This is a genomic window from Nocardia sp. NPDC102475, from assembly GCF_055584605.1.
Genome location: NZ_JBVJLS010000005.1, coordinates 344274 through 397491 on the forward strand (window position 1 = coordinate 344274; position 53218 = coordinate 397491).

Annotated in this window: 63 protein-coding genes and 2 pseudogenes (2 of these 65 only partly in view); 40 read left to right on the forward strand and 25 right to left on the reverse strand. The window is 65.2% G+C overall.

The window, feature by feature from the left end; translation table 11 throughout:
• The 3 genes in view from ACZ60G_RS12035 to ACZ60G_RS12045 are tightly spaced (each overlapping or abutting the next) and all read left to right on the forward strand, a layout consistent with a single transcriptional unit that may run on beyond the window.
• Positions 1 to 5, forward strand: partial view of a PP2C family protein-serine/threonine phosphatase gene (locus tag ACZ60G_RS12035; RefSeq protein WP_465809667.1) — the final stretch only. It extends 1057 nt beyond the left edge of the window; 5 of the gene's 1062 nt are visible here — the last part of the coding sequence; its start codon lies off the left edge, out of view; its stop codon occupies positions 3 to 5.
• Complete coding sequence (locus tag ACZ60G_RS12040; RefSeq protein ID WP_465809669.1) at positions 2 to 1288, forward strand: vWA domain-containing protein; 1287 nt, start codon at positions 2 to 4, stop codon at positions 1286 to 1288. The genes ACZ60G_RS12035 and ACZ60G_RS12040 overlap by 4 nt, the downstream gene beginning before the upstream one ends.
• Positions 1288 to 1959 (forward strand): FHA domain-containing protein, encoded by a 672-nt coding sequence (locus ACZ60G_RS12045; protein WP_465809671.1) that lies wholly within the window; start codon positions 1288 to 1290, stop codon positions 1957 to 1959. The genes ACZ60G_RS12040 and ACZ60G_RS12045 overlap by 1 nt, the downstream gene beginning before the upstream one ends.
• A 56-nt stretch (positions 1960 to 2015) precedes the next feature.
• Here the strand turns inward: ACZ60G_RS12045 and ACZ60G_RS12050 are convergent, their stop codons facing one another.
• Entirely contained in the window at positions 2016 to 2189 is a 174-nt protein-coding gene (locus tag ACZ60G_RS12050) for a hypothetical protein (RefSeq protein ID WP_465809672.1), read from the reverse strand.
• A 196-nt stretch (positions 2190 to 2385) separates the two neighbouring features.
• Here ACZ60G_RS12050 and ACZ60G_RS12055 point away from each other — a divergent pair, with 196 nt between their 5' ends.
• A complete protein-coding gene (locus ACZ60G_RS12055) occupies positions 2386 to 3186 on the forward strand; it encodes a GNAT family N-acetyltransferase (RefSeq protein ID WP_465809674.1) in 801 nt (266 codons plus the stop codon).
• Positions 3183 to 3410, forward strand: coding sequence for a translation initiation factor IF-1 (gene infA, locus ACZ60G_RS12060; protein ID WP_465809676.1), 228 nt, complete (start codon positions 3183 to 3185; stop codon positions 3408 to 3410). The genes ACZ60G_RS12055 and infA overlap by 4 nt, the downstream gene beginning before the upstream one ends.
• Positions 3411 to 3619: 209 nt before the next feature.
• Here infA and ACZ60G_RS12065 read toward each other — a convergent pair whose 3' ends face one another.
• Together ACZ60G_RS12065 and ACZ60G_RS12070 are read right to left on the reverse strand one after the other, a co-directional pair.
• Positions 3620 to 4093 (reverse strand): SRPBCC family protein, encoded by a 474-nt coding sequence (locus ACZ60G_RS12065; protein WP_465809678.1) that lies wholly within the window; start codon positions 4091 to 4093, stop codon positions 3620 to 3622.
• 2 nt (positions 4094 to 4095) lie between these two features.
• Positions 4096 to 4422, reverse strand: coding sequence for an ArsR/SmtB family transcription factor (locus ACZ60G_RS12070; RefSeq protein WP_433603144.1), 327 nt, complete (start codon positions 4420 to 4422; stop codon positions 4096 to 4098).
• 89 nt (positions 4423 to 4511) lie between these two features.
• On the opposite strand from ACZ60G_RS12070, the gene ACZ60G_RS12075 reads away from it, so the two are divergent.
• From ACZ60G_RS12075 to ACZ60G_RS12085, 3 genes are all read left to right on the forward strand, one after another.
• A complete protein-coding gene (locus tag ACZ60G_RS12075) occupies positions 4512 to 4787 on the forward strand; it encodes a hypothetical protein (RefSeq protein WP_465809681.1) in 276 nt (91 codons plus the stop codon).
• On the forward strand, positions 4787 to 5116 hold the full coding sequence (locus ACZ60G_RS12080; protein WP_465809683.1) for a hypothetical protein: 330 nt from the start codon (positions 4787 to 4789) through the stop codon (positions 5114 to 5116). Before ACZ60G_RS12075 ends, ACZ60G_RS12080 begins: the two co-directional genes overlap by 1 nt.
• Before the next feature lie 79 nt (positions 5117 to 5195).
• The gene (locus tag ACZ60G_RS12085; protein ID WP_465809685.1) at positions 5196 to 5642 is read left to right on the forward strand and encodes a hypothetical protein; all 447 of its coding nucleotides are present in this window, start codon (positions 5196 to 5198) and stop codon (positions 5640 to 5642) included.
• Positions 5643 to 5987: 345 nt separating this feature from the next.
• Here ACZ60G_RS12085 and ACZ60G_RS12090 read toward each other — a convergent pair whose 3' ends face one another.
• Positions 5988 to 6713, reverse strand: coding sequence for a dienelactone hydrolase family protein (locus tag ACZ60G_RS12090; RefSeq protein WP_465809687.1), 726 nt, complete (start codon positions 6711 to 6713; stop codon positions 5988 to 5990).
• Between the two features lie 294 nt (positions 6714 to 7007).
• A pseudogene (locus ACZ60G_RS12095) lies at positions 7008 to 7151 on the reverse strand (DUF4158 domain-containing protein); the annotation flags it as partial.
• A gap of 212 nt (positions 7152 to 7363) precedes the next feature.
• Between ACZ60G_RS12095 and ACZ60G_RS12100 the strand changes: the two are divergent.
• A complete protein-coding gene (locus ACZ60G_RS12100; protein WP_465809688.1) occupies positions 7364 to 7915 on the forward strand; it encodes an AAA family ATPase in 552 nt (183 codons plus the stop codon).
• 52 nt (positions 7916 to 7967) lie between these two features.
• On the opposite strand, the gene ACZ60G_RS12105 is transcribed toward ACZ60G_RS12100, so the two are convergent.
• Entirely contained in the window at positions 7968 to 8927 is a 960-nt protein-coding gene (locus ACZ60G_RS12105) for a helix-turn-helix transcriptional regulator (protein WP_465809690.1), read from the reverse strand.
• A 63-nt stretch (positions 8928 to 8990) separates the two neighbouring features.
• Between ACZ60G_RS12105 and ACZ60G_RS12110 the strand changes: the two genes are divergently transcribed.
• Entirely contained in the window at positions 8991 to 10133 is a 1143-nt protein-coding gene (locus ACZ60G_RS12110; protein ID WP_465809692.1) for an epoxide hydrolase family protein, read from the forward strand.
• Positions 10134 to 10300: 167 nt separating this feature from the next.
• On the opposite strand, the gene ACZ60G_RS12115 is transcribed toward ACZ60G_RS12110, so the two are convergent.
• On the reverse strand, positions 10301 to 10834 hold the full coding sequence (locus ACZ60G_RS12115; protein WP_465809694.1) for a hypothetical protein: 534 nt from the start codon (positions 10832 to 10834) through the stop codon (positions 10301 to 10303).
• Between the two features lie 354 nt (positions 10835 to 11188).
• Entirely contained in the window at positions 11189 to 11374 is a 186-nt protein-coding gene (locus tag ACZ60G_RS12120) for a hypothetical protein (RefSeq protein WP_465809696.1), read from the reverse strand.
• Positions 11375 to 11640: 266 nt separating this feature from the next.
• Between ACZ60G_RS12120 and ACZ60G_RS12125 the strand changes: the two genes are divergently transcribed.
• The 6 genes from ACZ60G_RS12125 to ACZ60G_RS12150 all read left to right on the forward strand — a co-directional run bounded on the left by ACZ60G_RS12125 (position 11641) and on the right by ACZ60G_RS12150 (position 16144).
• The gene (locus ACZ60G_RS12125; RefSeq protein ID WP_465809697.1) at positions 11641 to 12531 is read left to right on the forward strand and encodes a helix-turn-helix domain-containing protein; all 891 of its coding nucleotides are present in this window, start codon (positions 11641 to 11643) and stop codon (positions 12529 to 12531) included.
• Positions 12528 to 12734 carry a DUF397 domain-containing protein gene (locus tag ACZ60G_RS12130; RefSeq protein WP_465809699.1) on the forward strand — a complete coding sequence of 69 codons (207 nt, stop codon included), beginning with the start codon at positions 12528 to 12530 and terminating at the stop codon, positions 12732 to 12734. The genes ACZ60G_RS12125 and ACZ60G_RS12130 overlap by 4 nt, the downstream gene beginning before the upstream one ends.
• A 186-nt stretch (positions 12735 to 12920) precedes the next feature.
• Positions 12921 to 13511, forward strand: coding sequence for a DUF3558 domain-containing protein (locus tag ACZ60G_RS12135; RefSeq protein WP_465809701.1), 591 nt, complete (start codon positions 12921 to 12923; stop codon positions 13509 to 13511).
• 54 nt (positions 13512 to 13565) lie between these two features.
• Positions 13566 to 14090 carry a hypothetical protein gene (locus ACZ60G_RS12140; RefSeq protein WP_465809703.1) on the forward strand — a complete coding sequence of 175 codons (525 nt, stop codon included), beginning with the start codon at positions 13566 to 13568 and terminating at the stop codon, positions 14088 to 14090.
• Positions 14087 to 15247, forward strand: a complete 1161-nt coding sequence (locus ACZ60G_RS12145; RefSeq protein WP_465809704.1) for a WXG100 family type VII secretion target — start codon at positions 14087 to 14089, stop codon at positions 15245 to 15247. Before ACZ60G_RS12140 ends, ACZ60G_RS12145 begins: the two co-directional genes overlap by 4 nt.
• 129 nt (positions 15248 to 15376) lie before the next feature.
• Complete coding sequence (locus tag ACZ60G_RS12150; protein ID WP_465809706.1) at positions 15377 to 16144, forward strand: ESX secretion-associated protein EspG; 768 nt, start codon at positions 15377 to 15379, stop codon at positions 16142 to 16144.
• Between the two features lie 65 nt (positions 16145 to 16209).
• Here the strand turns inward: ACZ60G_RS12150 and ACZ60G_RS12155 are convergent, their stop codons facing one another.
• From ACZ60G_RS12155 to ACZ60G_RS12165, 3 genes are all read right to left on the reverse strand, one after another.
• Complete coding sequence (locus ACZ60G_RS12155; protein WP_465809708.1) at positions 16210 to 19023, reverse strand: aminotransferase class I/II-fold pyridoxal phosphate-dependent enzyme; 2814 nt, start codon at positions 19021 to 19023, stop codon at positions 16210 to 16212.
• Positions 19024 to 19305: 282 nt separating this feature from the next.
• Complete coding sequence (locus ACZ60G_RS12160; protein WP_465809710.1) at positions 19306 to 20151, reverse strand: alpha/beta fold hydrolase; 846 nt, start codon at positions 20149 to 20151, stop codon at positions 19306 to 19308.
• 408 nt (positions 20152 to 20559) lie between these two features.
• Positions 20560 to 22083, reverse strand: coding sequence for an FAD-dependent oxidoreductase (locus ACZ60G_RS12165; protein ID WP_465809712.1), 1524 nt, complete (start codon positions 22081 to 22083; stop codon positions 20560 to 20562).
• Between the two features lie 157 nt (positions 22084 to 22240).
• On the opposite strand from ACZ60G_RS12165, the gene mbp1 reads away from it, so the two are divergent.
• Entirely contained in the window at positions 22241 to 22486 is a 246-nt protein-coding gene (gene mbp1 / locus ACZ60G_RS12170; RefSeq protein WP_433603138.1) for a microaggregate-binding protein 1, read from the forward strand.
• Positions 22487 to 22565: 79 nt separating this feature from the next.
• Here the strand turns inward: mbp1 and ACZ60G_RS12175 are convergent, their stop codons facing one another.
• Positions 22566 to 22898, reverse strand: a complete 333-nt coding sequence (locus ACZ60G_RS12175) for a hypothetical protein (protein ID WP_465809714.1) — start codon at positions 22896 to 22898, stop codon at positions 22566 to 22568.
• 167 nt (positions 22899 to 23065) lie between these two features.
• On the opposite strand from ACZ60G_RS12175, the gene ACZ60G_RS12180 reads away from it, so the two are divergent.
• The 11 genes from ACZ60G_RS12180 to thpD all read left to right on the forward strand — a co-directional run bounded on the left by ACZ60G_RS12180 (position 23066) and on the right by thpD (position 31047).
• The gene (locus ACZ60G_RS12180; RefSeq protein ID WP_465809716.1) at positions 23066 to 23599 is read left to right on the forward strand and encodes a DUF6328 family protein; all 534 of its coding nucleotides are present in this window, start codon (positions 23066 to 23068) and stop codon (positions 23597 to 23599) included.
• Positions 23600 to 23821: 222 nt separating this feature from the next.
• Complete coding sequence (locus ACZ60G_RS12185; protein ID WP_465809718.1) at positions 23822 to 24220, forward strand: STAS domain-containing protein; 399 nt, start codon at positions 23822 to 23824, stop codon at positions 24218 to 24220.
• Between the two features lie 70 nt (positions 24221 to 24290).
• Positions 24291 to 24974, forward strand: a complete 684-nt coding sequence (locus ACZ60G_RS12190) for a PAS and ANTAR domain-containing protein (protein WP_465809720.1) — start codon at positions 24291 to 24293, stop codon at positions 24972 to 24974.
• Positions 24975 to 25029: 55 nt separating this feature from the next.
• Positions 25030 to 25521 (forward strand): anti-sigma factor, encoded by a 492-nt coding sequence (locus tag ACZ60G_RS12195; RefSeq protein ID WP_465809721.1) that lies wholly within the window; start codon positions 25030 to 25032, stop codon positions 25519 to 25521.
• A complete protein-coding gene (locus tag ACZ60G_RS12200) occupies positions 25511 to 26296 on the forward strand; it encodes an RNA polymerase sigma factor SigF (RefSeq protein WP_465809723.1) in 786 nt (261 codons plus the stop codon). The genes ACZ60G_RS12195 and ACZ60G_RS12200 overlap by 11 nt, the downstream gene beginning before the upstream one ends.
• Before the next feature lie 126 nt (positions 26297 to 26422).
• Complete coding sequence (locus ACZ60G_RS12205) at positions 26423 to 26821, forward strand: hypothetical protein (protein WP_245721181.1); 399 nt, start codon at positions 26423 to 26425, stop codon at positions 26819 to 26821.
• Positions 26822 to 27053: 232 nt separating this feature from the next.
• Entirely contained in the window at positions 27054 to 27764 is a 711-nt protein-coding gene (locus ACZ60G_RS12210) for a response regulator (RefSeq protein WP_433527195.1), read from the forward strand.
• A 149-nt stretch (positions 27765 to 27913) separates the two neighbouring features.
• The gene (gene ectA, locus ACZ60G_RS12215) at positions 27914 to 28498 is read left to right on the forward strand and encodes a diaminobutyrate acetyltransferase (RefSeq protein WP_465809725.1); all 585 of its coding nucleotides are present in this window, start codon (positions 27914 to 27916) and stop codon (positions 28496 to 28498) included.
• Positions 28495 to 29763 carry a diaminobutyrate--2-oxoglutarate transaminase gene (gene ectB, locus ACZ60G_RS12220; RefSeq protein WP_465809726.1) on the forward strand — a complete coding sequence of 423 codons (1269 nt, stop codon included), beginning with the start codon at positions 28495 to 28497 and terminating at the stop codon, positions 29761 to 29763. Before ectA ends, ectB begins: the two co-directional genes overlap by 4 nt.
• Before the next feature lies 1 nt (position 29764).
• On the forward strand, positions 29765 to 30163 hold the full coding sequence (locus ACZ60G_RS12225; protein WP_040690649.1) for an ectoine synthase: 399 nt from the start codon (positions 29765 to 29767) through the stop codon (positions 30161 to 30163).
• A gap of 8 nt (positions 30164 to 30171) precedes the next feature.
• Entirely contained in the window at positions 30172 to 31047 is an 876-nt protein-coding gene (gene thpD / locus ACZ60G_RS12230) for an ectoine hydroxylase (RefSeq protein ID WP_465809728.1), read from the forward strand.
• Between the two features lie 70 nt (positions 31048 to 31117).
• On the opposite strand, the gene ACZ60G_RS12235 is transcribed toward thpD, so the two are convergent.
• Complete coding sequence (locus tag ACZ60G_RS12235; RefSeq protein ID WP_465809729.1) at positions 31118 to 32341, reverse strand: hypothetical protein; 1224 nt, start codon at positions 32339 to 32341, stop codon at positions 31118 to 31120.
• Positions 32341 to 32562: a hypothetical protein gene (locus tag ACZ60G_RS12240; RefSeq protein WP_063045065.1), complete on the reverse strand. Its 222-nt coding sequence runs from the start codon at positions 32560 to 32562 to the stop codon at positions 32341 to 32343. Before ACZ60G_RS12240 ends, ACZ60G_RS12235 begins: the two co-directional genes overlap by 1 nt.
• 30 nt (positions 32563 to 32592) lie before the next feature.
• Here ACZ60G_RS12240 and ACZ60G_RS12245 point away from each other — a divergent pair, with 30 nt between their 5' ends.
• Positions 32593 to 32784: a hypothetical protein gene (locus ACZ60G_RS12245; RefSeq protein ID WP_465809731.1), complete on the forward strand. Its 192-nt coding sequence runs from the start codon at positions 32593 to 32595 to the stop codon at positions 32782 to 32784.
• Here ACZ60G_RS12245 and ACZ60G_RS12250 read toward each other — a convergent pair whose 3' ends face one another.
• The 5 genes from ACZ60G_RS12250 to ACZ60G_RS12270 form a co-directional block, all read right to left on the reverse strand.
• Positions 32785 to 35031, reverse strand: a complete 2247-nt coding sequence (locus ACZ60G_RS12250; protein ID WP_465809733.1) for a serine/threonine-protein kinase — start codon at positions 35029 to 35031, stop codon at positions 32785 to 32787.
• A gap of 57 nt (positions 35032 to 35088) precedes the next feature.
• A complete protein-coding gene (gene erm, locus ACZ60G_RS12255) occupies positions 35089 to 35889 on the reverse strand; it encodes a 23S ribosomal RNA methyltransferase Erm (RefSeq protein WP_465809734.1) in 801 nt (266 codons plus the stop codon).
• Between the two features lie 418 nt (positions 35890 to 36307).
• Positions 36308 to 37546 carry a tetratricopeptide repeat protein gene (locus tag ACZ60G_RS12260; protein ID WP_465809736.1) on the reverse strand — a complete coding sequence of 413 codons (1239 nt, stop codon included), beginning with the start codon at positions 37544 to 37546 and terminating at the stop codon, positions 36308 to 36310.
• 91 nt (positions 37547 to 37637) lie between these two features.
• The gene (locus ACZ60G_RS12265; protein WP_465809738.1) at positions 37638 to 38159 is read right to left on the reverse strand and encodes a hemerythrin domain-containing protein; all 522 of its coding nucleotides are present in this window, start codon (positions 38157 to 38159) and stop codon (positions 37638 to 37640) included.
• Between the two features lie 446 nt (positions 38160 to 38605).
• Positions 38606 to 39637 (reverse strand): ABC-2 transporter permease, encoded by a 1032-nt coding sequence (locus ACZ60G_RS12270; protein WP_465809740.1) that lies wholly within the window; start codon positions 39635 to 39637, stop codon positions 38606 to 38608.
• 72 nt (positions 39638 to 39709) lie between these two features.
• Here ACZ60G_RS12270 and ACZ60G_RS12275 point away from each other — a divergent pair, with 72 nt between their 5' ends.
• The 4 genes from ACZ60G_RS12275 (at position 39710) to ACZ60G_RS12290 (ending at position 42574) form a co-directional block, all read left to right on the forward strand.
• Positions 39710 to 40138, forward strand: coding sequence for a MarR family winged helix-turn-helix transcriptional regulator (locus tag ACZ60G_RS12275; protein ID WP_397054138.1), 429 nt, complete (start codon positions 39710 to 39712; stop codon positions 40136 to 40138).
• Between the two features lie 77 nt (positions 40139 to 40215).
• Positions 40216 to 41295: an NAD(P)H-dependent amine dehydrogenase family protein gene (locus tag ACZ60G_RS12280; protein WP_465809743.1), complete on the forward strand. Its 1080-nt coding sequence runs from the start codon at positions 40216 to 40218 to the stop codon at positions 41293 to 41295.
• On the forward strand, positions 41292 to 41777 hold the full coding sequence (locus ACZ60G_RS12285) for a carboxymuconolactone decarboxylase family protein (RefSeq protein ID WP_465809744.1): 486 nt from the start codon (positions 41292 to 41294) through the stop codon (positions 41775 to 41777). Before ACZ60G_RS12280 ends, ACZ60G_RS12285 begins: the two co-directional genes overlap by 4 nt.
• Before the next feature lie 65 nt (positions 41778 to 41842).
• Positions 41843 to 42574 carry a hypothetical protein gene (locus tag ACZ60G_RS12290; protein WP_465809746.1) on the forward strand — a complete coding sequence of 244 codons (732 nt, stop codon included), beginning with the start codon at positions 41843 to 41845 and terminating at the stop codon, positions 42572 to 42574.
• Positions 42575 to 42580: 6 nt separating this feature from the next.
• On the opposite strand, the gene ACZ60G_RS12295 is transcribed toward ACZ60G_RS12290, so the two are convergent.
• The gene (locus tag ACZ60G_RS12295) at positions 42581 to 43267 is read right to left on the reverse strand and encodes a hypothetical protein (RefSeq protein WP_465809748.1); all 687 of its coding nucleotides are present in this window, start codon (positions 43265 to 43267) and stop codon (positions 42581 to 42583) included.
• Positions 43268 to 43328: 61 nt separating this feature from the next.
• On the opposite strand from ACZ60G_RS12295, the pseudogene ACZ60G_RS12300 reads away from it, so the two are divergent.
• Positions 43329 to 43628 (forward strand): annotated as a pseudogene (locus ACZ60G_RS12300) (ArsR/SmtB family transcription factor); the annotation flags it as partial.
• A 12-nt stretch (positions 43629 to 43640) separates the two neighbouring features.
• The gene (locus ACZ60G_RS12305) at positions 43641 to 44030 is read left to right on the forward strand and encodes a VOC family protein (protein WP_465809877.1); all 390 of its coding nucleotides are present in this window, start codon (positions 43641 to 43643) and stop codon (positions 44028 to 44030) included.
• 3 nt (positions 44031 to 44033) lie between these two features.
• On the opposite strand, the gene ACZ60G_RS12310 is transcribed toward ACZ60G_RS12305, so the two are convergent.
• Together ACZ60G_RS12310 and ACZ60G_RS12315 are read right to left on the reverse strand one after the other, a co-directional pair.
• Positions 44034 to 44954 carry an LLM class flavin-dependent oxidoreductase gene (locus ACZ60G_RS12310; protein ID WP_465809750.1) on the reverse strand — a complete coding sequence of 307 codons (921 nt, stop codon included), beginning with the start codon at positions 44952 to 44954 and terminating at the stop codon, positions 44034 to 44036.
• A 57-nt stretch (positions 44955 to 45011) separates the two neighbouring features.
• On the reverse strand, positions 45012 to 45521 hold the full coding sequence (locus ACZ60G_RS12315; protein WP_040690789.1) for a GtrA family protein: 510 nt from the start codon (positions 45519 to 45521) through the stop codon (positions 45012 to 45014).
• A 191-nt stretch (positions 45522 to 45712) separates the two neighbouring features.
• On the opposite strand from ACZ60G_RS12315, the gene ACZ60G_RS12320 reads away from it, so the two are divergent.
• Positions 45713 to 46516 (forward strand): aldose epimerase family protein, encoded by an 804-nt coding sequence (locus ACZ60G_RS12320; protein ID WP_465809752.1) that lies wholly within the window; start codon positions 45713 to 45715, stop codon positions 46514 to 46516.
• A gap of 3 nt (positions 46517 to 46519) precedes the next feature.
• Here the strand turns inward: ACZ60G_RS12320 and ACZ60G_RS12325 are convergent, their stop codons facing one another.
• Entirely contained in the window at positions 46520 to 47272 is a 753-nt protein-coding gene (locus ACZ60G_RS12325; protein ID WP_465809754.1) for a TetR/AcrR family transcriptional regulator, read from the reverse strand.
• Positions 47273 to 47376: 104 nt separating this feature from the next.
• Here ACZ60G_RS12325 and ACZ60G_RS12330 point away from each other — a divergent pair, with 104 nt between their 5' ends.
• Entirely contained in the window at positions 47377 to 48579 is a 1203-nt protein-coding gene (locus ACZ60G_RS12330) for a DUF418 domain-containing protein (protein ID WP_465809756.1), read from the forward strand.
• 19 nt (positions 48580 to 48598) lie between these two features.
• On the forward strand, positions 48599 to 49201 hold the full coding sequence (locus ACZ60G_RS12335; protein ID WP_465809758.1) for a P-loop nucleotide/nucleoside kinase family protein: 603 nt from the start codon (positions 48599 to 48601) through the stop codon (positions 49199 to 49201).
• A 53-nt stretch (positions 49202 to 49254) separates the two neighbouring features.
• On the opposite strand, the gene dapA is transcribed toward ACZ60G_RS12335, so the two are convergent.
• Complete coding sequence (gene dapA / locus ACZ60G_RS12340; RefSeq protein ID WP_465809760.1) at positions 49255 to 50148, reverse strand: 4-hydroxy-tetrahydrodipicolinate synthase; 894 nt, start codon at positions 50146 to 50148, stop codon at positions 49255 to 49257.
• 72 nt (positions 50149 to 50220) lie between these two features.
• Here dapA and ACZ60G_RS12345 point away from each other — a divergent pair, with 72 nt between their 5' ends.
• Positions 50221 to 51108: a LysR family transcriptional regulator gene (locus ACZ60G_RS12345; RefSeq protein ID WP_465809762.1), complete on the forward strand. Its 888-nt coding sequence runs from the start codon at positions 50221 to 50223 to the stop codon at positions 51106 to 51108.
• Between the two features lie 51 nt (positions 51109 to 51159).
• On the opposite strand, the gene ACZ60G_RS12350 is transcribed toward ACZ60G_RS12345, so the two are convergent.
• Positions 51160 to 52650 carry a carboxylesterase/lipase family protein gene (locus tag ACZ60G_RS12350; protein WP_465809764.1) on the reverse strand — a complete coding sequence of 497 codons (1491 nt, stop codon included), beginning with the start codon at positions 52648 to 52650 and terminating at the stop codon, positions 51160 to 51162.
• Positions 52651 to 52796: 146 nt separating this feature from the next.
• On the opposite strand from ACZ60G_RS12350, the gene ACZ60G_RS12355 reads away from it, so the two are divergent.
• Positions 52797 to 53218, forward strand: partial view of an FAD-dependent monooxygenase gene (locus tag ACZ60G_RS12355; protein WP_465809766.1) — the beginning only. Its footprint extends 1096 nt past the window's final position; 422 of the gene's 1518 nt are visible here — the first part of the coding sequence; the start codon lies at positions 52797 to 52799; its stop codon lies beyond the right edge, outside the window.

Sequence of the window (53218 nt, forward strand, 5' to 3'; positions counted from 1 at the left end):
AGTGAGTTCCATTGCGAATAACGGTATTTCGGTAGCGGTAGACCAGAACGAATACTTGGCCGAGGGCGCGGACACGGTCGACGCTGTGGTGACCGTGGAGACCGGAGCGGATTTCGTGGCGGCCGGACCGGAGCCGGACCGACTGGAGGTGCTGATCATCGATTGCTCCGGATCGATGGCCACCGGCAAGAAGTTCGAGGGTGCGCGCCGAGCCACCCTTGCCGCACTCGATGTATTGAAGGACGGCACCCGGTTCGCGATCATCGAGGGCACGTCGATGGCGCGGCTGACCTATCCGAGCGACAAACCATCGGTGTCCGTCAACCGCGATACCCGGGCCGCGGCCCGCCGCGCACTGGACAAGTTGCGTCCCAACGGCGGCACCGCCATGGGCACCTGGCTCGGGCTCACCCGGCAGCTGGCCAAGAAACATCCGGATGCCATGGTGCACGCCATTCTGCTCACCGACGGCAAGAACGAACACGAGGAACCCGCGGCGCTGGCCGCCGAGATCAAGCAGTCCGAGGGAATCTTCACCTGTGACTGCCGCGGCGTCGGCACCGACTGGCAGGTGGACGAATTGCGCACCATCGCTTCGGCGCTGCACGGCACGGTCGATATCGTCGCGGATCCGGCGAATCTGGCCGCGGACTTCGCCGCCATGACGCAGACGTCGATGGCCAAGGCGATTCCGGAACTCATACTGCGGGTCTGGGCACCGGCAGGGGCTACCATCCAGTTCGTCAAACAGGTCGCCCCGACCATCGAGGATCTCACTGCGCGACGCACCGACGCCGGACCGCAGTTGGGGGAGTACCCGCTCGGCGCGTGGGGTGCGGAGGACCGCGACTATCACGTGCAGGTGCGGGTCGAGCCCGCCGCACCGGGACGGGAGAAACTCGCGGCCCGGATCAGTGTGGTCGCCGGCGACGAGGTGGTCGGTCAGGGATTGGTACGCGCGGTGTGGACCACCGAGACCGAACTCTCGGCCCGGATCAGCAGGCGCGTTGCGCATTACACCGGGCAGGCCGAACTTGCCCAGGTCGTGCAGGAGGGGTTGAGCGCGCGTAAAAACGGTGATGTGGAGACCGCGACGGCGAAGCTGCGGCGCGCGGTCGAGCTCGCCGCCGAATCCGGGAACGAGGGCACCGCGAAGCTGTTGCGCGGTGTGGTCGAGGTGGACGAGCGCAATGGCACGGTGCGGTTGCGCGCCAGGGTCGAGGCCGCGGACGAAATGGCCTTGGACGCACGCTCCACCAAGACGGCGCGGGTACGTAAGGAGGGGTGATGGCGATTGCCACCTGTCCGGACGGGCATCAGTCCGTCGCGGCGGATTACTGCGATGTCTGCGGTTCACCGATCGGTGCGCCCGCACCGACGGTCGCGACCGCGCTGTGCCCGTCATGTGGGTCGCCGAGCAGCGGCCGCTTCTGTGAAGTCTGCGGCGCCGATTCGGCGCTGCCGACGCCGGAGCCGCGTGCGGCCGCGCCGACCGAAATCGTCACCGCCACCGCGGTTTCCGCCGCTGAGGTCGCGAGCGCGGCCGGTACGGTGACATGGGTCGCCACGATCACCGCCGATCGCGAGTTCTACGACCGCGTGCAGGCCCGCAAGGGCCCCGACGCCGACCAGGTCGAATTCCCGGCGTTCTATCCCGAGCGTCGAATCACCCTACACGACACCGACATCCTGATCGGCAAACACAGCGTCTCCCAGGGCCTGCAACCCGAGATCGATCTGGGCATCGCCCCCGCCGACGCCGGCGTTTCCCGCGCCCACGCGATCCTGCGCCTCGCCGAAACCGGCATAACCATCACCGATCTCGGCTCCACCAACGGCACAAGCCTCAATGGCAGCGAAGACCTGATCCCCGGCAAGGTGCCCGTCCCGCTCCAGAGCGGTGACCGCATTCACCTCGGCGGCTGGACCACAATCATCGTGACCGCGGAAAACCTCTGAGCGAATACTGCACCCCTCAGCGTCGGCTCACACCCGATTGAGGGTTCCGGTAGTAGTCACGCGAAGAACAAGATTTGGGCGACGGTGTAGCGGCTTTTGCCTGCTTTTGCCTCGCTGATCAGGTCCGCGGTCATCTCGCCCATCGCGGCGATGACGTGGAACGGGAATCGGCCGGCCGAAGTGGTGGTGTCGATGCCCTGCTCGAGCAATGCACCGGTAGCCAGTCGCATTGGTCGGCGGAAAAGAGTTGGGCAAGAGAATGTTCGAGCTGATAGCCTCCGGGGCACCGTGGCATCAAGCGAGGAGGTGAGACCCATGAACACTGTATCGATGTGGGAGCTCCCTCTCGTCGTCACGGTCGGGCGAACGATGTAGGTGTCGCCGGGAGCGCCTGAGCAACAAGGCAATCCCGAAAGGCGACAACCAATGAATTCTACGAATTTCACTTCGAGTATCGGTGAGCCCACCGTAGTGATCACACGGGTTGCGGAGACGCAATGGCACGCGGTAGCCGACGACCGAGTGGTCGGCCGCGGCGACGCTTCGCGGCGGCCTGACGGTCGGATCTTCCTCAGCATCGACTCGTGGCACGACACGGTCTTCGACCAACTCGCTGGTGCGATGCTGCCAGAGCTTTCGAGGCCGCTTTACACGGTGGTCGATGAGGTCGATGTGGACCTCAGGTCTGCTTGGGAGCGGGCTGGTTTCACGACCCGCCGCCGTGAGTGGGAATACCTCGTATCCACCGACCCGCACCACACCGGGCTCGACTCGGTGCCGTCCGTCGAGGGCGTGACGATACTGCCGGTCGGCGCGGCACAAGAAGTACCACTGCTCGAGGCCTACACCAGGATCCGTGCCGAAATCGACGCTACCGTCGGCTGGGACTCCATGCCCGCCGAGATAATCAGCCGCCCGGACGGGATCGTCCCGGTCGATCCGGCACAGTATGCGGTCGCAACTCGGTGCGACGAGTATGTCGGACTGCTCCGAGTCGCATCGCGACGTCGGCACGCACGTATCGAACTCATCGTCGTTCGAGCCGACCAACGCCGCCAAGGTGTCGCCCGAGCACTGCTCGCCCCGGTACTTCGCTCGCTGCACCAGTCTGGGATCGAAACGGCATCGGCGTATGTGAACGACACCAACACCGCCGCTGTAACGCTGTTCGACGGCGTCGGCAGCAGCCGCCGCGCAGGCAGCAACCTGGAGTTGGTGCTGCGATGACGACGAACAACGGCAAGGGCATCGAAATCGAAGGCACCGTCGTCGAGTGCCTGCGCAACGCCACTTTCACAGTGGAACTCTCGAACGGGCACAAAGTACTCGCACATATCAGCGGGAAGATACGGAAGAACTACATCAAGATCTTGCCGCAGGATCGGGTGCTCGTGGAGCTCAGCCCGTACGACCTCACCCGCGGTCGAATCCTGTTCCGGTACAGGACGTAACGGAGGACCGGGACACGACCGAATCGACGTCGCTGTCCTGACGGCCATGGTATCGGCAACCGGTTCGATGACGGTCGCCGATACCATCTCGGCCGTTGTCGCAGGGGCAGACACCGCACGGTGCATCCGGCGTTCGGCGGTGCTGCACTTCGCCGAGATCGCCTGATCGATAGCTGCGACTGTGCACCAGCAGAGAAATGCGGCGCGACTCAGCGCCCGAGGTTCGGTGACGACTCCAACTCTCGCAACACCTCATCGATGCGCCGCATGACATGGCTGCGCCACCCGGCGTCCATGATCGTGCGGGCCTTCTGCTGGAGCGGATGGTCCGGATCGAATCCGGCGTGTTCCAAGAAGAATCGGGTGCCCTTGCCCTCGGGCTCCAGCGTCCAGGTGATCGTCCAGTCGGCGCCGTGCTCGGCATTCGGGTCGCCGTCACGCCAGCCGACGCGCAGCATCCGCTCCGATTCGAAGGCCAGCACCTCGGCCGCGATCACACCGGAAAATCCTGTCGCCGGAACGGCTTTCGCATCGATGGTGTAGCGATGCCCGACCTCGAGCCGGAAGTCGGACGGCATGAACCACCGCGCGAGCAACTCGGGCTCGGTCAGCGCACGCCACACCTTCGCCGGTGGGTGCGCCAGGAATTCGTCCACGCGAATGGTGGTCGGATCGTCGGTCATCGTTACTCCTCTTCCATGGTGTCCAGCAGTTCACGCAGCCCGGCCAATTTCTCGCGCCAGAACTGCTCGAACGGGTGTAACCATTCCTGGATCTCGTACAGTGGGGCCGCCTCGAGCCGATACAGCCGTTGCCGCCCCACCTTGTTCTCACTGACCAACTCGGCCTCCCGCAACACCCGCAGATGTTCGGAGAAGCTCGGCCGCGCCATCTCGAAATGCGCGGCCAGATCGGTCACCGGCTGCGGTCCGCCCTCGCGCAGCAGCCGCAATACCTCGCGCCGAACCGGACTGGCCAGTGCCGCGAAGACCCGCCCTTCGGTGATGTTCATGATTCCCGACTATAGGTAGGAAAAATCCTACGCGTCAACAGAAGGAATTAGGACCGATCGGTTGGTTACTATGCGCGTAGTATGTGCTCATGGGGTTCGAGTGGCCGGACTGGGCGTTCGCGCACCTGATCGGCATCGGACCCCGGGAGGTACGCCAAGTCCTCGAAGGCGCACAGCGCTGGCCGCGGATCGCCGATGACGGGCACGTGACGGTGTTGTCGGTCTGGGGTCGCACCGGTACCGGGCGGCCGCTGATCGTGGCGACACGCCAACAGGACCAGTGGACCTGGCTGATCATCGGCGCCCGGGAAATGCGCGCCGACGAACTGAAAATGTTCGAGGAGTGGGAACAGGAGAACCGGTGATGCGTGAAAAGGATTTCCCGTCCACCCCGGACGAAGTGGCGTCGTTCATGGATCGGCTGACCTTCAGCGACGAACCGGTCCCGCCGGAGAAGGCGCCGCCACCACTCGCCCCCGGTGACGACATCATGGTGACGAGCTCCATTCGCATGCCGCTGGAGTTGCACACCCGGGTCAAGCAACTCGCCGACAGCCGCGGTATCGGCCTGTCGACGCTGATTCGGGAATGGATGGAGGCGGCCATCGCCGAATTCGATGGCGACCAGCTCATTTCGCGCGCCGATGCGGTGCGCGCGTTATCGCGACTGCATCCCATCCACCGCGCGAGCTGAGGCGGTGCGCCCCTTGCGGGCGTCGGTCGTCGGTGGGAAGTCGATGGACCTTCCGTCGTGGTCGCAGCAGAATGCGCCCATGAGCAACGAGGTGCGAGGTGCAGTCGTAGCCGGGCTGATCAGGCTTGCAGAAAGCCCCGACTACCGAGACCGGGCAGACGCAGGCCGCTGCTTGGCCAACTTCGCCGAAATGCCCCAGACCAGGGGACCGTTGTCGGGCCTCTTGCTTGATGCCGACAACACATTCGTTACCCACGCGACGGCGGAGGCATTGCTCCGACGTCAGGACGTGCTCGGTTTCGCCGCCGTCGCCTCAGGACTCGCCGCGGCCGATCCGAACCACGCCGACTGGATCCGGACAGCGGTGCTCGACGTATTCGGAGTGTTCTCCCGTGACCGGGATGCTGCTGTGCGCGAGTGCGAGACATTGACCGGGGTGACTGATGAGCTGGTACGTCATGGCGCAAGCCAGCTGATCGCCATGCTTGCCGAGATCGACCCGATTCTGCGCCCAGCGCAGGACTAGCCAGGGACGCATCGAAATCGCCAGTGCATCAACGGTTCTCGGCAAACTGTGGGTCAGGTTACCGGATAATGGACCGTTATCCGGTAGATGTGGAACCTGCGGGTTCACCTGTTAGCGGTGTGGTCGCTGGTGCGCCGTATCGTGCCCGGCGGGGCGAGACAAGGAACGTGATGGCACAGGACGAGCCGGGTACTGGGCGGGGGGCATCGGGCGGAGCCGGTTCCCGCCGCAGAGTGGGAAAGCCCTCGCAGAGCACCTCGTCACAGTTTCTCTGAGCTGCGGTGATGTCCCACAAACCGGAGCCGGTGGCGGTCGACCGGCCCGGAATCGCGGTTGCTGACCAGATCAATCCGTTACGGGCAAGCACTCGGCGAGCAGGTCGATGACGTCGTGCCAGGCGCGCTGCGCGTGCTGTGGGTGGTAGCCGACGCCGGGGACCGTGGGGTGGTCGACCGGCGGGTGGTGGAAGGCGTGCGAGGCGCCGCCGTAGACCACGACGCGCCAGTCGACGCCCGCGGCCTGCATCTCGGCGGTGAATGCGTCCCGTTGCGCGGGCGGCATGATCGGGTCTTCCGACCCGACCCCGGCCCACACCGGGCAGCGAATGCGCGCCGCCTCGCCCGGTCGGCCCGTGGTCAGTGCGTTGACTGTCCCGATCGCGCGCAGGTTGACGCCATCGCGCCCGAGTTCCAGCCCGACGGCGCCCCCGGTGCCGTAGCCGACGGCGGCGATCCGGTCGGGGTCGGTCCGCGGTTCGGCCCGCAACACGTCGAGCGCCGCGTGGCCGATGCCCCGCATCCGGCCGGGGTCGGCGAGTAGCGGCATGCAACGGGCCAGCATCTCCTCGGGGTCACCCAAATAGCGCCCGCCGTGAAGGTCGAAGGCCAGCGCTACGTATCCCAACTCGGCGAGAGCATCGGCCCGGCGGCGCTCGACGTCGCTGAGCCCCATGCCCTCTGGTCCGAGCAGCACCGCGGGCCGGCGGTCGACACCGGTCGGGAGCGCGAGGTGCCCGATCATCGTCAGGCCGTCGGCCGGGTACTCGACCGTGCGCGTTGTAACCGTCGTCATGGGACTGGACTGTAGTGATCGTCGAGCCCGCTCGGGCCGGCGTTCACTGCTGGCAGAACAGCGCGGGTGTGCCTCTGAAATGTGGCGATGACTCACAAGTTCCGTCACAAACCCCATTCCCGCGGCAGCTTTAGCGGATCACCTGCCCTGGCCACGGTGCTGGAGGTGGACCTGCCGGGTCTTCCGCCGGGGTATACCTCGCGCTGGACGAGCAGGTCAACGGCGCCACCACTGCCTACGCCAGCCGCACCGAGGTTCGCCTGGTGCACGACGCTGCCTGAGCCGGGAGCTCGGCCCCAACCGGTCTCCCTGCCCACGGCCACGCCCCGGATCCACAAACGCCAGATCCGCCCGCGTCAATGTGAAGAACTTGATCAGCTCGTCCCTGGTGATCTCCGGGAACGATCGCAGCTGCTCCAACTGCTCCTCGGAGAACATCTTCTCCGACACCAACCACCCCAACGCTCGACCCGCACAAACCGGATCAGAACGTAGCGGCAGCGATCACCAGCCCACGAACCAGGCACCTACACCTCGACATCACCGCAGATCGCGGCGATATCCGACCGAAAATTCGTCAGTGCTACCGGGACCCCGGACGAGCTGAGTCGGGGAACGGCGGTGAAAATGAGTAGCGCTCGGCTGCGAGCATGGCGGATATGGAATCCGCCGTCTATCTGATCACCGGTATTCAGGCCGCCGGGAAGTCCACGGTCGCGCAGGCGCTGGCGGAGCGGTTGCCTCGCTCGGCGCATGTGCGCGGAGATGCGTTCCGGCGCTTCATCATCGGTGGCCGGGCAGACATGAGTTCGGAACCGTCGACGCAGGCACTCGAGCAACTGCGGCTGCGACACGCGCTGGCCGCGCATACCGCCGATACATATGCCTCGGCCGGATTCACCGCGATCATCCAGGATGTCGTGCTCGGGGAGTTTCTGCCCTACACCCTCGACCGCATCCGGACCAGGCCGCGGTATGTGGTGGTGCTCGCGCCGAAACCGGCCGCGGTCGCCGCGCGCGAGGCGGGCCGGGACAAGGTCGCCTACGACGGGTTCACCGTCGACAGCCTGGACGAGGTGCTGCGGACGCAGACCCCGCGCATCGGATTGTGGTTGGACACTTCCGATCTCACCGTGGAGCAGACCGTCGACGAGATTCTCGAGCGGGCCCGGCCATTGGACAGCGAAGACGCTGCTCGGTGACTGCGCCCAGCAGTACGCCGATTTCAGGATTGGTTGGAGCGGAATGTTTTGGTCAGGTTTGGGATGAGGTGGCCGCGGTGAGGCGGTGTGCGAGTGCTCGCAGGTGGGCGATGAGTTCGGGTGGTTCATGGACACGGAATCCGAAGCCGAAAAGCCCTACGTAGACCGCTATTTCGTCGAGGGAGTTCGAGCCGGTGTGCAGCAGGCAGTGCTGGTCGTCGATGGCCTCGAGGACGCCGACGGTGGGTGGGATGCGGTCGGCCGCCACGGCCGCGGATACCTCGAGGGTGATGCGTGCTCGATAGCGGTAGGGGGCGGTGCTGACCGCGCGGGAGACGAAACCGGCCAGATCCACCTCCGGCGCGTCGCGCGGCGTGAACCGCGGCCCGTTGGGGATGCGCGGGTGCAGGCGGTCGACACGGTATGTGCGCCAATCGGTTCGGTCGAGGTCCCAGCCGACCAGATACCAGTGCCGCCCGGTGTGCACGAGCCGATGCGGTTCGGCCGTGCGACGGATCAGGGTGTCGCTGTGGGTGCGGTAGTCGAAGCGGAGTTGTTCGTGATCGCGAATGGCGGTGGCGATCACGGTCAGCACGTCGGGGTCCACGGGCGCGGTGCCGGCGGGCATGGCGACGGTGGCGGCCTGTAGTGCCGAGACGCGGTGGCGTAGCCGGGCCGGGAGGATCTGTTCCAGTTTCGCCAGCGCCTGCAGCGAATTCTCTTCGATGCCGGCGATGGTGCCACCGGCGGCGGTGCGCAGCCCTACCACGACCGCGACTGCCTCGTCGTCGTTCAGCAGCAGCGGGGGCAGTTTGACGCCCGCGCCCAGCCGGTATCCGGCGGCTCCCGCGACCGCGTGCACGGGATAGCCGAGGGTGCGCAGTTTGTCGATGTCGCGGCGGATCGTCCGCGCGTCGACCTGGAGGCGTTCGGCCAGTTCCGCACCGGTCCACTCGCGGGGTGTCTGCAGCAGGGACAGAAGTTCGAGCAGTCGAGCCGAGGTGTCCAACACAGTTCACATTCTGCCTGAAACCTAGGACCGAATCTGTCCTAGCTCGGCTGTAGTGTGATTTTCATGAGCACAGAGATCACGCCTTTCCGCATCGCCATCCCCCAGGAGCAGCTCGACGACCTGAATCGGCGCCTGGACGACACCCGCTGGCCCGACGAGGACCCCGGGGCGGGTTGGCGACAGGGCATCCCGCTCGGCTACACCCGGGAGTTGGCCGATTATTGGCGCAACACCTACGACTGGCGCGCGCAGGAGGCCCGGCTGAACTCCTTCCCGCAGTTCCGCACCGAGATCGACGGGCACAACGTGCATTTCGTCCACGTTCGCTCGTCCGAACCCGACGCGCTGCCGCTGGTGCTCACGCACGGATGGCCCGGATCGATCGTGGAATTCCTGGAGGTGGTCGGCCCCCTGACCGACCCGGTCGCGCACGGCGGCAACGCGCAGGACGCGTTCCACGTCGTGGTGCCGACCATTCCCGGTTACGGGCTCTCCGGCCCTGCGGTCGGCTGGTCGCCCGCGCGGGCCGCACGAGCGTGGGCGGAGCTGATGCGCCGCCTGGGCTACGACCGCTACGGCGCCCATGGCGAGGACACCGGCGCCGCGATCTCTCGCGAGCTGGCGGTGATCGATGCCGAGCATGTGGTCGCGGTGCACTTGACGATGATCGCCTCCGCCACCGTCACCGCCGAGACCGCCGACCTCGACAATCCCGCCGAACAGCGGGCGGTCGCACTGGCGCAGCGCGCCCAGTACGAACTCGGCGCGTACGCCATGTTGCAAGCCAGTCGTCCGCAAACGCTGTCATACGCGCTCGCCGACTCACCGGTAGGCCAAATGGCCTGGATCGTCGAACGATTCAAGGACTGGACCGACTCCACCGACGTGCCCGAAGACGCCGTCGACCGCGATGCGATGCTGACCAACGTCATGATCTACTGGCTCAACGCCACCGCCGGCTCGTCGGCGCGCTACTACTACGAGGCCGCCGCCACCTGGGGCAGCACCGAACCCGACACCGACGTCCCGGTCGCCGTCGCGGTCATGCCCCACGACCTCGGCATCCCGGTCCGCCGCATCGCCGAACGCAACCACAACATCGTGCGCTGGACCGAACTCGACCGCGGCGGACACTTCGCCGCCATGGAAGAACCCGACCTGATCGTCGACGACCTGCGTGCCACCTTCCGCGACTATCGCAAGTAGATACGGGATCTCGACGATTCGCGGCGGGCAGACCAGTCCACCGACAAAGGACCAGGAGCTGACTGCCCGCCCCGGAATCGCCGACAAACGTCGCTAACGCGACTTTTTTCCTCACTGGCCCCTTGGGCCTTCGTCCCGCTCGATCGGATCCGGCCGTTGGTAGGGACTCACAGCGGCTCCCCCTTCATCAGTGCGGCCCAGTAATCGTCGCGAAGCGCGTCCCACAGGTCGTCGTGCTTGGACAGTAACTCCCGAGCGGCGGCCAGGTCGGGGTACGGATCGAACACGACCGTTCCGGGTCGCGCTCCCGGAACCGGTGCGCGCAAGGGCACGCGATACGCGGTGAACGATTCGGCAGTGAATTGCACACATAAGATGCGGGCCGAGACCCCTGCCAATTGCCATATGGCGAGCTTGCGGCCGTCCCGAGTCCGGGTGGTCCGCAATCTGTCTCGGTGCATCGTGCCCCCCTCCACATTGGTGCGCCCGACGCCGGGAGACTCGACACCCCAGCATCGGGACGACTCTGGGGACACCGGTTGATCTGCCCATTCGCGGACCGCGTCCGCGAAGAGCTCGACCACATCGGGTGGTGCTCCGCTGTAGGTGACTGGTGGTCCGTTGAACGGATCACGTTGCGGCAGTGGCGGATTGCGGTCCGTGGCGGGTGATCGGCGGTGATTCGGCTTTCTGTCGGTCATCGGCCCGCCTGACCGGTGTTCGCTGCGCGCGGATCGGCGTGAAGCTTCCCCATTGGATCTCCGTAGGGGAGGGTGTTGAGCATGACGATCTGAGCAAGCATTGGGCAGCATCCCTTTGTTTTGGCGTGCGAGATCTGGTGTCAGGCAGACGATCTGGTGCATGTGGGGCAGTCGTCGGGCGAATCGGTGGGGTGCGGATGTCCCGTCTCGATCAGGCGTGTCCAACAGCCGCGCAACATCGCACACGTCCGCACCGTGCAGTCGGCGTGTAGGTCGCGGGATATCTCCCGATGCATCTGGGCCGGTGACATCGCATGGTTCGGATACTGGTGCTGAACGGGATCGGCACCCATATCAGAAACCCAGGTGCGGAACATCGGCCGGGACGAACCGGCCGGCCTCGATGAGCCGCTTCTTCGCCTGTGCTTTGACGGGGCACATCGACGCCTGGCAGTCCAAGTGGCTCTGCATAATCAGATGCGCGTATTCGATTGACATCACGGGCAATTCGCTGTGGTTCGTTACCGGCAGGCCGTGCATGCGGATACTCCGAACGTGGGTGTGAGTGTCTGGAATGCCCGGTAGCCGAGGCCGAAACCACCTGTGCTACAAAGGGATTTGCTAGGCGGTAGGCGCTTCCCGGCTACCGGGGTGATGCAAGTACACACCCGACTTTCGGAAAACGGCATCCCCAATCGCCCGCTTCCGTCGTAATATCGCCAAACTTTCTCCGCGGATACCGCCACGTGAGCGCCACCTGCTGACGGCTTCCAAAAGTCCGGTCACTACATAGTGAGGCTAACGATATGAGCGTTACCGGCAGTACCCTCGCGCGTCGTGCCCTCGGTCGTGAACTGCGCCGATTGCGGACGGTCAAGGGCATGTATCAAGCCGAAGCGGCCAGGCTGGCCGAAACCTCCCCGCAATCGATCGGTCGCATCGAGGAAGGGCGATCGACCCGGATCACCAGCTTTCAGGTCAACGCCCTGTGCGATGCCTACGGGGCCGCCGACGACGAACGGCGAATCCTGTTGGGACTGGTGCAGGAGGTGCGATCCGCGCGGGAGCGCGGTGGGGGTTGGTGGCGTTCGTATGCCGATCAGATCACCGGGGACTTCGACCATTACCTGGCTTTGGAGGAGGCGGCAAGTCGATTGACGGCGTGGAAGTTGGCCGTACTTCCGGGCCTGCTCCAGACCCCGGACTACCGCCGTGCGATAGCTTGGATCGAGTCTCCCGATTTGCCTTCTGAGCTGATAGAGAAGCGAATTGAATGGGCAATACGCAGGCAGCGACGCTTGGAAGATCCGGGGTTCGCTGTCGAGATATTGCTGTCGGAAGCTGTACTGCGCGAGGAGATGGGCGGCCCAGCAGTGATGAGTGAACAGCTCCGGCATCTGACCGAAATCGGTGCCCTGCCGAACGTTTCGATACGAGTTGTCCCGTTCAACGCCCGCAACCATCTCGGTGTGCTCGTCGGATCGTGCTCGCTCATGGAGTTTCCGCGCTTGCCGCAGTCCAAGCTCACGGAACCGCCGATCGTCTACGTGGAGGAATACAGAGGTGATCTGTACCTGGAACGTGAGGCGGAGGTCGAACCTTATCGGACTGCGCTCGCCGAGATCGGACGTGTAGCGTTGGATGAGAGCAAGTCCAGGCGAAAGATCCTGGCTGTGGCGAAGGAGCACAGAGCGTGAGTGTCGATCTGTCCGGGGCGAAGTGGTACAAGAGCAGCCGCAGCAGCTCGACGAAAGACTGTGTGGAAGTTGCACACCTCGAAGGGGGCACGGTTGGGGTGCGGGACTCGAAGAACCCCACGGGCCCGGCTCTTGTGTTCAGCCCCGCCGAGTGGGATGCGTTCACGGCGGGTGTGCAGGGTGGGGAGTTCGAGCAGTCCTGAACGGCGTGCATGTGAATTCATAGGAACCCCAGATGCTTTCGGTATCTGGGGTTCTTCCGATTCAGCGTTCCTCCGGGATTGCGGCCTCGATGAACGCTTTGCGTGCCGGTGGCCCGGCCGGTACGGTCTAGACGAGCTTGCAGGGGGCGGGGAAGCCGGTCCGACCCCAGGTCTGGGATGGCGCCGGTGCGAGAGGACGAGATGGCCAGCTGGAGTGGTTTGGTCCGGGGTGTGGTTCTCGGTGCGGGGCTGATCATGCTGGTTTCGGCGTGCAATTCCGGTGGGGAGTCGAAAGGCAGCACCAACAGTGCGTCGGCGACGCCGACCATCGCGGCGGATGTCCCAGCGGGGTTTGATGCGTGTAAGGACCTTCCGCAGGCTCTCATTCAGTCGGAGAAGCTGAAGAACAAGGGAGCCGACACCACAGATAGGCCCGGCGGCATCAAATGGCGCGGCTGCGGCTGGGTTCAGGCTGGCGGCGACGGATACGGCGCAACGATCGACACCACCAACATCACCCTGGCGATGGTGCGAGCCAACAATGACTTTACGGTCGATGAGGAGTTCACGGTCGCTGGGCGGCCCGCACTAACTTCCCACGTCAGCGGCCAGGATCCGCACGCGGACTGCGCAATCAACGTCGAGCTGAAAGGTGGCAGCCTCGAGATCAGCGTCGATAACCCACCCTCCCTCCGGAATACTGGGAATCAGCACTCTTGCGACATCGCTAAGCGCCTCGCGGAGGGGATCGTTCCAGCTATACCTGTCACGCTCTAAGCTTGAACGATCTCCGGACAAATCGGCCGGAAACCCTGGGGAGGAACACGAACTGTGAGCGGCGAATCCACGACACTGTCATCTGGGGGCCCACTTGCCAGCGCGATCAAGGATGCTCAGGACGGCAAGCTGTCCGTCAGTTTCAGCAACGAAGTGCGTGTCAACGCCGACGAGTTCGTCTACATCGAGCGCGACTGCGAAGCCTTCAAGGAAGAGATCCGGGACCTTCAACGGATCGCGCAAAAGATCTCGCGACGTGAGCACTGGGGTCTCGGTGAGACGACGGACGGCATGATCTCGGCCAGCACCCTGGTGGCTCGCTTTCGTGGTAAGGCCATGATTGTCAATTCAGCCACGGACTCGGACAACAACGTCTACAACATCCTCCTCCAGCAGCACTACCAGATCGTCGACGACATCCAAAACCTGCACCGCACAATCGCCCAGAAATACGTCGAGCAGGATCAAGAATTCGCCGCGCGTTACAACGAACTGAAGGCGAATGTAGAGTCCAGCCAGATCGGCAACCAGACCCAACTGGGCGTGACAACGCCCCCGGCGGTCGGAGCATCGAAATGACCGATTCGAACGAGCCGTCGAAGATTTCCGGTGGCGGTGAACATGTTGATAGCTGGAATCATTGGAAGATCTACAACGCGTTCACTCCACTGAATACGACTGAGGCTCACAATGGCTCCGGCGAGTATGCGCAAATCGCCACGCGGTGGGCTTCGGCGGCAGAACTTTTCGCCAACCGGATCAATCATTCGAGTTCGGCCGCCTGGGACGGCACTGCCGCGAATAGTTCGCGGGACGCGATCAGCAAGTACGCCAAGGCCGCATTGGACCTGACAACACCGCTACAGAACCTCGCCGACCGGGTGTCGGCAGCAGCCAACGGCGTAAACGATACTCAGAAAGCCGTGGATAAGCCGCCGGACGGCGGATCGTGGTACAACCCGAAGAGCTGGAACCTGGGTATCTACCACGGCCCGAATTCCGCTGCGGTGCGCAACGATTGCGAGAGCTCGGCCCGGGAAGCCATGCGCAGTCATTACGTCAATACATTCGTTTCGGCGGATAAGCAGATTCCAGTGCTCCCGGTGCCGAACAGCCCAACCGATCCGTTGTACAAGGCACCCGAAATCAAGAACGACGGCTACACCCCTGGAACAAGTGGAAGCGGTGGCGGTAACCCGACGTCCGGGACCGGTGACCAGGGCGACGGTGACCAGCAGGAAACTCCGCAGCCCTCCACTGAACCGACGACGAATTCGCAGGATCCGTCGTCGACCAGTCCCACGAGTACCGATTCGTCGTCGCAGTCCCCGTCGAGCACCTCGGCTACCCAACCGAGTTCGGTGACCCCCACGACGAGTACTTCGACGACGGCGAGCAGCTACCCGGGCGGCTCGGGCAGCAGCGGCCTGGGTGGCGCTTCCGGCACGACCTCGGGCAAGCCCGGCAGCAGCGTGCCCGGTACACCGACCGCCACGGGCACGACAGCCAACGCGGCACGTGCGGCGACCACCAGCACCGGCACCTCGGGCATGTCGGGCATGGGTGGAATGGGCGGTGGCCGTGGCCAATCCAAGGGCGACGACGAGTCCCATCAGCTGCCCGAGTGGCTTCGGAATATGGAGAATACCGAAGAGTTGCTCGGGCCCGGCCCGAAAACTGTTCCCGGCGGCGTGATCGGCGGTGACCACGCCGAACCCGGATCGACACCGAGCTGATCCCCGGTCGCCGGTCGAAGTATCGGCCGCCGAAGCATTTCTTACCTGAATTTCGTTGGCTCGCCGCCTGTCCCGAGGTACTTATGCCGTACCCGGGCGGCGCCGAGTCCGCCGCATGATGTTGATTGGATGACCACGATGGCCGAATGGAGTTGGGAACCGGACGATTTCGCGGCGCTGTGGTACAGCGACGCGAACGACCGGTTCCCGCACCCGCTGCGCTATGTCAGCCGTTTGGCCACCAACGACGAGGTCGCCACGCATCGGGCCGCCGTGCGCGCCCGCTACGGTGTCGAGGAAACCGAACAGATCAACCTCGCCCTGCACACCCTCACCACCTCCGAGCTGCGCATCGAAATCGCCGGTGACTCAACGGTTCTCGGCAAGGGCGAACCCCGCGAATACCGCGTCCTCGGTGCCCGGACTCCCTATCACGCGGTGATGCTCACCCAGACCGCCACGGACGGTGTCGACAGCCCTATCCGCTGTCGGCTGTTCCGCACCGAACAACTAGCGGCACGTTTGGCCGCCATCCTGCCCTCGGTTCCTCCGGGCAGCGCCAAACCGGACACCTTCCATGTGGAGGACCTGCGTTCCAGCAACAACGGACACGGCCGTGGCCGCAACAGTCCGCTGGAACGTTTCGATCGTCTCACTCAGCACCGCTCAGGCGCGGGCGTCGCCGGCCTGCTCGCCGGATACCTGCACAGCCGCCCGGCCCCCTGGTACGCCCTCGGATGGTTCGATATCGAAGGCGATGGCCGATACGTTCAGCAGCAAACCCGCGAACACATCACCGTCCGGCCTGCCACCACCGGCGATCTCACCAATTTCTTCGAAACCTGGATCGAATTGGCCCTGAAACGACTCCGTGGCGACGACCCCGGCAACTGGTGATGCGATCGTCGCCGGATTCTCGCCATACGCGGTGACCAGCTCGGCGCGCGCCGATGGTGCGCGCGCTATCGCGACTGCATCCGACCCACCGAGTGAGCTGACTCCAGCGCCGTCGCTGCCTGCGGCGCATCGCCGGACACCGTGGCAATTGCGTGCCGAGTTGCGGCCAGCCGTGCGAGCGCGGCCTCGGTGAAGACCGATAACCCGAGGTCGGGGTTGTAGCCGTGAATTTCCTTGACGTCGAGCTCGGCCAGGAAATACAGGATGTCGGTCGAGATCACCTGACCCGGTACCAGCACCGGGAAGCCGGGCGGGTAGGGGACGACGAAGGTGGTGGACACCAGGGTCTTCCCCTTGGCGATCCGTCGCCCGGCGTCGCCGAGCAGGATGTGTTCGCGGTCGGACTCCTCATACCCGGCGTAGAAGGCCGATCGCATGTCGCCGAACACGCTGGCGCCGTCGGGACGGAACACGCTGTCGAACTCGCTGAAGTCGGGCAGCGCCGGCAGATCCTTGGTGATCTCGTCGACCCGGCGCTGTTGCAGGGCGTGATCGGCCTTACCGCCCGCGCCCCGGCTGCGCTCGAAGTCGGTAGCCACCCGACGCAGCACGTCGAGCAGGTAGTGCACGCTCGACCAGGTCACGCCGATCGTGAAGATCAAGAGCACACTGTTGATCGAGGTCTTGTTGATCTGGATACCGAACCGGTCCATCAGGATCTTCTCGCGGAATTCGAACCCGTTCATGCCGGTCTTGCCGATGAACAGGGTGACCCGAGTCGGGTCGAGCACGAACTGATCGGACCGCCACGCCTCGTTCCACTCTGCCAAGCCACCCTGCCTGACCTGTCGGTACGAGCTGACTTCGGACGGCCGGAACTCGTCGGGCACCAGGTCGTCCTCATCGAGGATGCGGAACCACTTGCCGATCAGCCGGTCTTTGCGGACGCGGTGACGGAAGACCAGCGCCATGTCGTAGACGTTCCGGACCAGCTGGAAGCCTTCGATGTCGACCTGCCGACGCGCCAAGTCCAACGACGCCAGTAGTTGCTGGTTCGGCGACGTCGAGGTGTGGGTCAAAAACGCCTCACCGAACGACTCCCGGACGAGAGCTTTGAAATCCTGGTCGCGGACATGGATCATCGACGCCTGCCGAAGCGCCGACAGCGACTTGTGCGTGGAATGCGTCGCGTACACGCGTACACGTGCGCGCCCGGGGTCCGGCAGCAGCCGGTGGTTGCTCCACTCGGCGCGGTCGACTCCCTGCATCGACGCACGCCACGTGCGGTACTCCGCGGCGTACCCGGGCGAGGACAATGTCGATTCGAGTTGCTCGGCGGCAACCATGGCGGTCCGCTGCCGTGACCACGGCACCGCGGTGGCGAACGCGTACCACGCCTCGTCCCACAGGAAGCAAATGTCCGGCTTGATCGCCAGGACCTCCTCCATCACGCGCCGTGGGTTGTAGACGACACCGTCGAAAGTGCAGTTGGTGAGCAGCAGCATGCGCACCCGGTCCAGTTGTCCCGCCGCCTCGAGGTCCAGCAGCGCCTTCTTTATGGTGTGCAGCGACACGGCTCCGTAGATCGCGAACGGCTCGAGCGGGTAGGCGTCCAGGTACATCGGGTACGCCCCGGCGAGCACCAAGCCGTAGTGGTGCGACTTATGGCAGTTGCGGTCGATCAGAACGATATCGCCCGGCCGGGTCAGGGCCTGCACGACAATCTTGTTCGCGGTGGAAGTTCCGTTGGTGACGAAGTACGTCTGATTGGCGCACCACGTCTTCGCGGCTTTGTCCATCGCCACCCTGATCGTGCCGTGCGGGTCCAGCAGTGAGTCCAGCCCGCCCGAGGTGGACGACGTCTCGGCCATGAAGATGTTGCGGCCGTAGAACTCTCCCATATCCCGCAGCGACTTGGAGTTGAAGATGCTGGCGCCACGCGCGACGGGAAGGGCGTGGAATTGGCCGACCGGCGCGGCCGCATAGGCACGCAGGGCGTCGAAAAACGGTGTGGCGAACCGGCTCCGGAAGCCGGCGAGCACCGTGCTGTACAGGTCGGTGACATCGTTGAGCCGATAGAACGTGCGGTCGTAGACGTTCGGCTCGTCTTCGCTCTCCGCGGCGATCGATTCGTCGGTGAGTAGGTACAGATCGATATGAGGTCGCAGCTGCCTGATCCACTCGCCACACTCGACCCAGTTCTGGGTGCGCTCGGTCACGACCACGTCGTCGTTGACGCCGAGCAATGTGGTCATCAACGGCACCCGGTCGTGTGAACGAAGCGGCAGGTCATGCCGGATGATCGCCGCCTGAATCTCGCCGTTCAACGCGACCGCGGTGATGGCGTCCTCGATGCTCGACACGACCAGCAGCTCGAACTGCACATCGTCGGACGGGTCGCGAAGCGCGCGCACGCTCTCCGCCAGGCTCTCGGGAGCCTCGGGCGGAGAATCGTCGCCGAGTAGGACGGTGAAGAACTGCTGCTGTCTGGCCCGCGCCACGAGTTCCTGATCGGCCAACGGCGCGGACGTGTCGAACACAGCTGTACCGTCGCCGTACTCGGAGAGCAGGCGCACAGCCAGCGACACCTCCTCGGTGAGCCGCACCGTTGCAAGATCGGCGAGATATCCGCGGAACGCCGCCAGTCTCGCCGCGCCCGGGTACAGCCAGTACCGCTCGTAGGCGCCGAGACGATCGAGGAGACGCCGCACCCGGGCGGCTTCGTGGGTGGTGTCCAGCCCGGCACGGTTGACATCGGCCAGCCGACGGCACGCGTCGTCGAGCAGATTCCACGTGTCGATTCGCGAGTACGACGGGTTCGCTACCGCCGCCAGCGCGGAGACACTGAGCCCTTTCGGGCGCTCGCCGTTTCGGTGCATATCGTCAGTTTTCGCCCCTCAATCGGTAGGCGAAGTGATTTGCCGAAGACCAAAGGCCACCCTGCAATATCCCTGCAAATATTGTGCCCCGCCGTCGATCAAATTCCTAGCTAACCTTCAGGATGCCGTTGCGTCGACCTCAATGGTGCTCCGCGAGACAGTCGGTCCCGCGATACGGACGGCGGATCGTGACCGCCGGACCAGTCGACGACCCCGGCCCGAACACGGTCACTTTCCGCCGTCCATCGCGTCTCAGCTACCGAGAGCGGACTACGACTCCCGTCACACGACCGCGGGACGCCGGGCCGCGTTTTCGGCGATTGCCGTGACGATCTGATCGAACAGCGGCTCGGGCAAGTCGTGGCCCATCGCGTCGAACGGCAGGTAGGTCGAGTTGGGGATCGCGGCGTGGGTGGCCTCGCCGCCGGCGATCTTGATGAGCGTGTCCTCGGCACCGTGAATGACCAGCGCGGGCAACTGCAGCCGCTGGAGGCGACTCCTGCGGTCGGGAGCGATCAGGGCTGCGGTGACCTGGCGCGCCGCGCCGTCAGGGTGCCGTGCACGGTCGTAGGCCTGGGTCGCGAGCGCGCGGCGGCTCTCACGGTCGGCGTAGGTCTTCGAGCCGATGAGCGTGTACAGGTCGGTGATCTGCTCGATCGCGGCCTCACGATCCGGCGGCATCGGTTTCGTCAGTTCCTCGAGCACGTCCCCACCGGGCATGCCGATGAGAAAGTGCGGCGTGCTCATGATCGAGCACAACGACAGCACCCGCGGGGTGTGCTCTATGGCGAGTAGCTGGGCGACCATCCCGCCCAACGAGGCGCCGACGACGTGCGCCCGCTCGATGCCGAGATGGTCGAGCAGTTCGACAGCATCTCGGGCGATCGCCCGCAGGTAGTACTGGCTCGGGGTGGTCTTCCACTCGGTCAGACCACTGTCACGGTTGTCGGGACGGATCACCCGGTAGCCGCGCTCACCGAGGTGGTCGACGATTTCCTGGGGCCAGTGGATCAGCTGGGAGCTGAGCCCCATGATCATCAGCAGCGGTTCCCCTGACGGATCACCCTCGTCACGGAAGCACATCCTGACCTCGGACAGATCAGCGAACTGGTCGCGCGAATCGTGCATGACAACCTCCCGAAGTTGTGACCGAGTATTGGCAAACAAACAGCAAGCAACACGGGCCGATGTGAAATCGTTGATCGATCAGATCGTTCACCCTCGCCGGCTAGATACGGCCATCTGGATCGCAACAAGAAGCAATCATAGGGCAACACGAGATCCGCCTTCGTGACTTGCCGAGATTCGCCGGATCTGTATCCAGGGACCCGCCAGGAGTCGCCGCTCGGTCAGGATGGTGATCGAATGCTGTCCGTCCCCGGCTACGCGGACCGTAGTGCCGGACAGTCACCTCGGATTCAGCCCACGCTCGGATGCAGGCTCGGCGAGGGGGATCACGCGATCACCGAGATGTGTTCGGCCCGACCGTATATCGGCCTACTGACCCAGAGGCGATCCCGAACCACCAGGCCCAGGTCACAACTCACGAGATCCGGGGCAGGGGAACGGGCCGGAAATCGGCGTCAGCGAGTCGGTTGCCGGACCTTCGAGCAGAGTGCCGTCGGCGGCGAACCGGGAGCCGTGCAGTGGGCAATCCCACGATTGCTCCGCATCGTTCCAGCGCACGATGCCGCTCAGATGCGGACAGACCGCGGATACCTCGGTGGTGGCGCCGTCGACAGTGCATACGGCGGTCGGTCGCAGCCCGTGGCGTTCGACGCGGCCGCTGCCCTCGGCAGGCGCTGCACCGAGGCCGGTGCCGAGCATACGCAACCAGCCGAAGGAAAGTTGCTGGGCCACAGAGCTATTGGCGAATACAGCGGCGGGAATCGACTTCAGCTCACTCGGACGCCAGCTTGCGAAGGTATCGGCCCACCGCGGTGGTTTGCCATTGATCCGGCCCGCGAGTGCCAAGGCCGCTGCGACACCGTTCGTCAAACCCCATTTGGCGTAGCCGGTGGCGAGCAGGATGTGATTCTGCCCGGGCAGCAGCGGACCGACGTACGGCAGTTCGTCGACCGGGTGATAGTCCTGCGCGGACCAGCTCTGCAGCGGTTCAGCGGTGGGGAAACACCGCTGTGTCCAAGCGATCAACTCGTCGACCCTGCGGCTCGCCGCATCCGTGCGCCCGGCCACGTGGCCGTTGCCGCCGACCAGCAGCAGTTCGGTGCCATCGGGTCCCGGGGTGTAGCGCAGCGACCGAGTGGACTCGCCCGCGCTGATGAACATTTCGTGCGGGATCGGCTCGGCGACCCGGAAGGCGCTCAGATAGGAGCGCTCGGCGGTGAGCCGGGCGAAGAAGCCGCCGCGATCGAGTATCGGTGTGCCGGTTGCCAGAATGATCGTGCGCGCGACCAGATCGCCGTGCTCGGTTTCGATCACCAACTGGCCGTGCTCGCCGCTGTGCACGCCCTTGGCCCGGGTGGATTCGAAGATCGGCGCGCCGCGCGATTCGATATCGGCGGCCAAACTGGCAAGCAGTGCCATCGGATCGAGTTGAGCCTGATTATCGAGCCGGACCGCACCGTGCACAGGGAACGGCACATCCAGCTCCTCGACGAGCGTCGTGGCCAGCCCAGCGGCCCGTGTCACCTCGTATTCCCTTCGCACAGCGGATATTTCAGCCTTGGACTGAGCGTAAGTGAGTGCCGGGACGCGCTGCACGGGCACCGAATGCTCCGCGCAGTAGCGCAACAGCCACTGCTGCCCCTCGCGATTGGCCTCGACATAGTCGCTCAGCGCTCGATCGCCGTGGCGACCGCGGATGCGCTGCGCTCGGATCCCTTGCAACAGACTGACCTTCGCCGTACTGGCACCGGTGGTGCCCGCCCCGACTCGCTTACTCTCCAGCACCGCCACGTCCACACCGCTCTCGGCCAGCAGCAGGGCGGTCACCAGGCCGGTGAGCCCAGCGCCGATCACAACGGTGTCGAACCGCAGCCCCGGCGTGAGCCGCAGTCGCGCCGGCACCTCGGCATCGTTCAACCACAGGGACCTCATGCTCCGGCGATAACCGCTGCCACACCGCCGAAACATCCCGATATGCGGCAAGAATTTCCGGAATCCACGATGAAAACGCGGAGTTCGGATTCAGCGGGCAGATCCGGGGTATGCGGCGAATGTCCACCTGAAAACCGATAATTCGGAGGTAGATATCGTGTCCGAGCACAAGAGTGGTCCCCGCGAAGGTGTCGAAGGCGTCGTCGAAGACGCCAAGGGCAAGATCAAGGAGGCCGCCGGCGCAGTCTTCGGAAACGACGACCTGCGGGATGAAGGCAAAGCCCAGCAGGATAAGGCGGAATCACAGCGTGAAGCAGCCAGCAAGGAAGCGGCCGCCGAGAAGCAGCGTGCCGAAGCCAAGCTCGACGAACAGCGTCAGCGCGCTTACCAGCAGGGGCAGTGATTATCGATAATCGCTGCGCATGACAAGTAGTGGGTTGCCGGACAATATGTCCGGCAACCCACTACTTTCGGCACCGGGATTACTTCGGCACCAGGATGCCGGTCAAGTCGGCATTGCGGATAGGGGTGTCCGGATTGGCCTGTGCCCGGCACATCAATTCGATTGCGGCGATCGAGGCGTCGACGGTCTGATCATTGGTCGCCGGCGCATTGCCGTTACGTTCCTGCTCGAGGAATTTGGTCACCGTGATGCGCTGTTTATCCTTGTCCTGCGCGACGAATTCGCTACAGGGCGTGTCACCGCCCTTGTTCACCGCCTTCTGGGCCTCCTCGCAGCCGCTCGCCAAGACCGCCAGCGCGGCCGCGGCGGCTACCGCGGCGATGCGGCCTCGGCAGGTTCCGGTGTTTCTCATGATGGATCGCTCCTCCTCGAAACGATGCCGCCGAGCGCATCGGCGTCATCACCGGCATACCCGCGCGTCGAACACCGAATCAGCGGCGCTGTGACCAACGATCGCGGGGTGTATGTGGGCCCGGCGCGGGTACGCCGCGAACATAGAGCGCGAACCCGGGAGCAGCCATGGCGACGACATCGAAAGGCGATGACCCAGCCGTGACCAAAGATGATCAGGCATGGGATCGCAACGCCAGACACGAGACCGAAACCCAACGGCTGGACCGCAATTGGTCCAATCTGGTGCAGGAACTGCGGGTCGTGCAGACCGGTGTGCAGTTCTTGATCAGCGCCCTGCTGATCCTCCCGTTCCAGGCCGGATTCACCACCCTCTCGCAGCTGATGCGGGTGCTGTATCTGGGCACCGTCTCCGCGGCTATGGGTGCGACGGTGTTCCTGGTCGCGCCGGTGTCGTGGCACCGGATCCTGTTTCGGCGCCATCGGTTGGGCAATGTCGTGGCGGCCGCGCACCGCTGCGCGATGGCAGGGATCGCGCTGCTCGGCCTCGCGTTGACCGGTGCGACGACTCTGGTGATGGCAACCGTGGCGGGGACCATCGCCGGTGCGGTGGCGGGTGTGGTGGTCGCGCTGCTGTTCGCGGTGGCCTGGGTGGTGGCGCCGTGGCGCTGGCGTGACGGCCGTGACAGTTTCGATAGTTGAATCGGACCGAGCCGACGTGCCAGACTAAAACCAGGTTGAGACTACAGCCGACCCTGGGTCCGACGTGACGACATACCACGCAGGACTCGGCCAGCGGGAGCGCGTAGCGACACCTCACCCAGCGTTGGCAACAACCGATGCGTCCTATCTACCACCGATACGCCGCCCTCCCGCCGATCCGATCCTGCCGCGCAGGACCGGAATCCCCTATGGGAGGTTTAGATGTCTGCCGTACTTCAGCACCGATCAAACGGGCAGCACCCGGCCGGTGACCGACCACGCAACCGGTTCTGGGCGCAACGCGTCGATCGCCGTAAACAGTGTGTGGTGGTGCGCGCCGAAGGAGAACTCGATGCGGCGGCACTCCCGGAGTTCCGCGCGATGCTCGAACACGCCGTCACGACCCGATGCCATGCGGTTGTCCTCGATCTGCGCGCCACCAAATTCCTGAGTATTCGGGTTGCGGCCACCATCGGAGCGATCACCCAGCGAGCCGCGCACGGCGGTCCCGCTGTGCGGATCGTCGCGGGGCGCCGGGAGATCGAGCGGGTGCTCGCCATCACTGGAGTACGCGCCGTATGTTGCGATTTCCCGACGATGCGTGCCGCACTCGACACCTAATAAGGGGCCTTAAGTCCCTGGTCGGGCCGATATACCGGCACCGAGCACGATCGCGCTCCATACTTGCGCTGTGACGGAGAGTGGATCGGTTTCGCCCGAGCAGGCGCAGGTGTTGGGTCGGGTTATCGGCATGGGTAAGGCGCAGAACGTCGGCACGTTCTACTTCTGGTTTGCCGACCAGCGGTGGGAGTGGTCCGACGAGGTCGCGCTGTTGCATGGATACGAGCCGGGAACAGTGACACCGACCACCGAACTGCTGTTATCGCATAAGCATCCCGAGGATCGGGCGCAGGTCGCCGACACCCTGGCCAACTCCATCGAAAACGCGCAGCCGTTCTCCAGCCGGCACCGGATCATCGATACGTCCGGTTGCGTGCACCATGTGATCCTAGTAGCCGATCAGATGCTCGACGAGTCGGAAACGGTGATCGGGACATCGGGGTACTACATCGATGTCACCGACGCGCTCGAGGAGCGGCAGCAAGAGACCCTCGACGACGCGCTGCCCGAACTGTATGCGGCGCGCGCGGTGATCGAGCAGGCCAAGGGCGCGTTGATGCTGGTCTACGGCGTCAACGCCGAACAGGCGTTCCGGGTGCTGAGCTGGCGCTCCCAGGAGACCAACATCAAACTGCGGGAACTAGCCGCTCGGCTGATCGCCGATCTCGGCACGCTGACCGATTCGATGGCCGAAGTGCGCACGCGATTCGACCATCTGCTGTTGACTGCCCATCAACGGATCGAGGCCGACTGAGTCGAATCCACACCGGTTGCGATGTTTCGATGGTGACCGGCCGGGTAAGTCGCGAATGACCCCCGACTCGAAGGCAAGTTCCGGTCGGCTCGGAGGAAAAGAGGTGGTGATGGGCATGGGGGAGTGGAGTTCCCAGTCCGCGGCGGAGACGACGACGACGATAGGGGTTCGTATCCCCGCCGAGTTGGAGCAGCTGACGATGCTGCGCGCGCTCGCCGAAACCGTCGCGCTCATAGCGGATTTCGCGATCGATGAAGTGGTCGACATCCGGCTCGCGCTCGACGAGGTGGCTACCTCGTTGATCCTGGAGGCGACACCGGGCTCGATCTTGGACTGCGATTTCACCTACAACGATCACGAGATGTTCGTGCGCGTGGGCGCGGTCGCGGTGTCGGAAAAGGTGGTCGGCCAAGCCGGATTCGGCTGGCATATCGTCCGCACGCTGACACAGTCGATCTCGGCGGCGCAGGAGCCGTTCGACAGCGTGGTTTCCGGATATCCGACTGTCGTCGACTTCAGCTGGGCACGGAGTGGTGATGGCGGCTGATTCGAGAGCGCACCGCGACAGTTACGACAATATCGAGCCGCTCTTCGAAAAGATCGCCGCCATCGACCCCGCCGATCACCGTCGAGAACTGTTGCGCGAGGAGCTGATCGGCCGGTGCCTGCCGCTGGCCGAACATATTGCGCGCAAATTCTCCGGGCGCGGCGAGAACTTCGACGATCTGTTGCAGGTGGCCCGATTGGGTCTGGTGCAGGCCGTCGACCGCTTCGATGTGTCACGCGGTTCCTCGTTCCTGTCGTTCGCGGTGCCGACGATCATGGGCGAAGTGCGCAGGCATTTCCGAGACAACACCTGGGCGGTGCGGGTGCCCCGGCGCACCAAGGAGATCCAGCTCAGTATCGGTCCGACCATCGAGGCGTTATCGCAGCGGCTGGGCCGGTTGCCCAGGGCGCGCGAGATCGCCGCGGAGCTGGATGTGGATCTGGTCGAGGTCACCCAGGCGCTCATCGCGGGCAATGCCTATCAGTCGAGTTCGATCGACGCGGTGGCCGGCGACGACATCGAGAACGCGCCGCAACCGCTGCTGGACAGTCTCGGTGAAGATGAGCCCAGCTACCAGTATGTGGAGGACTATCTTGCGGTCCGGCCGCTGATCGAGGAACTGCCCGACCGGGAACGCGAGGTGCTGGTCATGCGCTTTTTCGAGTCCATGACCCAGTCCCAGATCGCCGAACAGCTCGGTGTTTCGCAGATGCATGTCTCGCGCATACTGTCCAGAACGCTCGGGAAGTTGCGCGCCGCCGCGCTACGCGACTGATGGACGGCGGGAATGCATTGTCGCGCAATGCGTTTCGTAGTGATCGGATCCACTGTTTGCCCGGCGTCGCACGCGGGTACGCGAAGAGGAACCGGACTATTGATGCCGACGCGCAAGGAGGTCGTCATGAACGATCAGCGACGACCGGCCACCCGAGATCCGTATGCCGGACCGGGGGCTTTCAGGTCGCTGAAGAAACCGCCGGAATCAGTCGTTCGCGGCGAGGGCCCGCAGCAGCCCGGCCGCTTCCTCGTCACCCGCAATCATGAAGTGATCCGGCGGTGGGCCGAGCAGCGCGGTGCGCGACCGGCCACCATGCCCGGCAGTGAGTACGACGGTCGCCTCGGCGTCCTGCGCTTCGATTTCCCCGGGTACGGTGGCGCGGTGCTGCGTGCGGTGGGCTGGGACGAATGGTTCGCCACCTTCGACGCGCGTCGGCTGATGTTCCGCTATCAGGACCGCAGGGCCGACGGCGGACCGAGCAACTTCAACCGGCTCGAACAGTCCCATCGGGACGAATGGTGACACTGGCCGAAATGTGTCGCATGTCACGTGCAATTTGCACAAATGGGGTCTTCTTGCGCAGGGTGGAGTAGCCGGACGCTAACCGACTGCCCGTGACCTGCCGTTTACCAATTGGTCGGTCCGGGTATTCAAGCAGTTGGCAATGGTGCTCGAAGTGCGGACTTTCGCGTCGGTTCTGGGTACGCGAGTCTCCGCGTCGCGTCGCGTCCGCGTGGTTGCAAGGGATGAGGGCTTGACCGCAAACCTGATGATCGTTGACGACGACGAAGTGGTCCGTGGCGCGCTGCGCACGGCCATGGAAGACGAGGGTTACGACGTTGCCGAGGCACATGAGGCCGAGGACGCTCTGACATATCTGCGCAGCAATGGCGCTCCCGATGTGATGATCGTCGAGCTGATGCTCGGCGATATGGACGGCTTCGATTGCATCAGGGAGATCCGCCGCGAGCACGACGTGCCGATCATCGTGGTCAGCTCGCGCGATGACACCCATGATGTGGTGGCCGCGCTGGAGGCGGGAGCCGACGACTATGTCACCAAGCCGTTCGAGATCAAGGAGATCTCCGCGCGCATGCGGGCGTTGCGCCGCCGCGCACGTCTGACCATGGAGCGCGAAGCGCCGCGCGAGGCCGTACTCGACGCGCACCCTGACGGACAACTGGTGCTGGATCGCGACGGTGGTGCGGTACGCCGCGGCGAAGACGAAATCCGGCTCACCATCACCGAATTCAAATTGCTCTGCGAACTCGCGGAATCGCCGGGACGGGTGCTGAGCCGCACCGTTTTGCTCGAAAGAGTATGGGACGACGGCTTTTTCGGCGATGAGCGGATCGTCGATGTCCATATGCGCCGCCTGCGCACCAAAATCGAGCTCGACGCCTCAGAGCCGCGCATCGTGGTCACCGTGCGAGGTCTCGGCTACCGACTCGATCTCCAGCGCTGAGCCTGTGACCAACGCCGCAGTCGCACCGAAGTATGACGCTGCCTGCGGTTGTGATCTTTTCGTAATACAACCGCAAAGAGTTCGACAGGTTCACCTCAAAGTTGCTTCGTAAGCCTGGATAAGTACTGCAGACCCGACCAGGGAGACGTATGTCACTGCACACCTTGTCCACCAAGACGATCGAACCGTCGGTCACCGAATACCCTTCGGCCGTACCGATTTCCGGACCGCACACGCAGCCGGTGCTGCGCCCGCCGAGAGTCGGGGACGCGGCCCAGATCTGGCGTATCGCCAAGGATTCGCAGGTCCTCGACACCAATTCCAGCTACGCCTACCTGCTGTGGTGTCGTGATTTCGCGGGCACCTCGGTGGTTGCCGAAGTCGGTGGCCGGGTCGTCGGATTCGTGATCGGTTACCTGCGTCCGCAGGCGCCGGAGACGGTGTTCGTGTGGCAGGTCGCGGTCGAGCACGAACAGCGCGGACGCGGCCTCGGCGCGGCGCTGCTGGACACGCTGCTCGACACCGTGGCCGGCGCCGGTGTTTCGGCATTGGAGACGACGATCGCACCGGACAACCCGGCCTCGATCGCGATGTTCGCCTCGGTGGCGCGTCGCCGGTCGGCCGAGCTGACCAAATACCCCCTGTTCGATTCCGAACTCTTCCCGGACAGCCACGCTGCCGAAGACCTCTATTTGATCGCCCCCACCGCCCGAAAGCAGGAGGATCGACGATGATTACCGCCGAGACGACCATTTTCGAGGAGCTCGAATCCAATGTCCGTGGCTATTGCCGCGCCTGGCCGACGGTGTTCACCACCGCGTCCGGGAGTTGGTTGCGCGCCGAGGACGGGAAGGAGTACCTCGACTTCTTCGCCGGAGCGGGTGCGTTGAACTACGGCCACAACAATCCGGTGCTCAAGCAGCCGCTGCTGGACTACATCGCCGGTGACGGGATTACCCACGGCCTGGATATGTCGACCGTGGCCAAGCGCGGCCTGCTGGAAACCTTGCGCGATACCGTCTTCACGCCGCGCGGCCTGGACTACAAGGTCCAGTTCCCCGGCCCGACCGGCGCGAATGCCGTCGAGGCCGCGCTGAAGTTGGCCCGCAAGGTCACCGGTCGCGAGACGATCATCAGCTTCACCAACGCCTTCCACGGCATGTCGCTGGGTGCGCTGTCGGTGACCGGCAATGCCGCCAAGCGGGCCGGCGCCGGTGTGCCGCTGGTGCATGCCGCGCATATGCCCTATGACGGCTACTTCGACAACACGACTGCCGACTTCCAGTGGATGGAGCGGGTGCTCGACGACACTTCGTCCGGTTTCGACCGGCCCGCGGCGGTGATCGTGGAGACGGTGCAGGGTGAGGGCGGCGTGAATATCGCGCGGCCCGAATGGCTGCGGCATCTGTCCGAATTGTGCACCGCGCGTGGCATTTTGCTGATCGTCGACGATGTGCAGATGGGCTGCGGCCGGACTGGACCGTTCTTCTCCTTCGAGATCGCCGGTATCACCCCCGATATCGTGACGCTCTCGAAATCCATCGGCGGCTACGGTTTGCCGCTGGCCCTGGTGCTGTTCAAACCGGAGCACGACGTCTGGGCCCCGGGTGAGCACAACGGCACCTTCCGCGGTAACAACCCGGCCTTCATCACCGCACAGGCCGCGCTCGAGCACTTCTGGTCCGACGGCACCCTGCAGGCCTCGACCGAGGCCAAGGGGCAGCGGATCGGTGCGGCCCTGACCCAGGCGGCCGAGTACTTCCCGGGCATTTCGACGCGGGGTCGCGGACTGGTGCACGGTGTGGTCTTCGACGATCCCTCCCAGGCCGGCAAGGTCTGCCAGGTCGCCTTCGAGCGTGGGCTGCTGGTGGAGACCTCCGGTTCGCTGGACGAAGTGGTGAAGTTGCTGCCGCCGTTGACGGTGACCGACGAGGAGGTCGAGCATGGTCTGCGAGTGCTGACCGGCGCGATCGGCGCCGTTTGCGGACAGGAGCGTTGAGATGATCGTGCGCAGCACCGCGGAGATCACCGGCACCGAACGCGATGTCGCGGGGCAGGGCTGGCGAAGCAAGCGCATCGTGCTCGGCGGCGACGGCGTCGGATTCTCCTTCCACGAGACCAGCATCGAAGCCGGGACCGTGCACGAGTTCCACTACCGCTACCACGTGGAGGCGGTGTGGCTCATCGAAGGTGAGGGCACGCTGACGGATCTGGACCACGGCGTCAGCTACGAATTGGCGCCGGGCTCGATGTACCTGCTCGACGGACACGAGCGCCACCGCCTGGAGGTACGTACCGATATGCGGATGATGTGCGTGTTCAACCCGCCGGTCACCGGGCAGGAGGTCCACGACAGCGACGGCGTCTACCCGCTCGTCGCGGCCCAGGTAAGCGGATAGGAGGCGCAATGACGTTGGTGCAGACCGACGATCGCTACCCGACTCGGCTCGTCACGGCAGGCGAGCACCGGGACCGGACCGATCCCACTGTGTGGGGGGCGGTCGATTCCGAGGAACTGACCTCCTTCGATGCCAATGGTTTCGGGATCGTCGAAGAGCTGTTGACACCCGCCGAGGTCGCGGAGTTCAGTGCCGAAATCGACCGTCTCGCCGGTGATCCGGCGCTGCAGGGCGACGACCGGGTGATCGTGGAGAAGTCCTCGAACCGGGTGCGTTCGGTCTTCGAGGTGCACCGGCTCAGCGGCGCGATCGCCGACCTGGTGCGCGAATCCCGGGTGGCCGGATTGGCCAGGCAGGTGCTCGGCTCGGACGTCTACATCCATCAGAGCCGGGTGAACTACATGCCCGGTTTCCGCGGCACCGGCTTCTACTGGCATTCGGATTTCGAGACCTGGCATGCCGAGGACGGTATGCCCGCACCGCGCGCGGTCAGCCTGTCCATCGCACTGACCAACAACTATCCGATCAACGGCAGCCTGATGGTGATGCCCGGCTCGCACCGCACCTTCGTGCCGTGCACCGGCAGCACGCCGGCCGAGCACTATCGGGAGTCGTTGCAGGAGCAGGAGATCGGCGTACCGACGCACGCGGATATCAATGCGCTGGCGGACCGGTACGGCATCACCCAGTTCACCGGCAGCGCCGGATCGGCCCTGCTGTTCGATTCGAATATCATGCACGGTTCGTCGAACAACATCACGCCGTTCCCGCGGTCGAATATCTTCCTGGTGTTCAACAGTGTGGAGAACACGCTGGTGGAGCCGTTCGCCGCCCCGGCCCCGCGACCGACGTATATCGCGAGCCGGGACTTCACACCGGTGTAATCCGCCTGCGACGCAACCGGTCTCGGGTCGCCTCACCGAGACCGGTTGCGCGCATATGCCTTTGGTTGCATCAGCCGTAGATGTCCAGCGTGACGGTGAGTGTCGCCAGGCGGGTAGCGAGCCCGAGATCGCGGGCGCGACCCTGGACGTCCGTGCGATCGTCGGCGGGTAGCTTGGCCCACAACTCGCCGAGACGGACCTGGGTGTCGGTATCGGCCACGGCGAGGACTCGCAGCAGTGTCGACCACAACCGGCCCTTGGTCGCGACGCCGGGTATCGCGGTCAGGGTTGGTTCGGGCAATTCCAGTAGCTGGGTGCCGATTCGGCGTTGGATCTCGGCGTCGGTGCGCTCGACCAGGTCGAGCAGGCCGCGCCACAGTATCGGATCGCTCTGCCCCGTGAGCGCGGCGACCAGCGCCGCCGTCGCCGCTGGCTCCGCGGTGATCGGGTTGGCCGCCAAGGTGTCCAGCGCCGACGGGCTCAGGTATGCGGTGAAGCGGAGCATGTCGTTGATCGCGCCGTGCTCGATGAAGGTGGCGGCGAGTTCGGTAATGGCTCCGGGCGGGCCGATATCGAGCAGGATGTCGCCGAGCGCTTCGATCACGTCCTCGTCGCAGCGGGCGAAGACCGATACCGCCGCCAGGCGCAGCTCGGTGGAACCGGCGAGGACGGTGGCGAGGATGTGCGGTATCCGATCCAGCGGCCCGGATAGCAGTTGGCGCACGATCGCGCTGATATTCGGGCCGGAGTAGGCGTAGGCCGCCGAAAGGATCAGGCCCTCGTCGTCGGGCACGCCCGCCTCGATGGCACGGACCAGTTGCGTCGTCGCGAAGCCGAGGAACGGACCGGCGGTGACATAGTCCTTGCGGCGCATCAGCTCGTTGGCCACCCGCACGACCGGTTCCGGCGGCGCGACCTCGGCGAGCCGGCCGAGGGTATGTGGGTCGATGTACGGCGCGCAATCGGCGGCATATTTCGGATCCAGCATCCCGAGGGCTTCCGCGGCCTTCTTGGGATGTTCGATGCCGACCGCACCCGCGGCGCGTCCGCCCATCATCGGCGGCACGACTCGCTGCACCAGCGGTATCGAAATGCTCAGCGGAATTATCGGCACCAGTTTGCTGAGCCGACCGAAGGTCGCGGAGTGGTCGTCGAAAAGGGCGCGCGCCATGCGTTGTTGCAGTTCGTGCAGTTGCTCGGCGCCGAGTTTCTCCAAGTGGACCAGGCGTTCGGCGGGGACATGCAGTGTGCGGGCCAGCAGAACCAGCTGCGCCCTCGTCACCAGGTCGGTCATCAGCCGAGCCGATTCCCGAACATGACCTTCTTCGCCGCGGTGCTCAGCGGCCAGGGCAGTGCACCGAGCAGTCCGTCGACGGCCTCGGTGAGTCCGGCCGTCTCGGCCCTGCGCGCGTCGCGGAACAGGGTCAGCAGCTCTGCGGATTCCGCCTCGGAGAGTTGATCGAGGGCCGCGACGGTGCCGCCCAGCTCTTGTTCTAGATCTGCTCTGGCGGTCATATTCGCTCCCGGTTCCCCAGTCCTCGCGCAATGACAGTGCACGAAGCACTTCTAGATCACATTGTGCAGTGCCACCTGGCCCGCGGGACTCGGTTCGCCCGTAACGCGCCGCAAGGCAATCGTCTGGCAATAACCGGGCCGAATCTGCGTCCGGTGACGCGCGAAGTGATCGGGCGTGCGACCGGCAAGATTCTCGAGCGCACGCTCATCCAGCCGGACTGATCAGCGGGCGACAATACGTTCCAGAGCGGCGAGGTCTTGTTCCAGCATCCGGAACAACCAGTAGATGGCGACGAATGCCAGCGCGCTGCCCACACACAGCACACGCAGCGGCACGATGACCGCCGGAATATCCTCGGCGGGAATGAACGTCGCGCCCGCCACGCCGAGCAGCGGTACCGCGGCGGCGATGGCGAGGAAGTAGGTGCTGCTGCGGTCGAGCCGGCGCAATTGCACACCGTCGGCGGCGCCGAGTCCGCCGTGCGGCAGGAACATCGGGTAGATGCTGCGCACCGCATAGAAGCTGACCAGGAAATACGGGTAGGCCATGGCGATCGCGCCGCAAACGATCTGGGTGATGAAGAAGTGCACATAGGCCTCGGCGGTGAGGTGATTGCCCGAGACCTGCACCGATACCGGGACGACGACACCGGCCAATACCCATAATGCGAAGCAGGTCAACACATTTCGGCGACCGAGTTGCAGGGCCTCGCTGCGGGCGCGCGCCAACGTCGGCGCGTCGTAGGACTTGCCCTTGCGTAGCCCGCGCGAAATGGACCACAAATCGACCAGCAGCACATTGGTGACGATGATCCCGATCAGGAAGCAGATGCCGTAGGTGGCGACGGCGATCTGGTCGAAGCGCAGCTGCGCCTGCTCGTCCAGTTTGGCGATGATGAGCGTGCGATTGTGGTTGTAGCTGTACAGGATTGCCAGCGCATTCGGCACGCCGATGGCCAGCGCCATGATGGGGTGCATGAGCACTCGGGCGCGCAACCGCCAACTGTGCGGCGGCGGGTCGACCAGGTCGCGGGCGCGCGCGTCCAGGCAGACATCGAATTGCTGGGCCATATCCGCTCCGCGCGCCCACCGCTTATCCGGATCCGGGTCGAGGGCGCGGACCAGTGCGCGGCGCAGCGCGACCGGGCAATCGGCCGGAAGATCCTGATACGGCAGCGATTGCGGACTGCCCGAGCGGCGGTCCAACATGCCGTCGAGTGCGGTGCGATCGCCGCCGGTCACCTTGTCGTCATCGAAAGGCTTACGGCCGGTGAGCAATTCCCACAGCATGACGGCCAGCGCATAGAGATCGCTGCGGGTATCCAGGTCGGCGGCCGTTGTCGTTTTGTCCGGGTGCACGGCGGCCAACTGCTCCGGTGACATGTAGGCCAGCGAGCCGCCGAAGTAGGCGACCGGGCTGTCACCGGAGACATTGCCGCTGAAGCTGATATTGAAATCGGCGAGTTTCGGAACGCCCTCGGCGGTCAGCAGCACATTGGCCGGTTTGATATCGCGGTGCAGCACTCCGCAGCGTCCGGCGTAGTCCAGTGCCTGGGCCAGTCTGCGCCCGAGCCAGGCAATGGTCTCCGGCCAGGACAGTTCGGCCAGTTCGGCGCGCACGGGGGATTCGCTGGGGCGGATCTCGCCCTTGTCGGCGAGTACGGAGTCGATGACATCGACCAGCAGTGCGCCCGAGCGTTCGGCCGCCGGTGTGTTGCGCACCCGCTCGAGCACGGTGAACAGCGTCCCGCCCGGCACGTACTGCATGTACAGCAGGCGCAGGCGGCGACTCTCCAGGACCCGCTGGTCGAAGACCCGCACGATGTAGTCGTGGTCGAGCTGGGCCAGGGTCTGTGGTTCGGCGCCCTTGTCCTGGGAGATCTTCACCGCGACGAGCCGCTGCATGGAGCGCTGTCTGGCCAGGAACACTCGCGCGAACGCGCCACGCCCCAGCCCGGTCATCAGGTCGAAGTCGTCGATCTTCTGGCCGACATCGATCTCGTCGAGGTCCGCCGGATCGGCGTAGACGGCCAGCAGAGTGCTGCGGTAATCGTCGGTGGCCAGCATCTCCGAGAGTTGCTCGGCCTCTTCGGGATAGGCCGCGGTGTATTCCTCGACATCCACCGGACTGCCCGCGCGCCTGCGGACGTGGAATTCCTCGTAGATGAGATCCGGCGGCAGTGGCCAAGTTCGCAATTCCGGCAGGTCCTCGACGTATTCGGCGAGGCGCTTGGGCTCGGTGCCGCGCATCCACCGGTTCGCCAAGTCGACCTTGATCAGCTCGATCAGCGACACCCGGCGGATGGCGGGGGAGTCCGGTAGGTAGGCGGGCAGATCCGGGGGCGTCTGGGCCGCCCGCCAGGCCTGCGCGAATCGCTCGACGACCTCGGCGACCCCGGTGCGCGGACCGCCCGGCGAGCGGTCCGGAGCGACCGTCGCCCCCGGAACCGGCGGAGCGGGGTGCGCCATCTGCGCATCGTAGCTCCACCGATACCCCGATGGCGGCCGAGTTGGGCAACTGATTTGCTAGCTCAATGCCTGGTAGAGGGTGAGCCAGCGGTCCGGGGAGACGAGGCCGACAGGTTCGTCGAGGGCGATTCCGGCCACGGTGCAGGCCGCTCGAACCTCGTGAGTCGGATGAACCCGGCGCAGTGTGGCCGCGAGGGAACCACCGAGGCCGGAGAAGCCGAATTCCACGAGTTGGTGGTAGCCGCGGAGTTCCTTTCGTGCGAGCAGTGGTTGTTCGCGTCGGCGCAGCCGCAGAACGGCAGCATCGACCCGTGGCATCGGACGGAAGTGGTGGCGTTCGACTCGGGTGCCCAATTCCATTGTGACGGTGGGCCATTGGGTAATGGTGAGTTTGGTCCAGCGGCCGTAGTCCCCGGCGTATTTGCGGGCGAACTCGCGTTGGGTCAGTAATGTCGCCGAGCTCAGCCTCGATGCCGCGAGACACCAGCGCAAGATATCGGTGCTCGCAGCGAACGGGATATTGGCGATGACCGTGAATGGTTCGCGGGGCGGAGTGATATCGCGAATATCCGCGTGATGCACCTGAATTCGGCGGTCGCTCGCATAGCGGGCGCGCAGTCTCTCGGCGTAATGGCGGTCCTTTTCGTAGGCCAGGATGTGGCGCGCAGCGCTCAGGAGATGCCTGGTGATCATCCCGTCGCCGGGACCGATCTCGACGACGAGGTCATCGGTGCCGACACCGGCCGCGCGTACCAGCCTCCCCGCGATGCCGGTGTCGGTAAGGAAATTCTGTGACAGCTGCTTGCGGGTGCTGCCGGAGGGAATCCGGGCATGCGGCAGCGAACGATTGCGGGACATGGGTGTCCTCCGAACGGAGTGGTCGAATCAGGAATGGGTGATTCGCCCGGACCGTGCCGGAACACTATGGGGCGCAGCCCATCTCAGTTCGATCAGAACTGGAGAAATCGATCAGATCGATGGAACAGCGCAGTGCGCGGGCAGAGGCCGGGCTGCCGCGCGGGGCCGCACGTAGTACGCGGGGACCACGCACGCTCCGTTCAAGCCAGGACTGCCTGCCATACGGGCAAACCTAGAGCACCCGGGACCTGTCCGCGACTAATTTATCGCGCCCGGCGCCAGGGCCGGGGTGCTGTGAAATTCGGTCAGCACGAAGAACTGAAGCAGTACCTGCTCGGCACCCGAAGCCGAGTGCTCGTCGAGGCCGGTTCGGTCGACCAAGTGTGGGGATCGGACCGGCGGCGAATCCCGCTGCCACTCAAGCCGAATTCACCGATTGATCGTGTTCGTCGGTCTTTTCCTCGGCGATGCGGGCGCGCCAGATCTCGGCTTCGGCATGATTGCCCTGGCGTTCGAGGAGCTCGGCGAGTCCGGTCATGGCGCGTGCTTCGCGGCGCTCGGCCGCGGTGCGCCACCAGCGCTCGGCATCGCCGAGCTCACCACGATTGAACAGAACGACGCCGAGGTCGTAGGCCGCGCCTGCGTGCCCGGCCTCGGCGGCCTGTGCCCACAGACCGCAGGCTTGTTCTTCCTCGCCGCGGCCGAACATGGCGACGCCGAGATCGTAGAGGGCGGCGCGATAGCCGCGTTCGCCATCCTTGGTGCGCTCTTGCAATTTGGATTGCTCGGGCTTCGGTGGTTCCGGGAGCGGGGTGTGATCGGTAGCCGCCGCTCGTTCCTGCATCACCGGAACCTGCTCCGCAACTGACGGTTCCGCCAACCGGGCGCGCGCGGTTTGCAGCGGTGTGGTCTGCTCGGCCGCCGGGAGTTCGGGGCGGGCGAACGCCGTTTGCATTGGTTCCGGGAACCGCACCAATTCGGGGTCAGGAGGTGTCGGCTGCGGCTCAGGGAGTGGAGGCTGCTCGGGGGCAACAGATACGGCGCGATGCGGCTGCGTCGGTGGCGTCGGCTGCGCGGATATGTCTGGTCGCGGTTCCGCGGGCGGTGACGGTTGGGGTGCGGCGACGGGCGTCGGGGCGGCGACGGCGGGCAGACTCGCGGTTTCCACCTCGACCACCAGGTTGGCGAAATTCGGCGGGCCCTCGCCGACACTGCACCAGAGGATGATTCGGCCGGTCGGTGGTTGTTCGATGAGGATGCCGTAGTTGCCGGACCAGGATTTCTGTGCGCCGAACCCGTCGACCCAGACCGGGGTCAGCGAGAACAGTGCGCCCGGATCGGTCGGGACCACCTCGAAGGTGACGCCGTCGGCGAGGGCGTCGCTCCATACGTCGACCCCGGCGAGGCGTCTACCGTCGATGCCGATGTGCCCGTCGACCACCGACAGCCCGATTCCGTGGCCGCGCAGACCCGCGGGCGGTGCCGCGGACAGCAGCTTCATGGTGACCAGGATCGGCGCAGATCCGACCTGTTCGGTGTACATCGGGTAGATCAGGCTGCCGTTCCAGGTGATCGGGTCGGCGGATCGGTAGTGGGCGGCCAGCGGTAGGTTCTCCGGCGAATTCTGGGCATACCAGTGCGAATACGGTTGATTCATATCGCGCCCCGACCTTTCACCGATGCTTCCTCGCCCCTGTCTACGCGGTCCGGCCGGTAATACCGTACCCGCCCCTGATCTGGTGGCTGCTTCAGTCCCGAGCGGACCGCATGCGATCCACCGCGACCGTGACGCCGAGCAGTTCCTCGCCCGTCCTGGTACCCATTTCGAGTTCGTCGAAAGCCTGCACGAGCCTGCGTTCCTCCCAGTGGAAGTGCGATTCCAGGATGGCGGCCAATCCATCGAGTTCGCGCCGTACGGTATCGGCATTGTCCGGCCCGATCGAGTCGAGCAGTTCGGTCAGTCTGCGCAGGATATCGGCGACCAGTTGGTGGTCGGTGCGCAGTTCGGCCAATACCGGGGCCAGTTCGGGGAATTGGCCGGCAAGTGCCGGGAACCCCGCGGTGTCCTCGCCGGTGTGGTGCCGGGTCAGGGCGGCGCAGAATGCCGTGCAGTGCGTGCGAAGTTGCGTCGGCCGCAGCTCGGAACCTGCCGCATAGGCGCTGACATCCGCGCGGATTCGCGTGAGTTCGGTTCGCAGCCAGTCGTGTATCGCCACCAGTTCCTGTCCGAGGGCGCGCGCCCGGTTTGCGTCGAGGTCGGTTGATGCCATGGATCGTCTCTTGTTCGAGGAAGATGCACGGGCCGTGTGGCTCCGCGAAGGGTGCTGGAAATGCGGTGGGGCCTCGATGCCCCGCTCGACCTCAGTGCGAGCGCGAATGTGGACGCACGGCGGACTCCTCGATCACGGTGCCTCCATGCCCATCGCCGTCCACCCGGCGCCGCCACGCGACACATCCACGATCTTGCACCTGATAGGGGCCGCCGATCAACTCGGTGTGTTCGAAGACGTTGCGCGCCATGTGAAATTGCAGTTCATGCCCGATCCTGCGATGGCAATGCATTTATATGTAACTCACGGTTACATATAAATCGGGTTCTGCGGAATTCGAATGCCAGAGCGGCGATGCGATCATCGTACCTGGCCCCGGACCGCAATGCGACGCGACCGCGAAAGATTCGCCCCAAGTGACGTGGGTCGAATCGAACGCTCAGGTATCAGACGCCGACTGCCTCTTCCATCTCCTCGTCGGCCTCGGCGGGTCGCTGTACGGAAGCGGCGGGCGCAGGGGAGTTACGGCGTTCGTGTCGCGCGGCCACCATGAGCAGTACCGCGCCGACGGCCAGCCACACGAACAGGCTCGCGATGCGGCCGGCGAAACCCGCACCTCCGTCGAAGTACAGCAGGCTGCGGGCGCCCTCCACGAAGCCCGCGCCGTTCCAGAAGGCGTGCAGCGAACCGAAGAAGCCGTTCTGCAGTTCGGGGCGGTAGATGCCGCCGGAGGTGGTGAAGTTGAGCATCACGAACAGCACCATCAGCGCGAGCGTGGTCCAGCGCTTCATAAAGGTGTGCAGTCCGATACCGACAGTGATGATGCCCGCCGAGTACAGCCAGCCCATCGCCCAGATCGCCGCGTAATCGTGGTCGACGACATGGAAGACCGGCGCGGCCACCACGATTCCGATGATGCTGACCACCAGCGAGGTCGCCAGGCCGATCACCGCGCGCACCCGCATGGACAGTCCGGCACCCGCAGCACCTATCGCGGCGACGCTGCCGTAGGAGCCGATACTCAGGGCGACCAGCAGGAAGAACAGACCCTGTCCGGTGGGGTCACCACTGGCAGTCCGGGTGATATCGGTGACCGTCATCGGCACGCCTTGCGTTCCGGCGACCTGTCGGAACACCAACTCGACCGCCATTGCCGTGGTGTCGGAATTGGCCTTGGCCACAAGCAGTTCGGGATGTTGCGCGTCGGGAATGTACGCGCCGGAGAGCGTGCGGTCGCGCAACTGCGCGATGGCGTCGTCGCGGGTGGGCAGCGTGACGACCTCGAGCGCGTCACCGGCCTTGTCCTTCATGGTCTGCGCCAGCACCATATCCCGCGCGGATGTGCCAACCACGGCCACCTTCAGATGGTTCGGCTCGGGCTGATGGAACGCGCCCAGATAGGCCAGTGCCATGCCGAGACACATCAGCAGTGGGGTCAGCAGATGTCCGGCGACATGCCGTAGCTGGTGCGAGCGCATGAAGGTCAACTCCTGATAGTTGGTAAATACAACTATTACTGTTGTATCACACAACTGATGTATAGTGCAACCATGTCCACCGAACCGCGCACCGCGGCGATCCACATCATCCAGCGCGAACTGACCGCCTTCGCCCGGCGCGCCCGCGGCCGCGCGTCGGAACTGCATCCGGAGTTGTCGCTGGTGGCGTCGAGCATTCTGGATCTGGTCATCGAGCGCGACGGCTGTCAGGCGACCGATCTCGCGGATCACTTCGTGCTCGACAAATCCACGGTCAGTCGGCAGGTGGGCGCGCTGGAGCGGTTGGGCTACCTGACCCGTGAGGTCGATCCGGAGAACCGCCGCAACCACATCCTGCGGCCGACGCCGGAGGGTCGGCGGGTCGCGGGGGCGGCCGAGCGACGGCGCCATCAGGAGTTCGCCGAGCGCTTGACGGCGTGGGATGACGCCGACATCGGACGCTTCGCCGACTATCTGGTTCGCTACAACACCGCGAAATAGCCGCGCGAATTCCCCAGCCCCACTGGGTAATTCCCATAATCCCAGTCACCGAACCAAGCGCTTGCTACGCTCACTTGATGATCCCCACGATTGTCTGGGGCACCGGCAATGTCGGCCGCGCGGCCATCCGTGCCGTCGACGCACACCCGGCGCTGGAACTCACGGGCGTGCTCGTCCACAACCCGGATAAGGTCGGCCGCGATGCGGGTCGGCTCGCGGGGCTCGACTACGACCTCGACGTCCCGGCGACCGCCGATATCGAGGCGGCCCTGGCCGCCGGACCTCGGGCTGTGGTGTATGCGGCGTCCGGCGATATCCGCCCCGATGACGCGCTCGCCGATATCGTCCGCGCCGTCGAGTCCGGCGCGGTCGTCGTCACCCCGGCGCTCTACGCGCTCTACGATCCGCGCAGCGCCCCACCCGAAATGCGCGATCCGGTGCTGGCGGCGATCGCGCGGGGCGGCGGGTCGCTGTTCGTCTCCGGTGTCGATCCCGGCTGGGGCAATGATGTACTGCCGCTGCTGATGAGCGGACTCGGCAGCACCGTGGATGTGATCCGCTGCCAGGAGATCTTCGACTACACCACCTACGACCAGCCCGATTCGGTGCGCTATCTGGTCGGTATGGGCCAGCCGATGGACTATCTGCCGCCGATGGTGGCGCCGGGCATCCCGACCATGGTGTGGGGCGGGCAGATTCGGTTGATGGCGCGGGCGCTCGGCGTCGAACTCGAGGAGATCCGCGAAACCCTGGACCGCCGCGCGCTCGACGCCACAGTGACCACCGAGCGCATGGGTGAATTCGCGTCGGGTACGCAGGGCGCGTTGCGATTCGAGGTGCAGGGGATCGTCGATGGCGAGCCGCGGATCGTGATCGAGCACGTCACCCGGATCCACCCGTCCTGCGCACCGGACTGGCCGGCGCCGCCGGACGGCGAGGGCGCGCACCGCGTGCTCATCGAGGGCCACCCGCGCATCGAAATCACCATCGAGGCCGCCGACGAGGACGGAAACCGTTCCGCGGGCGGCAATGCCACCGCGGTCGGCCGATTGGTGAATGCCATCGACTGGCTCGTCGACACCGAACCCGGACTCTATGACGCACTAGATATCCCACTGCGTCCCGCAGTCGGCAAGCTCGGAAGGAAGCATCCATGATCATCGACATCCCCGAGGGCAAGGACCCGATCGGTTACGTGTGGGGCGAGATGGTGCCCGGCATCGGCGTGGCCGCCTCGAACTTCTCGCTGTCGGTGTATTCGCATTCGACCCTCGGACTGCGCGAATTCGAGGCGGCACGACTGAAGATCGCCCAGGTCAACGGCTGCATCTTCTGCCTGGATTGGCGCACCGAACGCGACGGTCAGAAGGTGGAGCCGGAGTTCGCGGACGCGGTGACCAACTGGCGCACGACCGAGTTGTTCGACGAACGCACCCGGCTGGCCGCCGAATACGCCGAACGCTACGCTACCGATCACCATAATCTCGATGACGAGTTCTGGGATCGGATGCGCGCGCAGTACAGCCAGACCGAAATCGTCGAATTGAGCATGAGCATCGGATCGTGGCTGGCCTTCGGGCGGCTCAATCATGTGCTCGGGCTCGACGCGGTATGTGTATTGCCCGGGCATGCGTCATAGGCGAATGTCTTTGTCCCAGAGATAAATAGGTTTCCGGCGCGGCCGTGGCGTCTTAGGGTCGTGCCATGTCGTCCGCCGAGCCGAGCACGCTACTCGGGCTGATCCAGCGCGGCCGTGGCGCTTGTTTCAGGGCAGCGCTCACACAGCCCGCGCTGGCTCGTGACCACGTCGTCGACTGCATCGTTCGCGATCCGCGGTGGGATCACCAGGTCGAGCAGCGCGATTGGCTCTATGCCGCGCTCGTCGCCGAGTTGGGGATCGAGCTCGCACGGTTGCGCGCGGCATATGCGGGGCCGGTGGATGTCGGTGGCGACGCCGAAGCATGGCTCGCCACTGGCGTTTTCGCGCAGTTGGCGCGGCGCGGCATTCCCGGCGCGGTCGCTGAATTGCGCCACTATTTGTGCTCGGGTCGCGATCTCGACCAGGCCCTGGCGCGTGTGCTGCCGTTCGCAGGTCATCCCGAAGCGGACGGATTGCTCGATGATGTGCTCGAAATAGCTGATGACACACAGCTGACCTGCGCGCTCGGTTGGGATCATGATCTGGGTGCGTCCGTCTACTCGTACCTGCGCACCCGATGCGCCGCCGCATTGGCTCTTTTATCCCCGGATTTCGCCGAGCATCGCGCGATCGAATGCCTCGACGACTGTGAGCCCGAAACCCGTGCCCTCGGCGTCGCCCACGCGAGCAATCGGATTCCGGAGGTGCGGGAACGCATCCGGGGCATGGCTGAGGACGCGACCGAGGAAGGCTGCAATCGGCAAGCGGCTTCAGCGCGAATTACCCAGTGGCACTGAGGAAATTCAGTCCAACGATGCCCAGTCGATGCCGTCCAGTCGGCTCCACTCGTCGCAGGCCCAGTCCCAGATGAGTTGGGCGACGGTCGCGCCGTCGGTCACTGTGGCGCGGAGGCGGCGGTCGCGGATCGGGTGGTAGATCTCGAGGGTGTAGTCGATCGGAAAGTTGCGGTGGGCCCGGATGAAACTCTTTGCGTCGTTTCGCTTTTCGGCGCTCAGGAACGGGGTGGCGGCCAGCAGGTGGAGTTGGCGGACCCAGTCGAAAACCTCACGCTGGGTGAGTGAGGAATATTTGCGTTCACCGCCGATATCAATCGAGGCGTAGCGGCGCATTTCGGGGCTGGTCAAGGTGTTGGTCCGCGCATCGTAGATTTCATATGCGAAACCCGCGATGAGGGCTTCGATGAGTTCGCGTACCCGCGGCGCGGCGTAGTCCATAGCGGAACCGCGGGTCCTGCGGCGATCCACACTGTCGGCGGCGGTCACCCGCACCGAATCTCCGGCCGCCTCGATCCGCAGCCTGGCATGCCGGGCGGCGGCCGGAATTCGGCTGTTCCAGCCGTGTAGTCCGGCGATGACGGTCTGGTAGAGGTGGTCATCGGCGGGTTGCCCGCGTCTGGATCGAAAATAAGGAAGTACGTCCCCCGGCGATGCCGCCGCGCCCGCGGGCAGCACCACGAACTCATAGCTCATCAACCCAATTTAACTCGGCCCCCGACACATTCGCCCGCCCTCTTTTCGGCACGAACTCCACTTGATAGGCAAGCGATTACTTGCCTATAGTGAGGATGTGAGCGGCGATGTCTTCAAGGCGCTGGCCGATCCCACCCGTCGGGCGATCCTCGACGAACTGGCCGATCGCGACGGCCAGACCTTGTTCGAGCTCTGCGCACGGCTCACCATGGGCCACCAACTCACCTCGAGCAGGCAGGCGATTTCGCAGCATCTGGATGTGCTTGCGGCCGCCGGTCTGGTGACCACTCGCCGGGACGGCCGATACAAATTCCACCATCTGAACCGAGAACCACTCCGGCGGCTCACCCACCGCTGGCTCCAGGGGCCGATGATCCGCATCAATATCACCAGTGTTCTGGTCGACGATCAGGACAAAGCATTGCGCTTCTACACCGAGGTGCTCGGCTTCGTGAAGAAGACCGAGGTTCCACTCGGCGAGGCGCGCTGGCTGACGGTCGTGTCGCAACAGGAACCGGACGGCGTCGAACTGCTGCTGGAGCCCGATGAGCATCCGGCGGTCCGGCCGTTCAAAGAGGCGCTGGTCGAGGACGGAATTCCGTTCACGTCGTTCGCGGTGGACGATCTGTACGCCGAGTACGAGCGGTTGCGCGGGCTCGGCGTGCGATTCACTCAGGAACCGCTCGATCAGGGGCCGGTTGTCACCGCGGTGCTCGACGACACCTGCGGCAACCTGATCCAGATCGCCCAGATGAAGAGCTGAGGCTCAAGCCGTTCGGAGTAGTGCGTCGGCGAGCAGATCCAGCTGGTGACGGGCCTGCAGTGAGCCGATGCGCAGCACCAGATGCTGCGCACCGGCATCGCGGTACCGTCCGAGCCAATGGACGCATTCCGCGGCGGAACCGCCGAAATAGGCTTGGATCGTGGACATTTCGTCCAGGGAGCGGCGGTAGTACCGGCGGACGTAGCCGTCGAGTTCGGTGCGTGCGGCGGCGGAGTCCGGGTTGATATTGATGGTGGCGTAGAGGGCGGGGGTGATGCTGCGGGTGGTCTTTTCGCGCACGGTGTGCCATGCGCGGGCGTAGGCGTCCGGGTCCGGTAGGAACGGCAGCCAGCCGTCGTAGTATCGGGCCACCCGTTCGAGCACCCGAGGTGTGTCACTGCCCGCCAGCCATAGCGGGGGACCGGCCGGGCTCGCGGCGGGGAGGGTGCGGGTCAGATCGTCGAGTTGCCAGTAGCGGCCGTCGAATTCGGTTCCACCGGACCAACTCCGGCGCCAGATGGCGACCGTTTCGTCGAGTCGCCCGACGCGCTGGTCGAAAGGCACACCGACGGCGGCGAATTCGTCCCGGCTCTCGGGTAATGGGAATCCGGCACCCAGGCCGAGAATCAAACGACCGTTGCTGAGTTGGTCGACGGTGGCGGCGGTGTGGGCGCCGAGCAGTGGATGACGCAATGTCGCGGTGAGCGCGGCGGTGCCGAGTTGGACGTGCGCGGTTGTCGTAGCGACGGCGGCGAGCAGTGGCAGCGGATCGACTCGGGTTCGTGCCAGCGGGGAATCGCCGATCCACACCGAATCGAACCCGGCATCCTCGGCGGCGCGCGCGAACCGGACCAATCCGGCGGCATCGTGTTCGCCGGTCATCGAGGTTTCGCGGCTGGGGAGCAGCAGGCCGATCTGTGTCATACCGGCGATCTTCGCCCCGGTCGCCGATTCGGGGCAATTACCTCGAAGGTAAGCGACCTACCGCGGTTCGAGCTCCGATTGGACGAGATCGTCGGGAAAGGCGTACCGCCGAAACGCCCAGTACCGGAACGCCATTGCGAGCAGCACGCCCAGAATCTGGCCGGTGATGAAGTTCGAGACGGCCTGGGTGACCGGACTGACGTGCGGCACCCGGATATCGAGCACATACAGCGCGACCGCCTGCGGCAACAGCGTGACACCGATCCCGAGCGCACTGATCGCGAAGAACAGCGCCGCCTCGTGGTGCCGCTCCCGACCGCCCCTGGTCCGGAACGACCACTCGCGATTGAGCACATACGACACGATCGTCGCGATCAGCACACCGAGCACGCGCGCGGTGAGCGGCTTCTCGCCGAGCACCGTCAACTTCAGCGCATAGACGATCCCGGTGTCGATGAACCAGGTGATCCCGCCCACGACGGCGAACTTGAGCAGCTCACGCCGCTGGATCAGATACGACCGGTACGGCTCCGGAATCCGGTCGAGCGCAAGCTGGACGAAGGACACGCCACGCACTATATCCAGCAAAATCCGTCACCTCACGTTTCCGACCGCCGATGCCGCCCTAACCCAAGCATGCCCGCGCCCGTCGCGCCAGGTAAGTCACCTGCGCTATTCGGCGCGCCGCGTCGGTCAGCGTGCGCGGGCTGGTCATGGCACTGTGTCTTACCGGACCCATAGTCGGAGGAGGAGCGCTCATGACCGATGCAGGCAATTCCAGCGTTGTGCTGACCGCAGGGAAGGCGCAGGTGAGCATCGCGCCGGAGAATGGCGGGCGGCTGACCAGTTTGCGGGTCGGTGCGCTGGAACTGTTGCGGCAGGGCGCACGGTACGGCGCGTTTCCGATGGCGCCCTGGTGTGGTCGGATGGGATCGGGACAGTTCCGGTATGGCGGCACTTTGCATCAGATGCCGATCAACGCCGATCCGCACGCTATCCACGGCACCGCGCGCGATAGGGCCTGGCACGTCTTCAGCACCACCGAATCCACCGCCGCACTGAGCTGCGAGCTCACCGACCCGTGGCCGTATCGTGGGCGAGTCACCCAGGAGTTCCAGCTCTCCGAGCACTCGATCACCCTCACCATGCGGGTCGAGACAGCGGGCGAGCCGTTTCCGGCGCAGGTCGGTTGGCATCCGTGGTTCCTGCGAAATCTGGGCTCCGGCAAGGACATCGAGCTCGACTTCACCCCGGCCTGGCAGGAGGAGCGCGGCCCCGACTATCTGCCGACCGGACGCCGCATTGACCCGCAACCCGCACCCTGGGACGACTGTTTTGGCATGCCCGATGGCACCACCGTCACCCTGACCTGGCCCCATGCCCTGCAGCTGACCATCACCAGTCCGGCCGAATGGGTCGTCGTTTTCGACCAGCAACCCGAAGCCGCCTGTGTCGAGCCACAATCCGGTCCACCCAACGGCATCAACACCCACCCGCGGCCGGTCACCGCGAGCGACCCGTTGGAACTGTCCACCACTTGGGCCTGGAGTCTGCTCGACTGAGCTCTATGCGCCATCGATCTCGGCGGCCACGCCGTCGAGGATCAATTCCAGCGCGAATACGAAGTCCTGGTCGGCGGCATCGGTATCCCCATCCGGCGGTGATTCGAACAGCGGACTGGCGAACAGTGCGGCCGCCTCGGGGAAGCGGTCCGGATCGACGAGAACAGCCAGCGTGCGACGGTAGTTCCGATTGGCCTGCACCTCGTCGAGCCCCGTGCCGCGCCGAGCTTCGGTGATCTGCTGAGTGAGCAGACTCGCTTGCCGCACATGCCCGCTCACCAGCATCAGGATGCCGACCTTGGTGGCCCAGTCGAGTCCGGTGTCGGCAAGTGCGCGCAGCGCGGCATCCACCCAGCCGATCGTGTTCGGACCGCGGGGCGGACCGGAGATCGGTAACTGCGGCAACCACGGATGCTCGGCGTAGACCGCCCGCATCGCATGTGCCCACTGCCGCAGCCCGGCCCGCCACTCGGGGCGCACGGTGCCGAGATCCGGTGCCGGGCCGATGGCGAAATCGGCCATCAGCTCGAAGAGTTCGTCCTTGGAACCGACGTGGCGGTACAGCGCCATTTTCGTGAAACCCAGTGTCTGCGCGACCTTCAGCAGCGTGACCGCGCGCAGCCCGGAGCGATCGGCGAGATCCACCGCGGCGCGTACGACCCGGTCGACGTCCAGTTCCGCCGGTCGGCCCAGTCGTGCGGGTGTCGGGAGTCGCCAGAGCCTGCCCAGGTCGGCGGGCACCGCCTCGTCGGCCATGGCCTTACCTCCTCGGGATCATCGATGCTTCGGCGGATATTAGCCCGAGAGATAGTATATGTTGGATAGTATCCCTCGGATACTATCGATTTGCGGAGAACACAATGACCGATCAGCTGGTCGCCTCCAGATCCCGGGTGCACGACGTCGACGCCCTGCGCGGCTTCGCTCTGTTGGGCATCTTCATCGTCAATATCACCTTCATGGCCTCGGGTTATCCCGGCAATCTGGTGATCGACCCCGACTACACCTCCACCCTCGACGATGCCGTGCGCGCACTGTCCGAGGTGTTCGTCGATATGAAGTTCTATCTGCTGTTCTCATTCCTGTTCGGTTACAGCTTCACCCTGCAGATGGAATCGGCGGCTGCCGCGCGAGCCGCCTTCGAACCGCGGATGTTGCGTCGCATCGGAGGCCTGTTCGTCCTCGGTGTGCTGCACATCGTGTTCCTGTACGCGGGCGACGTACTCACCACCTACGCGGTGGCGTGCTCGGTGTTGTTCTGGATGCGGCGGGTGAGCGACCGAACCGCATTGCGCGTCGCGGCGATTCTGTACGGCTTGGTCGTGGCGAGCCTGCTGCTCGGCACTGTATTCATGGATGCGTCGGCCCTGCTGCCCTCCACCGCCGAGGCACAAGCCGATGCCGAGCACGCAACCCAGGCCATGCTGGGCGGCTGGGGCGACATTATCGGCGAACACCTCGACGGCCTCGGACTCCTTGTCCTGCAAGGTCTTACACTGCAGGGGCCGACTGCTCTGGCCATGTTCCTACTCGGCTTGGTCGCGGGCCGCCGCAAACTGCTCGCCCACGTACACGGCGACGAACCGGTCCTGCGCCGAATCCAACTCATCGGCTTCCCCGTCGGCCTTGCAGGCAGCATCCTGTTCACCATCGGCGGCGGCACCGGCCACACCCTCCCGGTAGCAATCAGCGTCGCCACCGCCCCATTCCTCACCGCCGCCTACGTCGCAACCCTGCTCCGAGCAATGCACAGCCCCCGCACGTCCTTCATCCGCACGGCCCTGGCCCCGGCGGGCCGGATAGCCCTCACCAACTACCTCGCCCAGTCAGCAATCGGCCTACTGATCTTCACCGGCATAGGCCTAGCCGCCGCCGGCACGTTCTCCCCGCTCGCCACCATGTCAACAGCCCTTCTCGTCTTCACCCTCCAACTAGCCCTGAGCGCACTCTGGCTCCACTGGTTCCGCTACGGCCCCGCCGAATGGACCCTTCGCTGGATCACCAACGCCCACCGCCCCACCTGGCGCAAAACCCCGTCCGAGCCAGTGCTGAACCAACCATGAGACCAGCAAGAATGTCGGGGTGACGCAACGAGCGAAGGACAAACTCCTGGTGCTGGTCAACGGGCTGCCCGGCTCGGGTAAGTCGACCTTGGCGGCGCCGCTCGCCCGCGAACTGGATGCGCAACTGCTCTCCAAGGACACTGTGAAAGAAGCCTTGGCGGAATGTATTTCCCGGCCCGATGCCGTGCCTTCGCTCGGTGCGATCGCGATGGAGGCTGTCTGGGCGATGGTCGCGGCGGCACCGCAGACGGCGGTGATCGACTCATGGTGGTTCCGCCCGCGCGACCTCGAGCTCGCGCGAGCGGGGATTCACCGAGTCGGCGCGGATCGCGTGGTCGAGGTCTGGTGTGACGCTTCGGCGGACACGGCGCGGAACAGGTATGCGCAGCGGCAGCGGGCCGCGGTGCACAACGACGGGCTTCGAATTGCGCGCGATTGGGACACCTGGGCCGCGCATGGTCGACCGTTGGAACTGACCCCAGTGATCCATGTGGACACCATGAGGCCGACCAATATCGTCAGCCTCGCCGCCGAGATCGAAACGACCGCGGCACCAGTTCTTCCGACGGCGTCAGCACACCTGCCCGCAGGTGGTCGGCGATGTACAGCGGAACCCGGCTGAGCGGGCCGCCGTCGCGGGTTCGTGAATCCGACTGGTGCGCTGAGGGTTAGCGGTCAGGCGGAGACAGTTGCGGAAAGTTGGTTCAGGGCTTCGAGGGCGGCGGAGGTTGTTTCGGGAGTGGCGGGGAGGAGAGGGAGGCGGGCGGTGGGAGTGGGGATGCGGCCTTGGGCGGCTAGGGCGGATTTGATGACCACCGGGTTGGGTTCGGCGAACAGAGCTGCGGAGAGAGGCGTGAGGCGGTGGGTGAGGGTGCGGGCTTCTCGGATGGGGCCGTTGTGCCAGAGGTGGATCAGGGTGGCGAAGGCGGAGGTGGCCAGGTGGGCGCTGGCGAGGATGGCGCCGGCAGCGCCGAGGGCCAGGAGTGGGGCGGTGTGCAGGTCGTCGCCGGCCAGGACAGTGACGTCGGGGGGGAGGGTGGCCATGAAAGTGGTTGTGGTGTCGTCGATGCCACCGACAGCGTGTTTGAAGCCGATGATGTTCGGGATGTCGGCGAGTTCATGGAGGGTGTAGGGGCCGAGGGTGCGGCCGGTGCGGTACGGGATGTTGTAGACGATGAGGGGGACCGGGCTGGTGGCGGCCAAGTGACGGAAGTGGGCGAGGACGCCTGCTTCCGAGGGCCGGGTGTAGTAGGGGACGACGGTGAGTGCGGCGGTGACAGTGGAACCGAGGGCGGCGAGCGCCTCGGCCGAAGCCGCGGTGGAATTCGTGCCCGCTCCGGCAATCAAGGGGGCATTGCGTTCTCGGCAGACGGAGCCGCAGATATCGAGGACGCGGTGGCGCTCTTGGGCGCTCAGAGTGGCGGTTTCGGCGGTGGTGCCGAGAGCGACGATGCCGGTTGCGCCGTCGTCGAGTACCTCGTGGGCCAAGCGCGCCAGTGCGTCGGCGGCCAGTTCACCATTGGCGGCAAATGGCGTGATCAGGGGGACGAAGAGGCCGGTGAGCGTCATGGTTTCCAGACTGACCCGCGGCGATACTTCAGGTCCAGTTCACGTTTCTTCCGTTGAGCATAAGCTGAACTGATGCTCGATGTTCGAAAGCTGCGCCTGCTGCGCGAACTGGCCCATCGCAAGACGATCGCGGCGGTCGCGGAGGCGATGAGCTACACGCCGTCGGCGGTCTCCCAGCAGTTGACCGCACTGGAGCGGGAGGCAGGCGTGCCGCTGCTCGAACGGACCGGGCGACGCGTCACTCTCACTCCCGCCGCACTCACCCTGGTCGAACACGCGGAGACGATCCTCGCCGCCCTCGAACAGGCCACCGCCGACCTCGCCGCCTCCCGCGCGGCACTCACCGGAACGCTGCGCATCGGCGCGTTCCCGACGGCGGTCGCCACAATTCTCTCCCCGGCATCGGTCGCACTGAGCCGCGCCCACCCGCGACTGGAATTGCTTGTGACAGAACTGGATCCGGCCACCGTCCCTGACGCACTGCGCACGGACATCCTGGACATCGCGCTGGTCCAGGAGTACGACTACGTACCCGCCGAACCCGATCCCGCCCTGGACACCGAGCCGCTCCTCGAGGAGACCATCTACCTGGCTGCCCCGACCGCCGCATCGCTCGAAGACCACCGCGACGCCTCCTGGATCGTCGGCACCCCCGGCACGCTCTGTCACACCATGGCGATCCGGGCCTGCCAGGCGGCCGGATTCACCCCGCGGGTCCGCCATCACGTCGACGATTTCAGTACCGTCCTCGCACTGGTCGCGGCAGGCCAGGGTGTCGCCCTCGTCCCTGGACTCGGCGCACTCACCCCACCACCCAATGTGGTGCTCACCGCCTTACCCACCCGACGCAAAACCCACTTGGCCTACCGGCGCGGCACCGGCCGGCACCCGGCCGTAGTCGCGGCCCGCTCCGCCCTGCGCGCCTCCGCCACAACGATTTCCAGCGCACTCGACAAATAGGAGCCAGTGGCCACCTCGCTCGAGCCCACCACCAGCTCCACCCGATATCCGCTAAGCGACCGACTTCCGAAGCGCCGCCAATTCGTCCCCGCGCGGATCACTCACGACACCCGACTCCGGACTGTCGAAGATCTGCACCCGCCGCGAATCCTCCTCGAAGCGGGCCCACCCCGGATCACCGGACTCGGCGAAAGCCACCCACGCCGAATGGATTTCATCGGCGAGCGGCTGCGGCGGATTGGGACCGGTCAAGGTGGGCGCGCCCGCGAGTGCGTCGAAGACGAACGGCACCTCCAGGACGTGACAGGCACCGAGTCCCTCGATGCCGGATGACCACGCGAACTCATAGGCGAAGCTCGGCGCACCCGCGGCGGCGTTCGACTGTGCGATCCGCAGAGTGTCCGAGCGGAAGGCCCGATCGGTAATGATCGCGGCGAAGACATCCGCCGCCGTGGCCCCCGGGCGATTCGCACCATAGATATCCCCGAGCGCGGGATCGAGTCCGTAGCGGGTAAGAACGAAAGGCAAAGTGTCCGCAGTGATTCCGGCGGCGATACCGGTCGGAACCGTGAAGAAGCGGAACTCCTCGGCGGTGCATCCCGCAATGAGTGGTACAGCCCGCTCCGGTTGCGCGGCAAGCACTTTGACGGGTTGACCTTCGACAACCTCACCATCGATCACCGGGAGCAGACTCATGATCCCCATCCCGTTGGCGATGATCGACGATCCCCATCGCGCCGGATCCGGATCGTTCATCAGCGCCAGTGCGAGTCCGTCCTGCGCCGCGCGCAACTCATCGGGCCCGAGTTCACCGAAATCCGCCGCGGTGGGGCTGACTCCGATACTCGTGGCCAATTCTCCGGCGAGTCTGCGCGCGTCCTCGACGGCCACCGCGGCGGACCCATTGCCGCTCTGCATGATCGCCTGCCGGAACAACCCCCGCGAAAGTGGCGATGCCATCAGCGTCGCCACGCTCATTCCGCCCGCCGACTCACCGAATACGGTGACCCGGTCCGGATCCCCACCGAAGGCCGCGATGTTGTCCTGCACCCACCGCAGCGCGAACAACTGATCGTGTAATCCGCGGTTGAGTGGTGCGTCCGGCACCGCCGCGAAGCCCGATATGCCGAGCCGGTAGTTGATCGAGACCAGCACGACCCCGTCGCGCGCGAACGCCGCACCGTCGTAGATCGCCCTGGCATTGGATCCCCGGGTGAATGCGCCGCCATGAATCCACACCATGACCGGCAGTCCGGCACCGCCCGCATCCGGTGTCCACACATTGACATTCAGGTATTCGTCGCCCGGTATCCCGTCACTGCCGATCAGTGCGTGGATCGGCGGGGGATAGGGGGTCTGCACGCAGGTCGGGCCGTGAGTGAGCGCATCACGAACCCCCTGCCACTCCGGCACCCGCGTCGGCAACCGGAAGCGCGCGGGCCCAACCGGCGCCGCCGCGTACGGCACTCCGAGAAATGCACTGACCCCGGCAGCCGTCCGGCCGCGAATCTTGCCGCCGGTGACGGAAACAATCGGTTCCATGAGCCTCCTTCGCTCGACTCGATTCTCTACGCAGCACCCGGCCTTCGACCACAGTTTCGAGCACCTCGCAGAACTTCCGGCACCATGCATGGCGCATGCAAGGCGAAGTAAGCCCGCCGCAACCAGCCATCGGCAGAGTCGAGTTCATGAACGAGACATTCGATGTGATCGTCGCCGGCGCCGGACCGGTCGGACTGATGCTGGCCTGCGAACTCCGCCTCGGCGGCGCCGATGTGCTGGTGGTCGAACGGCTGACCGAACCCGATGTGACCATCAAGGCCGGTGCGATCAATGTGCCGACGGCGCAGGCCTTCTACCGTCGTGGCATGCTGCCCGACCTGCTCGAGCAGCAGCATGCGACGGTGCAGCGCATCCGCGCAGCGGGCATGGTCCCGAAGGCCTCGGGCCAACGCCTGCCGATCGCCGGGCATTTCGCGGGCATCGTGCTCCGCGCGGACGAAATCGATTTCGACGACCCGGTTTTCGCCGAACTCGGCCCCGGCGCCGAGGCGGTGCTGGTGGCCCAGCAGGCCATCGAGGCGATCCTGACCAGGCGCGCCACCGAACT

Excerpts from the sequence above, each read along its gene's own strand:
- ACZ60G_RS12100 (WP_465809688.1), top strand. The coding sequence starts at position 7,364 with ATGGCGGATATGGAATCCGCCGTCTATCTGATCACCGGTATTCAGGCC.
- ACZ60G_RS12275 (WP_397054138.1), top strand. The coding sequence starts at position 39,710 with ATGTCCACCGAACCGCGCACCGCGGCGATCCACATCATCCAGCGCGAA.
- ACZ60G_RS12075 (WP_465809681.1), top strand. The coding sequence starts at position 4,512 with ATGGGGTTCGAGTGGCCGGACTGGGCGTTCGCGCACCTGATCGGCATC.
- ACZ60G_RS12080 (WP_465809683.1), top strand. The coding sequence starts at position 4,787 with ATGCGTGAAAAGGATTTCCCGTCCACCCCGGACGAAGTGGCGTCGTTC.
- ACZ60G_RS12280 (WP_465809743.1), top strand. The coding sequence starts at position 40,216 with ATGATCCCCACGATTGTCTGGGGCACCGGCAATGTCGGCCGCGCGGCC.
- ACZ60G_RS12325 (WP_465809754.1), bottom strand. The coding sequence starts at position 47,272 with ATGGCCGACGAGGCGGTGCCCGCCGACCTGGGCAGGCTCTGGCGACTC.
- ACZ60G_RS12120 (WP_465809696.1), bottom strand. The coding sequence starts at position 11,374 with ATGCACGGCCTGCCGGTAACGAACCACAGCGAATTGCCCGTGATGTCA.
- erm (WP_465809734.1), bottom strand. The coding sequence starts at position 35,889 with ATGTCCCGCAATCGTTCGCTGCCGCATGCCCGGATTCCCTCCGGCAGC.
- ACZ60G_RS12245 (WP_465809731.1), top strand. The coding sequence starts at position 32,593 with ATGACAGTGCACGAAGCACTTCTAGATCACATTGTGCAGTGCCACCTG.
- ACZ60G_RS12265 (WP_465809738.1), bottom strand. The coding sequence starts at position 38,159 with ATGGCATCAACCGACCTCGACGCAAACCGGGCGCGCGCCCTCGGACAG.
- dapA (WP_465809760.1), bottom strand. The coding sequence starts at position 50,148 with ATGACGCTCACCGGCCTCTTCGTCCCCCTGATCACGCCATTTGCCGCC.
- ACZ60G_RS12205 (WP_245721181.1), top strand. The coding sequence starts at position 26,423 with ATGAACGATCAGCGACGACCGGCCACCCGAGATCCGTATGCCGGACCG.
- ACZ60G_RS12090 (WP_465809687.1), bottom strand. The coding sequence starts at position 6,713 with ATGACGACGGTTACAACGCGCACGGTCGAGTACCCGGCCGACGGCCTG.
- ACZ60G_RS12185 (WP_465809718.1), top strand. The coding sequence starts at position 23,822 with ATGTCTGCCGTACTTCAGCACCGATCAAACGGGCAGCACCCGGCCGGT.
- ACZ60G_RS12145 (WP_465809704.1), top strand. The coding sequence starts at position 14,087 with ATGACCGATTCGAACGAGCCGTCGAAGATTTCCGGTGGCGGTGAACAT.
- ACZ60G_RS12150 (WP_465809706.1), top strand. The coding sequence starts at position 15,377 with ATGACCACGATGGCCGAATGGAGTTGGGAACCGGACGATTTCGCGGCG.
- ACZ60G_RS12270 (WP_465809740.1), bottom strand. The coding sequence starts at position 39,637 with ATGCGCTCGCACCAGCTACGGCATGTCGCCGGACATCTGCTGACCCCA.
- ACZ60G_RS12290 (WP_465809746.1), top strand. The coding sequence starts at position 41,843 with ATGTCGTCCGCCGAGCCGAGCACGCTACTCGGGCTGATCCAGCGCGGC.
- ACZ60G_RS12180 (WP_465809716.1), top strand. The coding sequence starts at position 23,066 with ATGGCGACGACATCGAAAGGCGATGACCCAGCCGTGACCAAAGATGAT.
- ACZ60G_RS12110 (WP_465809692.1), top strand. The coding sequence starts at position 8,991 with ATGAGCACAGAGATCACGCCTTTCCGCATCGCCATCCCCCAGGAGCAG.
- ACZ60G_RS12045 (WP_465809671.1), top strand. The coding sequence starts at position 1,288 with ATGGCGATTGCCACCTGTCCGGACGGGCATCAGTCCGTCGCGGCGGAT.
- ACZ60G_RS12285 (WP_465809744.1), top strand. The coding sequence starts at position 41,292 with ATGATCATCGACATCCCCGAGGGCAAGGACCCGATCGGTTACGTGTGG.
- ACZ60G_RS12320 (WP_465809752.1), top strand. The coding sequence starts at position 45,713 with ATGACCGATGCAGGCAATTCCAGCGTTGTGCTGACCGCAGGGAAGGCG.
- ACZ60G_RS12065 (WP_465809678.1), bottom strand. The coding sequence starts at position 4,093 with ATGACCGACGATCCGACCACCATTCGCGTGGACGAATTCCTGGCGCAC.
- ACZ60G_RS12310 (WP_465809750.1), bottom strand. The coding sequence starts at position 44,954 with ATGACACAGATCGGCCTGCTGCTCCCCAGCCGCGAAACCTCGATGACC.
- infA (WP_465809676.1), top strand. The coding sequence starts at position 3,183 with ATGACGACGAACAACGGCAAGGGCATCGAAATCGAAGGCACCGTCGTC.
- ACZ60G_RS12240 (WP_063045065.1), bottom strand. The coding sequence starts at position 32,562 with ATGACCGCCAGAGCAGATCTAGAACAAGAGCTGGGCGGCACCGTCGCG.
- thpD (WP_465809728.1), top strand. The coding sequence starts at position 30,172 with ATGACGTTGGTGCAGACCGACGATCGCTACCCGACTCGGCTCGTCACG.
- ACZ60G_RS12200 (WP_465809723.1), top strand. The coding sequence starts at position 25,511 with ATGGCGGCTGATTCGAGAGCGCACCGCGACAGTTACGACAATATCGAG.
- ACZ60G_RS12115 (WP_465809694.1), bottom strand. The coding sequence starts at position 10,834 with ATGACCGACAGAAAGCCGAATCACCGCCGATCACCCGCCACGGACCGC.
- ACZ60G_RS12345 (WP_465809762.1), top strand. The coding sequence starts at position 50,221 with ATGCTCGATGTTCGAAAGCTGCGCCTGCTGCGCGAACTGGCCCATCGC.
- ACZ60G_RS12050 (WP_465809672.1), bottom strand. The coding sequence starts at position 2,189 with ATGCGACTGGCTACCGGTGCATTGCTCGAGCAGGGCATCGACACCACC.
- ACZ60G_RS12350 (WP_465809764.1), bottom strand. The coding sequence starts at position 52,650 with ATGGAACCGATTGTTTCCGTCACCGGCGGCAAGATTCGCGGCCGGACG.
- ACZ60G_RS12155 (WP_465809708.1), bottom strand. The coding sequence starts at position 19,023 with ATGCACCGAAACGGCGAGCGCCCGAAAGGGCTCAGTGTCTCCGCGCTG.
- ACZ60G_RS12160 (WP_465809710.1), bottom strand. The coding sequence starts at position 20,151 with ATGCACGATTCGCGCGACCAGTTCGCTGATCTGTCCGAGGTCAGGATG.
- ACZ60G_RS12225 (WP_040690649.1), top strand. The coding sequence starts at position 29,765 with ATGATCGTGCGCAGCACCGCGGAGATCACCGGCACCGAACGCGATGTC.
- ACZ60G_RS12330 (WP_465809756.1), top strand. The coding sequence starts at position 47,377 with ATGACCGATCAGCTGGTCGCCTCCAGATCCCGGGTGCACGACGTCGAC.
- ectA (WP_465809725.1), top strand. The coding sequence starts at position 27,914 with ATGTCACTGCACACCTTGTCCACCAAGACGATCGAACCGTCGGTCACC.
- ectB (WP_465809726.1), top strand. The coding sequence starts at position 28,495 with ATGATTACCGCCGAGACGACCATTTTCGAGGAGCTCGAATCCAATGTC.
- ACZ60G_RS12175 (WP_465809714.1), bottom strand. The coding sequence starts at position 22,898 with ATGAGAAACACCGGAACCTGCCGAGGCCGCATCGCCGCGGTAGCCGCC.
- ACZ60G_RS12260 (WP_465809736.1), bottom strand. The coding sequence starts at position 37,546 with ATGAATCAACCGTATTCGCACTGGTATGCCCAGAATTCGCCGGAGAAC.
- ACZ60G_RS12165 (WP_465809712.1), bottom strand. The coding sequence starts at position 22,083 with ATGAGGTCCCTGTGGTTGAACGATGCCGAGGTGCCGGCGCGACTGCGG.
- ACZ60G_RS12250 (WP_465809733.1), bottom strand. The coding sequence starts at position 35,031 with ATGGCGCACCCCGCTCCGCCGGTTCCGGGGGCGACGGTCGCTCCGGAC.
- ACZ60G_RS12295 (WP_465809748.1), bottom strand. The coding sequence starts at position 43,267 with ATGAGCTATGAGTTCGTGGTGCTGCCCGCGGGCGCGGCGGCATCGCCG.
- ACZ60G_RS12055 (WP_465809674.1), top strand. The coding sequence starts at position 2,386 with ATGAATTCTACGAATTTCACTTCGAGTATCGGTGAGCCCACCGTAGTG.
- ACZ60G_RS12125 (WP_465809697.1), top strand. The coding sequence starts at position 11,641 with ATGAGCGTTACCGGCAGTACCCTCGCGCGTCGTGCCCTCGGTCGTGAA.
- ACZ60G_RS12195 (WP_465809721.1), top strand. The coding sequence starts at position 25,030 with ATGACCCCCGACTCGAAGGCAAGTTCCGGTCGGCTCGGAGGAAAAGAG.
- ACZ60G_RS12070 (WP_433603144.1), bottom strand. The coding sequence starts at position 4,422 with ATGAACATCACCGAAGGGCGGGTCTTCGCGGCACTGGCCAGTCCGGTT.
- ACZ60G_RS12085 (WP_465809685.1), top strand. The coding sequence starts at position 5,196 with ATGAGCAACGAGGTGCGAGGTGCAGTCGTAGCCGGGCTGATCAGGCTT.
- ACZ60G_RS12235 (WP_465809729.1), bottom strand. The coding sequence starts at position 32,341 with ATGACCGACCTGGTGACGAGGGCGCAGCTGGTTCTGCTGGCCCGCACA.